Source organism: Anaerotignum sp. (genome assembly GCF_030625865.1).
GTDB lineage: Bacteria > Bacillota > Clostridia > Lachnospirales > Anaerotignaceae > Chakrabartyella.
Genome location: NZ_DAOUQB010000016.1, coordinates 1 through 57,671, shown reverse-complemented (window position 1 = coordinate 57,671; position 57,671 = coordinate 1). Strand labels below are relative to the sequence as shown.

Sequence of the window (57,671 nt, the reverse complement as noted above, 5' to 3'; positions counted from 1 at the left end):
TTAATGCAAAACTAGCTGTAATATTTGTTATTGCGATTTTAATTTTGGGTCTAGTTACCTTTTTGGTTATGCGTAAGGGAATACCGAAATTTCAAATGGTTCAAAAAAAGTTAGATACCGTTAATACTGTTATGCGTGAATGTTTGGCGGGCATGCGGGTTGTCAAAGCTTTTGTTCGTCATGACTACGAAATGGAAAAGTTTGATATTGCAAATGAAGATTATAAAAACACAAATTTAAAAGCCTTTCGCATTGTGATATTAATGTTACCGGCAATGATGTTTATTTTAAATGTTTCTGTCATTGCAATCCTTTGGTTTGGTGGGGTTCAAGTGTATAATGGCTCCATGAGAATAGAAGAAATTATGGCCTTTATCACTTATTTAATGCAGATGATTATGTCGTTGATGATGATTGCTATGGTATTTATGTATGTTTCCAGAGCGCAGATTTCTCTCAATCGTGTAAATGAGGTTTTAAATGAAGAAATTGATATCGTAAATCCCACTGTTCCTGTTTTACCCGAGAAAGATCAAGGGAATGTTACGTTTCAGAACGTATTTTTCCGCTATAAAGGTGGCACAGGTGAACCGGTTTTAGAAAATGTCAACTTTACGGCAAAGGCAGGAGAAACCATCGGAATTTTGGGAGAAACGGGATCGGGCAAATCAACTTTGGTGAACTTAATGCCACGTTTATATGATGTTTCAGAAGGAGAAATTTGTATTGATGGGGTTGATGTACGAAAGTATCCCATACATGAATTGAGAAAAAAAGTTTCCGTGGTTCTTCAAGAAACCATATTATTTACAGGCACAATAAAAGAGAATATCAAATGGGGAAATAAAAATGCTACGGAAGAAGAAGTGATTGCAGCGGCAAAAGCTGCTCAGGCCCACGATTTTATTATGGAGATGCCAAAAGGTTATGATACAGAATTGGGACAAAAAGGTGTTAATGTTTCCGGCGGTCAAAAACAACGTATTTCTATAGCAAGAGCACTGATCCAAAATCCAAGTATTATTATTTTTGATGATAGTACCAGTGCCGTGGATTCTTTAACCGAAAAAAGAATTCGTCAATCTATGAAGGAATCTCATAGCCATTGCACAAAATTTATTATTGCCCAAAGAATCAGCTCTATTAAGAACGCAGACAAGATTATTGTTTTAAAAGATGGAAAAATTGCAGCAGAAGGTAACCATAATAAACTTATGGAAACTAGTTTGGATTACCAAGAAATTTATCAATCTCAAATGAAGAAAGGGGTAGTTTTAGATGCCTAGTCCCCGAATGGGCGGACATTCGCCTGTATCTAATAAAAAACCAAAGAATACCAAAAAGACTCTCAGCAGGCTTTTGCGTTATTTAAACAAATACTGGGTTTATTTGCTTATTTCAATAATTTCTATCGCTTTTGTTACACTGGGAACGGTTTTTGCAACTCGTTTGATTGGGGTTGCTATAGACAAATACATTGCAAAGTTTGACTTTAAGGGTTTAATTAAGATATGCGCTACACTTTTAGCAATTTATGCAGGAACCTCTTTTTGTATGTGGCTTCAAAGTAACTTGTTTCTAATTGTTGGGCAAAATGTCGTTGCTTCAATCCGTAAAGAAATATTTGAAAAGATACAAAAGTTGCCTTTAAAATACTTTGATAATACAACCCATGGTGAACTCATGAGTCGTGTAACAAACGATGTGGATAATATTTCTATGGCACTTAATTCCAGTATTTCTCAAGTATTTCAAAGTGGTTTGACTATATTTGGAACATTGGCAATGATGATTTATTTAAGCATTCCTTTGACCATTGCAACAATTATTTCCATACCCATTATGCTTATTGCCACAAAGGCCATTACTTCTCGTTCTAGAAAATATTATAAAGAAAAACAAGAACGCCTTGGGAAACTGAATGGCTTTATTGAGGAAATTATTTCAGGACAGAAAGTAGTAAAGGTTTTTTGTCAGGAGGAAGAAATGACGGAATCCTTTTCAAAAAGAAATGATGATCTGTTGCAGGTAGGTGTTCGGGCAGAAGTCTTTTCCGGGATGATCGGTCCCATTATGATGGCTCTTAATAATATGACTTATGCAATTGTGGTTGCCACAGGTGGATTTATGATGGTAGCGGGTTTCCCCATGACATTAGGCACAATTTCTAATTTCATCATTTTTTCCAGACAGTTCACAAGACCATTGAACGAACTGGCAAATCAAGTGAATGCCATGATGTCTGCTTTTGCCGGTGCCGAACGTGTATTTGAGGTGTTGGATGAAGCGGAAGAACTCGTTGATACTCCAGAAGCCCTAGAATTAAGGGAGGTGGAGGGAGAAGTGGTTCTTTCCGATGTTAATTTTTCTTATGAAGAAGGAAACCCTATATTAAAGGATGTAAACTTATATGCGAAACCAGGTCAAACCATTGCTTTAGTAGGCCCTACAGGGGCAGGCAAAACCACAATTATTAATTTATTAACACGCTTTTATGACATAGATAAAGGGACGATTACCATTGACGGCCGTAACATTAAAGCAATAAAACGCAATAGCTTGCGCTCAAGTTTGGGAATTGTATTACAAGACACCTATTTATTTACCGATACCATTCGTGAAAATATTCGTTACGGAAGATTGAATGCAACGGATGATGAAATTAAAAAAGCTGCAAAACTTGCCAACGCCCATGAATTTATCCGAAGGTTGCCAGACGGTTATGATACTGTATTATCAGATGGGGGTGGCAATTTAAGTCAGGGACAGCGGCAAATGCTTGCCATCGCAAGAGCTATATTGGCGAATCCTTCTGTTCTGATTCTTGATGAAGCAACCAGCAGTGTAGACACAAGGACAGAAGTAAAAATACAAGAAGCAATGCAGAACTTGATGAAAGGGCGCACGAACTTTGTGATTGCCCATCGTCTAAGCACAATAAAGGATGCAGATTTAATTGCAGTGGTAAATCATGGCCAAATTATTGAGCGGGGAAACCATGAGGAACTTATGAGAGAAAAAGGGTTTTACTATGCCTTATATAGTAACCAGTTTGATACAGAAAAGGCAGTTTGACCAAGCTTTGTAGACTGTATTCTTTTGAAAAACAGCTAAAAACACTTGATTTTTATTAGTAAATATGTTATAAATAAGTTCGTAAATAAACGTTGAAAAGGAAGAGTACAAAGCGATATTTTTTTTCAGAGAGTCGGCGGTTGGTGTGAGTCGATAAAGATGCGTTTTGGAACTGGCCTTGGAGTTTTGCCCAGAACATCAGCCTTGATTAGTAAGCGGCAACGGTAAGCCACCGTTATTGGTTTTGAGTGTGCCTATTGGCAAACTAGAGTGGTAACACGGAGTATCCCTTCGTCTCTAACTGAGACGAAGGTTTTTTTATTTACCATGCATTTATCAGCTTTCGGTTTGAAAAAGATAAATTCCTTCGCTTGTAGGTAAGGTATAACCACAAAAAGGGAGTTTTGCCCCACTAAAACGAAATAAATGGCTAATTCTATTTTGTTTTTACCCAAAATGGGCAACAATTACGTTGGTAAATAATCTGGTTTTTGATGATAGATTATGTTGAGGAGGAATTTTAATGAACAGTCGCTATGAATTTGCAGAAATCGAAAAAAAATGGCGTGAGGAGTGGGAAAAGCACCCCGTAAACGTAGAAGATGATAAAAAGCCGAAATTTTATTGCTTAGATATGTTTCCCTATCCATCCGGTACAGGGCTTCACGTTGGACATTGGAGAGGTTATGTACTGAGTGATGTAGTCAGCAGATATAAAGTGCTTCAAGGCTATCAAGTATTGCATCCCATGGGATGGGACGCTTTTGGTTTGCCTGCTGAAAACTTTGCAATTAAAAATAATGTTCATCCACGCATTTCCACCGCAGATAATATTGCAAATGTAAAACGTCAGCTCCACGAAATCAGTGCTATTTACGATTGGGATAAAGAAGTTGATACCACAGATCCTGCTTATTATAAATGGACACAGTGGATTTTTGTTCAAATGTTTAAACAAGGGTTGGCATACGAGAAAGAAATGCCTTTGAACTGGTGCCCAAGCTGTAAATGTGTTTTGGCAAATGAAGAAGCTGCCGGCGGCACATGTGAGCGCTGTGGTGCAACAGTTACTAAGAAAAACCTTCGCCAGTGGATGTTGAAAATCACAGCATATGCAGATAGACTGCTGGAAGATTTACAAAAACTGGATTGGTCTGATAAAGTAAAAAAGATGCAGTCAGATTGGATTGGCAAAAGCTATGGTGCCGAGGTTGATTTTAACGTAAGTGGCGGCGACAATAAAATCTCTGTTTATACAACAAGGCCAGACACCCTTCATGGATGTACCTTTATGGTTTTGGCTCCTGAATATAAAGGTCTTGCTGAAATTCTAGCACCCGAATGTAAAGAAGCAGTGGAAAAATACTGTTTCGATGCATCTACCAAATCTTCGGTTGACCGTTTGACAGATAAAGAAAAAACAGGTGTATTTACTGGTACTTATTGCGTAAACCCGGTAAATGGCAAAGAAATTCCTGTTTGGGTTGCGGATTATGTATTGGCTGATTACGGTACAGGTGCAGTAATGTGCGTACCTGCCCACGATGAACGTGACTTTGAGTTTGCTACAAAGTTTAAATTACCCATCATTCAAGTGATTTTGCCTGAAGGCGAAGAAGAAAAGCCTTTGACAGAAGCTTATGTAGGTGACGGCGTCATCATTAACTCCGGGGAATGGAATGGTATGAAGGCGTTTGAGGCAAAGAAGAAAGTTCCTCACATCATGGAAGAACAGGGCATTGGTAAGAAAACCGTTAATTATAAGCTGCGTGACTGGGTATTCTCCAGACAAAGATATTGGGGAGAACCTATTCCCATTATCCATTGTGAACATTGTGGTGCTGTTCCTGTTCCCGAAGATCAATTGCCTGTATTGCTTCCTAACGTAGAATCTTATAAGCCTACGGATACCGGTGAATCTCCTTTGGCTCATATAGATGAGTGGGTAAATACAACTTGCCCCGTATGTGGCATGCCGGCAAAGAGAGAAACAAATACAATGCCTCAGTGGGCTGGCTCCAGTTGGTATTTCCTGCGTTACGTGGATAATCACAACAATGACCAGTTGGCTAGCATGAAAGCTCTGAAAAAATGGGCTCCTGTTGATTTATATGTTGGCGGTATTGAACACGCTGTATTGCACTTGTTGTATGCTCGTTTCTATACAAAGTTCTTATATGATATTGGTGCAGTGCCTTTTGAAGAACCTTTCCAGAAATTATTTAATCAGGGCATGATTACAAAGAATGGCGGAAAAATGAGTAAATCTTTGGGTAACGTAGTTTCTCCTGATGAATTGGTAGAAAATTATGGTTGTGACTCACTGAGAATGTACGAGCTGTTTGTTGGTCCCCCTGAAATGGATTGTGACTGGGATGATAGCGGTATTGACGGCGTATTCCGTTTCCTGAATAGAATTTGGAAGATGGTCTACACCAATAAAGATTCAGGGGTACAAGCAGGCAAAGAAGAAGAATTTATTTGCAACAAACTGATTGCTGATATTACCAGCCGTTTGGAAGCTTTAACAATGAATACCGTTGTTAGTGGTTTTATGGAATACTCCAATAAACTGAATGATATTGCTAAAAAACAAGGCGGTTTATCGAAAGAAACTTTGGACACTATGGTAATTTTACTGGCTCCTTTTGCTCCCCATATTTCAGAAGAGCTTTGGAAAGAATTGGGGCACGAGGGCTCTGTATTCGCAGCAGGCTGGCCAAAAGTTGATGAAAGTAAGCTTGTGCAGGATACAATTGAAATTGCAATTCAAGTTGCTGGTAAATTAAGAGGAACAATGGAAATTTCCACCAATGCAACAAAGGACGAAGTTTTGGTTAAAGCAAAAGAAGTTTTGGGCAACCGCTTAGACGGAAAAGAAGTTGTAAAAGAAATTTATGTACCAGGTAAAATTGTAAACTTAATTGTGAAATAAGTCTTTAATAATATGGAGGCAGAGCTGTAAGAGCACGTTCTCAAACAGCTCTGCTTTTTATGCTAAGAGGTGTTTCAAAATGGTGGAACTACTGATAATGGACGCAGATGAACTGAAAGATTCAGAAAAATTTGAAACTGCTATGGAACTTGTGGGGGAGCAAAGGCGCAATAAAGTTGAAAGACTATTTAAGGAAGAAAGTAAAAGACTTTCTTTGGCAGCCGGTCTTTTATTAAGGTATGCCTTTTTTTCTGTCAATCAAGCAAAGCTTTATACTGAAATAGAAGTTACTGCTAACGGTAAACCTTATCTACCGAATAAGGAATACTATTTCAGCTTGTCCCATTCCGGTCGGTATGCGATTTGCACTTTTTCCAAGGTTCCGGTAGGTTGTGATATTGAAAAAACACGGGACAAATTGCCACGAACCACCAAAATTTTCTCTATTCAAGAGGAAAAAGAATTCATCACTTTGGAAGAAAAGGAAAAAAGACAAATTTTTTTTCAGCTGTGGACGTGTAAGGAAAGCATAACTAAGTTGATAGGCAAGGGAATTGCTTATCCTTTTGAATCCTTTTCCGTATTGCATGAGAACCAGGTGAAGGAATCAGTTTTTATTGATGAAAGATATTTCTATTTGAAATCCTTTCATCAAATAGAAAATTACGCAATTTCAGTGTGCACTGAGACTTCAAAAATTACCTGGGAAATAAAAAAAATGAATTGGTATAATTTGATTAAAATTAAAAACACATAATTAGCTATTTAAAGTTGAAAATTGTCACAAAATCTGTATAATATAAAGAGACAAATTGTGATAATAATGAGGTTTTTACGATGAAAATTTTAAAAAAAGCTACTTGCCTTGTTTTAGCGGGATTTTTGACCATTGGGGTTTTTCCCTCATATAAAACAGGTGCAGCAACCGTTGCGGAATTGGAGGCAAAAAGAAAGACACTTGCTCAACAAACTGCAAATGCAAGAAAAGAAATAGAAAATTTAAATTCAAAGCAATCTTCTGTTGAAGATGAAATTAATGCTATGGATAAGGTCATGAATAGTTTGCAGGCAGAACTAGATAATGCTCAATCAGATTTGGATGAGTTAACAGAAGCTTTAACCGCTGCTGAAAAGGCGTTGGAGGAAGCATCTGCCAAACGAGAAAAGCAATTTCAGCTTTTAGGCAGTCGTATGCGCTTTCTTCAACAAAAGGGTTCATCAGGTTATTTGGAAATTCTTTTGGAATCAGAAAGCTTTTCCGATTTGTTTTTAAGAATGCAATATGTTAATGATATCATGATGTTTGACAAGGATATTTTGGACGAACTGCAAAAAATTCAAGATACCATTCAAACAAAAAAGGATGAAATCGCTGAAAACCAAGCTGCTCAAGCTGAAGTTGTTGCGATACAAAAAGAAAAAGTAGAGAGTATGCAAAGCTTAATTTCCGAAAAACAAGCTGTGATGGCGTCTTATGCCAAAGATGTAAAGAAGCAGGAACAATTAATCGCCGCAAACGCAAAGGCAGATCAACAGGTATTGAACTTAATTGCACAGCAGTCCGGAAGCGCAACACCGTATTATACAGGGAACGGATCATTAGGCTGGCCGGTTCCCTCAAGAGCGGCTTCTTCCTCTAGCTTAAGCAGTGGATTTGTCCATAGAATAAATCCTGTTACAGGAAAAAGCGAAAATCATAGCGGCTACGATATTCCTGCGTCATATGGTTCAGCGATTGTTGCAGCAGAAGCCGGTAAAGTTACATATTCCGGATGGATGAATGGATACGGTTATACAATCATTATTGATCATGGTGGCGGACTTTCTACCCTTTATGGTCATAATTCTTCGCTCGTTGTTTCAAAAGGTCAAATGGTTACGAGAGGGCAGACAATTGCGAAATGCGGCAGTACTGGTTTATCTACAGGAAATCATTGCCATTTCTCAGTTTTAGTAAATGGAAAATATGTCAATCCCCAATCTTATTTGGGCGTTCAAAATGTAGGATATTAATTTAGTAGGATATGAATTTAATAGTTAGTAGAGTGTAATTTAAAAATCCTCGTCAAAACTTTTGTAAGTATAGTTTTCGATGAGGATTTTTTTGTTTTAAAAGAACTATGTTTACCATAATAATATTATGTAGATCTGCGTTACTCTAAAATTTTGAAGGAGTCATACAAATAAGTGTCGAGGGGAAAAATCATTTTACTTAGATAGTTTGAAGTGGTGATAGATAATACAAATTTAAAAACTATTCGTGAATGTATTATAACTTCGTAAATTTATACATTTTTCTGATAATTTTGATTTGGCGTATGATAGGCTTTGTGATTTGATTGAGAAAAATAGGGGTTCTGACAGGATTGGGATTTTTGAATGTGTACTTAGTGAGATTCGGTTGACTGGATGGGAAAAAGCTAAATTGTTTGATGTGTTGTGGAATATGGATTGATGCTGTTGCTATAGCAAAATAGCAATAATTATTCGCAAAACGATAGTTTTGCGAATAATTATAAACAACCCCCATTCAGCTACCACCAATCTGTGCTATAGCAAAACCCGTAGATATTTTCTACGGGTTTTGCTACATTTAATTATGGGATTAGTTTTTGAATAGAATCAAAGAATTCTTTATTATTTTCAATTTTACTTTCATTTCCAATAGTACAATAATTTTTCATTTTTGCAATGTCTTGAAGCAATTCCGCAAAATGTAAAATATCATTTTGATTCGTTTGAATAATTTGATTTCGTTCAATTATTTCAAAATTTTGTTCAAACCCACGATATTCTTTATTAATTGCATCATTAAGTTTATCCATATTTGTTTTTGGCTGATCTATTCGATTTATGGTACCCAAAATATATTTTGTCATCTCTCTATCAGAAACATTAAAATTTCTTAGTTTTCCCCATAATTCTGTATAAATTTTATAGGTATTAATCATGTTTGGATCTCGGTATGAGTAAAAATAGCAAAGTCCGTTTTTTTGAAAATTGCATCCACTGCCATAAGCACCGCCTTTCACACGGACCTCATTCCACAGATACTCCAAATTCAATATAGTTTTTAATACCTGCATCTTTCCGCTATAAGCATATCCATATTTTTTAAAATCAGCGGCAAATACATTATAAAGTACTTCCCCATTGGCTGTGAACGCGATAGAGGATGTTTTTCTGACAAAATTATAGTTTCTGGGTCTAGTTTCTGAGCCTAAATCTAGACTTTCAACAATATTGTCTCTGACAAAAACTGCACTTTTCATTACACTTTCTTCACAGCCTATAGAAATATTAAAGTTCTTTTTGGTGAACAAAATCTCTGCTGTTTCCTTTAATTTTTCTATTACTTTTTCCGGAATTTCAGAAAGAAGTTTATCAATATTGGTAAGAAAATGGAAATATTCAATTCCACTAGTGATTTCGTTGATTTTCCCCCCCATGGATAACTGACCAACAGAATAATGGATTCCTTCTATATGGGAGTAATTTAAAAGATAATTTTCACCTCTTATTTTTGCAGCACGAACAATCTTTTTGAGATTTTCCAATGCATCAAAATTTGTATTCAACAAAATTTCTTTGATCAATTCTGCAACCTCTATGAAATCTTCTTTTAAAAATTTACTTTTTAGTGTGAGAAATGCACGGTACTCTTCTGTATTTTTACTATAAATATCATTGTGGAATGATAATCCTCCAAAAACCTTATTTGTTATCAAAGGTAATTCTTGATATGAATACTTTTGGGTATCTAATTTTCCTAAAATATCCGTTAGGAGACCTGCGTAGGGCAGTAATTCTTCACTCAAACAATCTGTATCAAAATGCAGTTTTAAGTATACAATCCCGTTGCTTTCCATAGGAACAAATATTTGGCTACCCTCTCCTACCCTACTTTTGGTGTAATCAGATACAGGTGGGTTAGTATTTATTTGTGATAATTGAAGGATAGGAATCTGTGCCAAAACTTCCGGTGAGTCTTCTGTATGCTGAAAAATCTCTAGTTTTTTTTTATCATCGTAAATTTGTTGCAAATCCTTTTCGGCAAATATCGCCTTCTTTTCTTTCATTTTAATTTGAAAGGCTTCTTGTATCACTTTTGTCTTATTCTTATCTGGAGAAAAAACAAGGATATTCTTTTGGGGATTCAGTAGAATATGGTTCCTAATAATTTTCTTCCAATCAAAATTAGGGCTTTTAATCTTTTCTAATATTTCAAAATGTCGTAAACATTGAACAGGACTTTTTCCATGAAGCCAGCTTTTCATTGATTTCATTCCATAAATGAGCCCCTTTGGTGTTGAACCATAATCCTCTTCTTTTAATAGGAAAGCAAGCCTTCTTATGCTGCTTGCAAGAAGTTCCTCGTCCAGGCCTTCCCGTAGTATGTTTTCTAATGTTTGATTGATGATCTCTTCAAATTCCTCTGCTTTGGAAATATCCGCATTTTTTGCAACAATACTAAAAACCATTTCAAAAGTTGAGGAATCAAACCACCCCTCTGCTTCATCACAAATATTTCTATCCGTAAGAGCGATTTTTAACGCAGATGCATTTGTTTCCAACAAAACATAGGAAAGAATCTGTACGGCCATGGTAAGTTCTTCATCGGTACACAGCCCCACATTTACAGAATACGCCAAATAGCCCGTTTCCTCTTGGCTATCCGATGGAAATGTCTCATGGCTTTTTTTGTCGAAAATCATACCTTTCGTCTCGATGATTTCCGGTAAATCAAAAGAACGTTCAAAACCATTTAAGTATTCATCCCCAATATGCACCAAACACCGTTCTAAATCCATATCACCATACAAATAAATATATGAATTGGAAGGATGATAGTATTTTTTATGAAAAGAAAGGAATTTTTCGTATGTTAGATCCGGGATTGCAACAGGGTCTCCCCCCGACTCAAATCCATAGGTTGTTTTTCCGAACAAACTTTTGGAAATAGCTCCTTGCAGCAAACTTTCTGGGTCAGAAAGCGCCCCTTTCATTTCATTATAAACAACCCCTGTAATATCAAGAGCTTCCGTTTCTTGGTTTACAAGATAACGCCAGCCTTCTTGCATAAAAATTTCTTTTTTTGCGTATATGTTTGGATAAAATACAGCATCCAAATAAACATCCATTAAATTGTGAAAATCCTCTTCGTTACAGCTTGCAATAGGATACATCGTTTTATCTGCATAGGTTAACGCATTCAAAAAAGTATTTAAAGAGCCCTTTGCCAATTCATTGAAGGGATCTTTGGATGCATATTTTCTTGAACCGCATAATACAGAATGCTCTAAAATATGTGGTGTTCCACAATCATCCTCTGGTGGTGTTTTAAATGATATGGAAAAAACTTTGTTATTATCGTTAGATTTTATATAAAAAAGTCTGGCCCCGCTTTTTATATGTTCAAATAAATAAGCGTCTCCGTGAATATCCGATATAGTTTCTTTTTCCTTTAACTGAAAGCCATGTAAAACAGCGTTGAGTTTTAACTCCATAGAATGTCCTCCTTTGATTTTAACAAGATATATATATTAAATTTTGTTTTACATAAGTAAATGTAGCTTGCATTTTAGTTTACCATATATTGCATAAAAACACTATTGTTTTGTTTTTGAGTAAATCTGAAGGGAAAGTTATGAACCCAAATGGAGTTTGTTCACCTTACATACAGGTATGTTAACAAGTTTTTCATAATATAATGTATGAATACAACAAAAGGAGTGACGATAATGCATTATAATTCTTGTCGACTTAGTGAAGCACAAAAGGCGGTATTAAAATATATACCCAAACACAACCATATCTTAACCGAAAAGGAAATTCCTTTATTAAAAAATCAGATAAATACAATCATATATTTGGTATTAAAAAATAACGAAGCATACTGGTTTTTCGTTAAGGAGTGCACTGAAAATCAATTAATTGGCTTTTCAAAACAACACCATACCTGGGTTCACACAGTCATTCAGCTTTCAAATATTAACACTTTTGGTTAAACGGGGGGTGCAAGATGCCTAAAAAAATAAACTTTTCTGCATATTCAAAACAAAACGAATTATTTGCTGCGGAAATTACAAATCAATACGAGTTTGCAGAGGTTTTAACCACACCCTCAAATGAAATAGAGGTAATTGTTAAATTTAACGGAGACATTGTAAAAGTTGCGGAGGAATTGGGTGCAGAAGCCGAAATTATATATTTGAATTACGCAATTATTACCATCGATAAAACAAAAATTGGTACTTTAAATTCCTACCCGGAGGTTGAACATATAGAACTGCCTAAAAAAGTATATTTTAATGGTCCCAATAACCTTATAAGTACTTGTGTAAGCTCTGTGCAGCGAGACAATGAATTTAATCTTACAGGAAAAGGGGTTATTGTTGCAATCATCGATTCTGGAATAGATTATTTGCATCCGGATTTTCAAAATGAGGATGGCACCAGTCGAATTCTTTTTATTTGGGATCAAACACAAACAGGGACACCTCCTGTGGGATTTTATAGTGGAGCAGAATATAATAATCAAGAAATTAATAACGCCATTTTAAATTCCGATCCCTATCTCATTGTTCAAAGCATTGATACCAGCGGTCATGGGACGGCAGTAGCCGGTATTGCAGCAGGAAACGGAAGAGCAAGTGGTGGCATAAATCGGGGAATCGCACCGGATGCAGACATTATCGCTGTTAAGGTAGGCTACAAGGGATATGAATCTTTTGCCAGGTCAACAGAATTAATGCGCGCCTTAAAATATGTGATAGATAAAGCAAGACGTTTTAATAAGCCCGTATCTATTAACATGAGCTTCGGTATGAATAACGGTTCCCATAAAGGAGATTCCTTATTTGAAACTTTTATTTCAGAAATTTCCACTAACTGGAAAACCTCAATTGTTATTCCAACAGGAAATGAAGGTTCTGCCGGACATCATTATCATGGTAAAGTTGAATCAAACGAAGTAGTGGAAATCGATTTTTTTGTTGGATCAGGGTTGGAAACTTCTTATCTATCTCTTTGGAAAAATTTTGTGGACAATTTTACAGTAGAATTGATATTCCCTGACGGAAATTCCACAGGTGTGATTGGTATCGAAAGCCAAACAAAGATAATTAGAAGACCCGGATTTACTGTAAACATTTTTTATGGTCAGCCCTCCCACTACTCGGTTTCACAAGAGATTTTTTTGGTTGCAAATGCCAATAAAGGGACTTTTTCCGAGGGAATATTCAAATTAAAAATTCGCTCACAAATAATCGTCGACGGAAACTTTGATATATGGCTTCCAACGCTGGAGGAAGTTGGTGACACTACATTTTTTTCGGATCCAACAATTTATAATACCATTACCATTCCTTGTACCGCTGCAAAGGTAATACGCGTTGCAGGTTATAATGATAGAGTAGGCAACATTGCCATTTTTTCTGGCAGAGGAAATTTGGACGTACAAACAATTATTCCTGATATTGCTGCCCCGGCAGTAGATATTCTAACAACAAAAAGCGGCGGAGGTTATGACACATTTACGGGAACCAGCGTTGCTGCACCTTTTGTTACAGGTGCCGCTGCTTTAATCATGCAATGGGGTATCATCCAAAAAAATGATCCATTTCTTTATGGAGAACGACTAAAAGCATTTTTAAGATTAGGAGCGGAAAGAAGAAAAGATATTATTTATCCAAATGCATCCTTTGGCTATGGCACCCTTTGTTTACAGGAAACAATGGATTATTTAGTCGAATACAGGCTGGGAGGAGATTATTTTTGGCTACAGTTATAAATGATATAAATGAATCCGATTTACCGCTGGATGAATTTGTAAAGCTACCAACAACCGTAGATTTTAACGTAATAAATACGGACCGATTTAAAATATTTGCGCGCGATAAACCATACCTAAAATTAGGAACAGAGCTTGCTAATGAATTGGTTGTGGTATATACAAACAAAGCAAATATCCCTCTATTATTTGATACCTTAGGAAATGATTTTAATGAGTTTTTTCCTAAAATAATGTCCCCACTCGACAGCAAAAGCAATGAAGACAGCGGTATTGCTCAAATCACAAATCAACCTTTTTTGCAACTTTCAGGAAGAAATGTAGTCATCGGCTTTGTTGACACTGGCATTGATTACACAAAAAGTGCATTTCGCTTTGAAGACGGTTCCTCAAAAATACTCTATATTTGGGATCAAACTATTGACGGAAATAGACCGGATTATCTTTATTTTGGCTCTGTTTATACACAAGAAGATATCAATCGTGCCTTAAATTCAGATGACCCCTATTCCATCGTTCCTACAATAGATGAGGATGGTCACGGAACCTTCATGGCCTCTGTTGCTGCCAGTAACGAGAAAGGCGAATATATAGGGGCAGCACCAAAAGCTTATATTATCGCTGTAAAACTGCGCCGTGCCCGTGAATATTATATTGATAAATTTCTTTTACCAAAGGATAATCCAAACCTTTATGAATCTACAGATTATCTCTTGGGAATGAAGTATATTATGGATCGTACGGAAGAAATGAATTTACCTATTGTAACATGTATTACCATGGGCTCTAACGGAAGTGGACACGATGGAAACACATTATTCGAGGACTATGTATCTTTTGCCGCTCAAAGAGCGGGCTATGTTTTTGTTAATGCGGGGGGAAACGAAAGCAATGCCAAACACCATTCCCAAGGAAAAATACTAAGAACAGGTACCACGGAAACTTTCAGTATTAAAGTTGGAAGACAAGGCGAATCCTTCACAGTATCTATTTACGGCCCTGCATATGATAAAATCTCCGCCAGTATTACATCTCCAACAGGAGAAGTGATTGCAAGGCTTCCTTTTAAAGTTGGCTTAAAATACAGTGAACAGCTGATTTTTGAAGAAACAACTGTATCTATTGAATATTATAAGGGTGTTAACAATGTTATTTTCCTTAGTTTTAAAAATGCAACGCAAGGGATCTGGGACGTAAGGCTTTTTGGAGACTCCGTTGTAAGCGGAGAATATTTTGTTTGGCTTCCTATCACCGGGCAAGTAAGCGAATTAGTTGAATTATTAAAACCCGTTCCGGAACATACAATTGTTTTTCCTGCTACTGCGCTAAGATGCATTTGTTGTGGTGCATATAACAGCAATGATAACAGCCTTTTCGTCTCTTCTTCATGGGGTCCAACCAGGTTGCCTCGTATGGCGCCGGATTTGGTTGCACCAGGCGTAAATGTAAAAGGCATTTATCCCTCAGGCTACGGAACCAAAACGGGAACGTCTGTTGCAGCTGCAATTACTGCTGGGGCAGCAGCGCTTTTGCTTGAATGGGGTATCGTAAAAAAGAACATCCCTTCTATGGACGGGGATTTGGTTCGAACCTTTTTAATCAGTGGATGTACCCGTGAAGAAAATATGGTATATCCCAATACAAAATGGGGATATGGAAAACTGGATTTATACGCTAGTTTCGCTGTAATAAAAGAATCTATTATCAATTATTATATTACATAAATTTCCTTAGGAGGTTGAATATGTCAAACGACAAAATTTTCTTGCGTTCGAATTACATGGGAGGAACAGGATTACTTAGAATAAGTACCTTCTTTACTAACATAGGTAAACCCGCGGAGGGCGCAACAGTAAGTGTTTTTGATCCCTATGATAATACGATTATTGAAGAAGCAAAAACAAATGCATGGGGCGAAGTTTCCCCGATCCCTTTAAATGCGCCCCCGCTTGAATACTCAATGGAATACGATATGCCTCGTCCTTTTAATGAATATAATGTAAAAGTAACTATGCCTGACTATAATGAGGTAAATATCAATAATGTTCAAATTTACCCATCTACTACTGCCGTACAAGAGGTTGCCCTTACCCCCAATTATCGGGATGTAAACATACCCTATCCGGTTTTATATGGTGACTATCCACCTAAGATACCAGAATCAGAAGTAAAAAAACTCCCCTTTCCAAGTAATCAAGTTGTACTGCCACAACCGGTAATACCAAGTATTATTGTAGTCCATGCCGGCGGACCAGATAATGCCTCAGCGCCTAACTATACAGTAGGTTTTAAGGATTATATTAAAAATGTGGCAAGCAGCGAAATATATGCTACATGGCCAAGGGAAACACTAAAAGCAAATATTCATGTTATTCTCTCTTTTACTTTAAACAGAGTATATACAGAATGGTATCGAGGAAAGGGGTATAACTTTACCATAACGAATTCTACAGCATTTGATCAGTCATTTTCCTTTGGAAGAAATATTTTCCAGGAAATTTCTGATGTTGTAGACGAAATTTTCACTTCCTTCATCGCAAAACCTGATATCAGACAGCCGTTATTTACCCAATATTGTGATGGTAAAAAAGTAATAAGGGAAGGTTGGCTTAGCCAATGGGGTTCAAAATACCTTGGGGATCAAGGCCAAGATGCTTTGCAAATTCTAAAAAATTACTATGGTAGCGATGTTTTCATAAAACAAGCAGAAAAAGTTGATGGAATTCCTATGTCTTTTCCTGGTACCACACTTAAAGTTGGTGATAGTGGAGATAGTGTAAGAACAATACAGGAACAGCTTAATGCAATTGCTAATAACTATCCTCTTATCCCTAAATTAATCGAGGACGGACTATACGGTCAACAAACAGCAGACTCTGTAAAAGTGTTCCAACAAATATTTAATTTAGATCAAACGGGCACAGTAAATTATCCCACGTGGTATAAAATTTCGGATGTTTATGTTGCCATACAAAAACTTGCTTAGTGTATTCTTATTTAATTCAATATTAATAAATAAAAAAAGTCCGGTTGCATTTGAAATTTCTTACCGAAATCTTAGCAATACGGACTTTTGTCTTTCCATAAAAACTATCTGTAAGTCATAGAATTATTTAGGACTTTTCATTCATATGGGGTATCACGAATTAAATTATCACAATGGAATTTCCAGATTCCATTTTAGCTATTTTTTTTGTATGTGCAATTACTTTAGATAATTCATCTAACGCTTCAAAGTTTTTATACTCATTCGTTACTACGGCAATTGAAATTGTGGCAAGGGGAAACGTGTCCGTGAAGCCATTACGATTTCTTGAAATAATAAAACCGTTTTCGGCATCTTCATTTGTATAGAGCAGTTTTGTCTTTAAAGTAAATAAGTCAATTATTTTTTTACAATAAGACTCTGTACAGTGTCTGTCAGAAATAATCACAAAATCATCACCACCTATATGCCCAACAAACTCAGTCCTTTCTGTACATTGCTTTAAAATATTACCAAGGATGGTTATCATTTGATCCCCCATGGTAAACCCGTAGGCGTCATTATATGGCTTAAAGTTGTCAATATCAATATAAATTAAAGAATACTGATTCTTTTCAACAATTTTAGTGGATATAAGCTTTTGAATTTCTGTGTTGCCAGGTAACCCTGTAAGAGGATTGGAGCATTTTGCTCGGTTCACTTGTATGTTTATTGTTGAAGTGAGCAAGTCTTTAATTGTAACGATACCATAATAGGAATTGTTATCCGTCACAGCGATTGCATCATAAACGCTTGAAAGCTCTCTGGACATTGCCAGTTCTGCTGCTTTTTCGATAGGCATTTTTTTATTAACAACTAAAAAATCATGACTGATTAATTTATTCGCTTTAATTCTTTTACTTAAGTCATATCCAAATTGACCACTAAATCTTTCAAAAATATAATTCCGTGTTAACATACCACATATGAAATGATTTGCATCTAAAACACAAACTTCAGTGATGTTTGCATCTTTTTTCATGGCACTGTAAATTCCAAAAACATTATCATTTTCCAAAATACAATGCTTTTTTTGAGCAAGAATTCCAATTTCCCCTAGTATCCCGTTTGAGTGTTTTGCAAGATTGGCTGTTTCAAGGAAAATTTGATTTTCCTTAGAAATATCAATGAAATTTTTTTCCGGTTTTGCTAAGAAATAACCTTGTCCATAATCAATGCTTAAGTCTATTAAGGTATTTAACTCCGCTTCCGTTTCGATTCCCTCTGCTATTGTCTTTATTCCAGAATCTTTGCAAAATTTAACAATGGCGGCAACTGCAGATTTTTTCACTGTATCTGTATTAATATTGCGAATCAGCTGCATATCTATTTTAATAAAATTCGGCGAAAAAGCACAGACTCGATTCATTCCTGAGTATCCCGATCCAAAATCATCAATTGCAATTTTAAAATGCTGAGACTGATAGTGTGTTAAGGCAGCGGTGAAGGTATCCATGTGATTAATAGCACTTCGCTCGGTTATTTCAAAAACAATATCATCAGGACATAATCCATATTGCTTAAGCTTTCCCCTGGTAAACCCTTGAAAAATATTGGGATCATGAATAATATTAGGGTCCACATTGATAAATAATTTTGTATTACATGGTTTGCACGCTGCATTCTCAACGGCTTTGGCTCTGCATAATTGCTCCAGCTCCCATAATTTATATTGTTGAGCTGCTATTTTAAAGAGGTCTTCAATAGATAATTCACATTGGGGGATTGTGATTCTGCTTAGCGCTTCATATCCAAGAATACTACCGCTTTCCAGCGAAATAATGGGCTGATAAACTGTACTAATGGCTCCTGTTTTTAAAATCGTAACAAAATCCCTCACTCTGTCAGCTTCCATGTGCCCTTCCCCCTTCTTCATGTTTCCCATACAAGCGTTATTAAAAAAGGAATTGCTTATCAAATTAAACCAGTTTTTTATTACCATCAATATCTACCTCATGACGAATGAACTGCATCATTTGTTGTTTTAATATATTCACTTGCTGATAGCTATCTTCACTGCCATAAGCAAATTGCTTTGCCGTTTCTGTATTCATTCCTGCGATCTGCCTGATTTTTTCAGCTTCAATGAAAATATTTCCAATGTCTTCTTGTTCCTTTTTTACTATTTTCGAAATTTGCGTAATCATTTCTGTAATATCCCCGGTTTTCTTCACAACCACATCCAAAGAATCAGCTGTATGAGAAACGGTATTTGCACATGTATTCGTTAATTGCAAGGAGCGGTCTATTAATTCCGCAGTTTCTTTCGCCGCCTCAGCTACTTTTTGTGCTAAGGCTCTCACTTCCCCTGCTACAACAGAAAAGCCTCTTCCTGCCGCACCGGCACGCGCTGCCTCAATGGCAGCATTTAATGCCAATATATCCGTTTGAAATGCAATTTCATCTACTGTGTGAATAATTTTTTTAATTTTTGATGTATGATCTGCCACATCCAAAATTGCACCGGTTGTTTCTGTCATATGCTGTCTTGTAACACCTACTTGTTCGCTCATCTGAAGGGTGGAGTGATTTATCTTCTCTATTTGTTCTGCATTATGTTTAGAATTATTTGAAATAAAGCCAAGCGTATGGGAAAGCTGTGTAATAGACTCATCCTGTTTTACAGCATGGTCAGAAAGATTTTCTGCACCTACTAAAACATCCTTAACATGACCCTCCACTTTCTGTGTTGCAACATCCACATTGTTTAAAGCATAATTAATATAGGACTGCATATTTTCGGCAGCAACCAAAAGACTTTGGTAATCCCCTGCGTAATATTCTCGATATAAAGTTTGATGAGTCAAATTTCCTTTTGCCATTTCCCCCAGCATCGTTCCTACGTCCATAATAAGCGTCTGCAAAGTAATTGCCATTTGCTCACAGGCAAAAATTACATCATCCAATTCGTCTCCTGCCGGATGACGTTCTCCTAAAATACTTAAATTTCCTTTTTCAATACGATCAGCGATATGAATTATTTTGTGCGTTGCCTTACGGATTGTTTTTTCCAACATTCCAGCTGTGAAAAGTAAACCTGCACCTAATGCCCCCATGGCAAAAAGGAGCACTACCGTCATGTGATGCCGTTGTTGTACCGTTTCCTGCAAGGCAGTTGTTGCAGCATTTTCCGCTTTTATTGACACCGTATCCAAAATAGAATATAAGCTGCTCACACGCTCTTTGTACTCACCGTGAATTGCATCTAATGCTTTTGTGGTTTGTCCTGCAAAAATATAGGACATAACTTTCATTTCCTGCGCCAAATATTTATTTAACGTTACATTTAAATCTCCCATTAACTGTTCATCAGAAAAGCTTTTTTTCAATACGTTTATATCTGAAACCGTTTTTTGAACTGACACTTCAACTATTTGATTGCTTTCTTTATAATCGCTGCTAAAAACAGCAGATAGAATTGCATGGTCTATAGAAGCAACATCATTGCGAATCTGCATTTCTTGAATACTGTTTTTATATTCAATATCATAAAAGGATTGCATTCTTCCTTCCGCGGACTGTAATCCTCCAAGGGCGATTACAATCATTAAAATATTCATTATGATTGCGATGCTGCAAACAAGGTGTAATTTTTGACTGATTTTTAATTTTCCCTTCAAGTTAAAAGTTTTTATAGAACGAAAATTAGGCAGAATGATGGGTATTTTTTTGAATTGGGATAGGGGTTTCCATTTTAACCAGGTGCTAAAACTAAATTTTTTCTTTAATCTGAAAATTTTTGTGAGTGCAAGGTTTGGTTTTTTTCCTATTAATTTTTTCATTTTTTTCTCCATAATATAATGTTATATTTTTCCTTAACTTCATAATAAATTATATCAGGCAAATTTTTGTAGAACTATCAAACCCTAGTAAAGTGTATGTTATATGTTTGTTAAAATACAAAGCTACAATATGCACAAAAAAAGCCTCGTTACCAAAATAACGAGGCCATAGTCATGCTTTTAGAATTATTTATCTCTTAATTGTGCATTTATTTCTGTTGCCAGACCATTCAAAATTGCTTGCATCGCTTCTGCAATATCCGTATCTGCAAGAGTTTTATCCGGACTGCGGAAGAAAATAGAATATGCAACAGACTTATATCCAGCTTCAATCTGTGCACCTTTGTAAACGTCAAACAATTCAGCGCTCTCCAGATATTTTCCGCCGTTTTTCTTGATGATATCACTGATTTCCTTTACTGTAATATCTTCTTTTACAAGCATTGCAATATCTCTTGTCATACCTGGGAATTTGGGCAAAGGTTTATAAGTTACATCTCTGTTTGTATAGGAAATTATTTTTTCAACATCCAAAACTGCCATATAAGCCTTTGTGCCAATTTCATAATTCTTGGCAACTACGGGATGCAATTCCCCTAAGTAGCCAATATTATCCCCATTGACCTTAACGCTTGCTGTTCTGCCGGGGTGCATCCATGCAATTTCTGTTTCGGGCAAAAATTCCACTATACTGCTCATTCCCAAAACATCGAACAAATGCTCTACAATTCCCTTTAAATCAAAGAAATCCATATTGCCATACATCCCCACGGTCAATGTAGGAATTTCATGGGGCAACTCTGTCAAAGGCAATGCCTTTGGCAAATACACTCTAGCAACTTCAAATAAACCTGCCTGCTCATTACGTCTATTGTAATTTGTAGCCAATGAGGTCAGAATGCCGTTGAAAGAAACAGTACGCATGATGCTGTAGTCTTCTCCCAATGGATTGGAAATTGTTACGTTTTCTCTCAGTTTGCTATCACTAGGGATAAGCAGTTTGTCAAAAACCTTAGGACTTTCAAAGCTGTATGTCATTGCTTCGCAAAGGCCATCGGAAATCATTGTCTCTTTTACTAAAGAAGTAATAGTTTGTTCATAGGTTTTCTTTCCAACCGTTGGTGTACCTGATGCCAGCGTATCGGGGATTTTGTCATATCCATAAAAACGGGCTACTTCTTCGGCCAAATCTGCCTGTGCTTCCAAATCAGGACGATACGTTGGGACAATAACCGTATGCTTTGCAGGATCAACAATTAAGCCTAAGCGTTCAAACGTTATCTGCATTTCCTTTTCGGAAATTTCTGTTCCTAGGAACTTATTAATCCATTCAGGAGAATAGGAGAGCTCCCAAGGCTCACGTTTGTTAGGGTAACAGTCAACCATACCGGGAACAACCTCGCCAATACCGAGCATTTCAACAAGCTGAACCGCACGGTTTACGGCATCCAATGCCATGTTTGGATCTAAGCCTTTTTCATATTTGCTGGATGCATCCGTACGTAAGCCCACATTTTTTGCGGTAATACGCACATTAGGGCCGTTGAAGTTTGCGGACTCAAATAGAATCGCTTCTGCATCTTCACTAATCATAGAGTTTTCGCCACCCATAACCCCTGCAATGGCAACTGCCTTTTCAGGGTCCGCGATAACCAGCATGGATTCATTCAGTGTTCTCTCCACACCATCTAAAGTAACAATTTTTTCCCCTGCATTTGCATTTCTAACAATGATTTTTCTATCCGCAATACAGTCGATATTAAATGCGTGCATAGGCTGACCCATTTCCAGCATCACGTAGTTTGTAATATCCACGATATTGTTGATGGGGCGAACGCCTGCCGCTCTTAATCTTTTGCGCATCCAACGAGGAGATGGCTCGATTTTTACGTTTTTCACTGCTCTGGCAATATATCTGGGGCAAAGCTCAGGGTTTTTGATTTCAACAGAAATCATATCCTCGGTTTTACCTGCACCTTCTTCCTTAACTGTGATTTCGGGATATCTAAATTCACCCTTATAGGTCGCGGCAGTTTCTCTTGCCAGGCCTAAGATGCTAAAGCAATCAGGACGATTAGAAGTGATTTCAAACTCTACAACAACATCCTTAATATCCAAAAGTTCAACAACATCTTTGCCTAATTCCACTGCTTCCGGAAAAATATAAATTCCATATTCCGGTGCTTCGGGAAAATCATGGCGGTCACAACCCAACTCCTCTATGGAGCAAAGCATACCTTCGGATTCTACACCGCGCAGCATACCAGTTTTAATTTCTTTGCCACCAGTAATGACAGAACCATCTAAAGCAACAGGCACATAGTCCCCTACTTTTATATTTGGTGCACCGGTTACGATGGTCAAATCTTTTCCTTGACCGGCATCTATGGTACAGATTTGCAATTTATCTGCATCGGGATGCTTTGCAATGGCCTTGATATAGCCGGTTACAACATTTTTAATTTCCCCTGCTAATGTTGTATAACCTTCTACTTTAGAGCCGCTCATCGTAATATCTTCCACATATTCTTTAATGCCTACGTTTACATCTGCATATTCTTTTAACCAGGACATCGGTAAATCCATGATCTTAACTCTCCTTTCTAAATAAAAGCTTCTTTTGGCATCCCTTAGAACTGTTTTAAAAATTTCATATCATTTTCAAACAGTAAACGCATATCCGTGATTCCATAACGCTGCATGGCAACACGCTCCAAACCCATACCAAAAGCGAAACCACTATATTCATCGGGGTCAATCCCGCTCATCTTTAACACTTTGGGATGAACCATACCACAGCCCAAAAGTTCAATATATCCCTCGCCTTTGCATACACGGCAACCTTCACCACCGCAAGCAAAACAAGTTACGTCCATTTCTGCACTGGGTTCTGTGAATGGGAAATGATGGGGACGGAAACGAACCTTTGTGTCTTCCCCAAACAATTCCTTTGCAAATACCGCCAAAGCACCTTTCAAGTCCCCCATGGTAATATTCTTATCAATTACAAGGCCCTCCAACTGATGGAATACAGGAGAATGGGTTGCATCTACCTCATCAGAACGGTAAACAGTCCCCGGGGAAATCATACGAATGGGCATTTTACCCTTTTCCATGGTACGAACCTGAATGGGGGACGTTTGTGTTCTCAAAAGAATACCATTACCAATATAGAAGGTATCCTGTTCGTCTCTGGCCGGATGGTTGGGAGGGATATTTAATGCCTCAAAATTATAATATTCCTGCTCAACCTCAGGGCCTTCCACAACCTCATAACCCATCCCCATGAAGATATCACAGATTTCATCAATTACAATACTCATAGGATGCTTATGTCCTTCAGCCTGAGATTTCCCTGGCATGGTTACATCTATTTTTTCTTTTTCCAAGCGATGGGCTATTTCTGCCGCTTCCAAGCGTTTTTTCGCCTCATCCAGTTTATTTTCAATATCCTGTCTTACCTCATTTGCCAGCTGACCAATGATGGGACGTTCTTCTGCGGAAAGTTTACCCATTTCTTTCAAAATGGCGGTTAATTCCCCTTTCTTTCCCAGATATTTCACTTTCATTTCATCAATATCCTTCATTTCTGTTGCTTCAAAGAAAGCAGCGATTGCCTTATCATGGATTAATTTCAGCTTCTCCTTCATAGCGTTTCTCCTCTCAATTACTTTTGCCATAAAAAAAATAGCCCTCATCCGACAAAGGGACGAAGACTTCCGTGGTACCACCCAAATTCCTGCAAACACAGGCACTCTAATGCGTAACGAGCATGAATCGGATTTTCCTACTATTGTTCAGAAAACCAGCTCCGGTGGGAACTTCTACAAACTCCTGTGCCAAAAGCGCTTTCAGCCGATGACGCTTTTTCTCTGCTGCCAGTTATTTGTATACTTTTCACCTTCATAGCTATTTATTCTTTCTATATCAAAATTATTTTATCACAACAAAAAAGAAAGTCAAGGTAAAAAACAAATTTCATAAAAATCACATGGTGAAGTGAAAAAAAAGGAAACAAAAGTTCATTTGCTTCCCAATTTTGTATATGTTATGCTTTTTCAAAATCAATTATTGCTTTATAAATCTGATCTATTGCCGTTTCAAGATCTTTTTGACCATGATATTGGATAAAAACGACTTTTTCACCTATTCTTGCAAAGAGCATTTGGGAACCGTCTGCTAAAACCAGCGTTGCCTCATCAAATTCCACTTGGGTTAGTTCATGATATTGAATTTTCTCATAGTGGTTTCTGTGTAATTTATTATCTAGCAACTCTTTATAAAGAACTTTAGCAAGAAACTGAAACCGCATACGATAATATTCCGTTTCTAAGAAAGGCTCATAGGTTTCTGTTTGATCTGTGCTTTCTTTCCCCTCAATCTTTCCTTGATCCCCTATATAATAAACATCTGGCGCCAATTCGGACCAATGATAGGAAATATAGCTTATATCTTCTCTTGCAAATTTCGTAGCAAGATTACTGTCATATTCAACAGAAAAATCACTACTATCTTTGACAGAAAAATCAGGGCTGGTTTCTAAAGCCTTAATGGAAATCGTAGGGAGCTTCCCAGCATAGGCCGATAAGTTTTTTTCCCAATAGGTATTTGAACTATATCGGGGTATGGCTACCATGAAAAGAATAAATATCCAAGGTATGGCTAATACAAAATATTCACAAAATGAAGGACTATAGCTTCCATTATGAATAACTTTTATCCCCGATTCTAGCTGTTCCTTCAACTTTTTCATTTTTCTATAATCCCATAAAGTCTTAATAATACCAAAAAAGTATAAGGGGAAGAGTATCAAATTTGAAACGCTAGAAATATATTTAACATTAAAATAAACAAGATAATAATGAAAAGATGAATATAAAAGGAACCCTCCGAAAATTAAATAGCCCACTATAGATATCCCGAAATTAAACTGCAATTTCTTATTCAAATGTGCAAAGGTCTCCCCTTGGATAAACGGGTCTGTATGAATTTCTGTTGCATTGTCCCTCGTTGATTGATATAGGTAAAAGAAACCCGTCTTACAAATATATTTCCATCCCTGTTCTTCATAATATAGAAGCATTTCTTGCTCTGGTTCCTCATACTCGTTCTTAACAGGCTCTAATCGATATTGCGTTTTTTCCGAAGAACCTTTTTCAAAAGTAACAAGATTGCCTCTTATTTTTTTTACAAAGAACCCTTTCGAAGCCATATGGCTAAAATATGCTTCTACTTTGGTAATTTCATATATACTTATAGGCATCAGCCTAATTGTGAACCTCATAAGTCCCCCTCCTCACTATCTAAAATGCAGGTTTTTAGCCTCAAAAGTTCATCTTCATACATTTGGACTCCCCTTTCCGTAATGCGATAAATTCGCTTTCTTCCCTCAACCGCTGTTTCTTCGATAATCTTCTCTTCTTCAAACCGTGCCAAAATGGTATAGAGTGTTCCAGGTCCAATTTTCACCCTACCCTTTGTTTTATCTTCAATATATTGCGTGACATCCATCCCGCACATTTCTTCTTTGGAAAAAGCCATTAAAATGTAGTACATGCTTTCTGTTAAACCCTCAAACGCTTTCTTTGCCAAATAATCACCTCGCTAATATCGATAAATGATATTGTCTATGGATATTGTATTATCGTTTGTCGATATTGTCAAGTATTCTGCTCTAGAAAATCACCTTACTGCTTTTCTTTTAAACTTATCCCATTCACAGCTTTTGAATTCTTTTATATAAATCTTATACAAAAAGGAAAGTTCATTAGGTTGTTTCTATACAAGTGAAATATAAAACTCTTATTTAATACTAACAATTAGGAAATTAATTTATCCATAAACATTTTTGTAAAATAATACGGAAGGTCATATTCTTCCATGATTTGTAACCGGAAGTAATTAAACTGGAAACAATATTTTTGCACAAAAAAGTTTGTAATACAATTGTAATAAAAAATACTTTTTTTTGCTTAAATACTCTATCGAAAACAGTAGATTTTTGGTATACTTAATAGGCAGTTGAATCTGAGAAACTGATGGCAATCAGGAGGATTATTATGAATAGAAAAATGAAAAAGATAATTATAACAGCGTTGACTTTGGGCTTAACGTTTTCCGCTATGACACAGTCAACCTTCGCATATGAAGTACCGGAAGTAGTGCGAATCGGATTGGAAAGTATATGTAAAAATAAAACTTCGGTAACATTGGGCGGAGATGAACTACTCATTGGAACAGAAAAAAATGGTGATTTTCATAAAGATGGGGATATCTCTTCCAGCTCAGGTTTCACTGTTGTGCTATGCGCAGGAGAATACATTGCAATTGATGAAGAAATGAATCAAGAGGATGCCTCGGATTTGGCAAGCGACTTGAGTCACTTGGGCTTTGATTCGTTTTCTACTTATTTAGGTGATGACGAATGGACAGTATATATCGCCGACAGCTCTGTTTCAGAAGTTGAATCAGAAAGCCGATATAGTGCATCCAGAGTGAGAGATTTTATAGGAATAGAATTGAAGGGCAGCAAGGAATCCCTATTATTTCCCAAGGAAGCGGAAGCCGTATTTATGGGAACAGAAACGAATGATACCTTTGTTATAAGCGGAAAAAATTATAGAGGAATGCTTACCTTTGCCATTAACGGTGTTGTCATGACAGCAGTAAACATTGTAGACTTGGAGGACTATTTATATGGTGTTGTCCCTTCTGAAATGCCCCAGTCCTATGAAATGGAAGCTTTAAAGGCACAAGCCATTGCTGCAAGAACTTATGCTATGACTATGCTTAACACCCATATTAGTTTGGGCTATCAACTTTGTGATACCACAAATTGCCAGGTTTATAAAGGCTATAGTGGAGAAGCTTCAAGAACCTCCCAAGCTGTTGAAGCAACTTCAGGAGAAGTAGCTTGCTATAACGGAAAACCCATAGAGGCATATTTTTCCGCATCTACAGGCGGCTATACGGAAAACAGTGAAAATGTTTGGCTTTATGAATTGCCTTATTTAAGAGCCGTTCCTGAAATCGCAGAAGATGGAGATAACACTTGGACTGCTACCCTAACCCTTGATGAACTGGATGATTTATTATCTGCTAAAGGAGAGCACATTGGCAGTGCAGAAGATATTGTAATTACCAAGCTTTCTACAGGTGGTCGCATACAGGAAATGCAGATTATAGGCTCAAAAAGCACAAAAACATTAACCAAGGAAAACATACGAACCTATTTTTCTGCGGCTCCTTGCGGGAGCTTACCGGGAAAAATGTTTACCATTAATGGTAAGGGTGGCGAAATCGGTGTCTATAACGGCAATGTTGACAATAGTGGAAATAGTAAGCAAACTTCCGCAGTAATGGAAGGAACCCTTTCGGCAGCCGCCGCAAAATATGGAATTGTTGCAAGAACAGAAGGAACTTTAGCATCCCTCAATGGCAAAAATATTTCTATTTCCGGAGAAACGAGTGCAACTACTTCAACTGTTAATTCAGGTACATCCTCAAATTATGAGGTGTATTCAGTAAATATCAGCACAGTGGACAGAAGCGGGAATTTTGAATTCGAAGGAGTTGGCAGAGGTCATGGCGTCGGCTTAAGCCAAAAAGGTGCACAATCCATGGCAAAATTAGGTTATACATACGAAGAAATCTTGAAATACTACTATACTGGTATTACAATTGAGGGATGAGTATGAATTTACGAAATTTTTTATTGTTGCAGCGTGGTTTCGCCGATCACTACGAAAATAAAGTTTATTTTGCCGATAGAGGTCTTTATGAACCTCCACAAGGTGATGAATTTTGGTTGTTTTTGGATGAAGGCTTGCGATGCGGTGGTACTGCAAGAAAAATCCCTTGTGATAAAACACATATTAAAGAAGTTCTTCTGGGGTGTGGTAAACTTGAATTATGGCAAGAGGTTTTAAGGAATATTCAAAAATGGGAAAAAGAAAGTTTTACTGAACAAAAGCAATAAGATGTTTTATAAGAGGTTGCAGAAACCCAGCGTTGATGGAATAAATAAATTCACCTTACAAAAACAGATAAGTTTTATTGCTTTGTCAATAAACTTATCTGTTCATTTCTTTGTAAAAGTTTTAAAAATTCATAAAGAATAAAAACATCAGCAAAAATTAAATTGAATTAAGGAGTTTAACATGAAAACAAGTGATTTTTATTTTGATTTACCGGAAGAATTGATTGCACAAGAACCCTTGGCAGATCGAGCATCCTCCAGATTATTGGTTGTGGAGAAGGAAACGGGAAAGTGGCACCATAAACACTTTCGTGATATTAAAGAATATTTGCGAGCTGGAGACTGTCTGGTAATCAACGATACCCGTGTTTTACCCGCCCGCTTATATGGTGAACGTGTTGGTACCGGTGCCGGAATGGAAATTCTTCTTTTAATCCGAAAGGATATGGATACATGGGAGGTTTTAGTACGCCCCGGAAAAAAAGCAAAGCCCGGTGATAAAATTTCTTTTGGCAATGGCAAATTGGTTGCCGAAATTTTGGAAGTGATTGAAGGTGGTAATCGTATCATACGTTTTTCCTATGAAGGCGTTTTCGAATCAATTCTGGATGAACTGGGAGAAATGCCCCTTCCCCCATATATTACCCATCATTTGGAAGATAAGGAACGTTATCAAACAGTTTACGCAAAGCATGAGGGCTCTGCTGCGGCACCCACTGCAGGGCTTCATTTTACTCCAGAGCTTTTAAAAGAAATCGAAGAAATGGGTGTTAAAATTGCTCATGTTACGCTTCATGTTGGCTTAGGTACCTTTCGCCCGGTAAAAGCGGAGAATATTTTAGAACATGAAATGCACTCCGAATATTATGTGGTAGAACAAGATCAAGCTAATTTAATTAATGAAGCAAAAAAAAATGGGGGGCGTATTTTTTCTGTAGGAACAACAAGCACAAGAACCCTGGAATCTGTTGCAGATGAAAATGGAATGATTCAGGCAAAAAGCGGATGGACACAAATTTTTATTTACCCTGGCTATCAGTTTAAAGCGGTGGATTGTTTGATTACAAATTTCCATTTACCCGAATCCACTTTAATTATGTTGGTTTCCGCTTTAGTCGGAAAAGATTTGACCATGGCAGCCTATGCCGAGGCAGTAAAAGAACAATATCGTTTCTTTTCCTTTGGAGACGCATGTTTATTTTTAACGAAACCATAAGGTGGTGAAAAGATGGATCTTTTTGAATATAATAGAAGCCTTAGGGGTAATGTAGACTCTCCCCTAGCCGCTCGTATGAGGCCAAAAACCTTAGAGGAATTTGTTGGTCAAGAGCACATTGTAGGAAAAGACAAATTGTTATATCGTGCCATAAAGGGTGATCGAATCAGTTCCGTTATCTTTTACGGCCCTCCCGGCACAGGGAAAACAACCCTTGCAAAAATAGTTGCCAATACAACGAAAAGCGAGTTTCGCCAAATCAATGCAACCACCGCAGGCATCAAAGATATTAAGGATGTTGTTTCCGATGCAAAAGATCGACAGGGAATGTATGGTACCAAAACAATATTATTTATTGATGAAATCCACCGTTTTAATAAAACGCAGCAAGATGCTCTTCTACCCCACGTTGAAGATGGTACCATTATTTTAATTGGAGCAACCACGGAAAATCCTTATTTTGAAGTAAATAAGGCTTTGGTTTCACGTTCCGTTATTTTTCAGTTAAATCCTCTGGAACAAAAAGATATTGAAAAACTCTTAATTTGGGCAATGGAGGACATTGAGCGAGGAATGGGAGCTTATCAAGGGGAAATTGATGATGATGCTTTGGCATTTCTTGCTGATACTGCAAATGGTGATGCAAGAACGGCTTTGAACGCCTTAGAACTTGCCATACTAACCACTGACAAAGGGAAAAATGGGAAAATTCATATTACTCTGTCTGTTGCTGAGGAATGTATTCAAAAACGGGCATTGAATTATGATAAAAACGGAGATAACCATTATGACACCATTTCCGCATTCATCAAAAGCATGCGTGGCTCCGATCCAGATGCAGCATTATATTATTTGGCGAAGATGATTTACGCCGGAGAAGATCCCAAATTTATCGCCCGCCGTGTAGTTATTTGCGCATCAGAAGATGTGGGAAACGCCGATCCCCATGCCCTTCAACTGGCTGTTGCTGCCATGCAGGCTGTTAACTTCGTCGGCTTACCGGAAGGACGCATTCCCCTAGCCCAAGCAGTGACTTATGTTGCTTGCGCACCCAAAAGCAATGCCGCTTATGTCGGAATAGATAAAGCTTTATCGGATGTAAAAAATACGCGAATTCGTACCGTTCCTCCTCATTTAAAAGATGCCCATAACGGTTCAAAGGAACTTGGAAACGGAATTGGCTATAAATATGCTCATGCCTACCCAAATCATTATGTGAAACAGCAATATCTCCCTGATGAATTGGAAGGGACTACTTATTATGAGCTTTCAGACAGCGGTGTGGAACGAAGGATGAAGGAACACATGAAACGATTAAAAGAAAACATAGAGCGCAAATAGTTTTGCTGGGGGTTTTATTGGCTTACGGCAAATACCGATAAATATTTATGACCTTGCACAAGTTGAAGTATATTTTCCCCGTATAACAAAACAAGAGCTTTCGCCGTTTTCGAAAAGGGAAAAATGAGATAACGAAATAATGTTTAGGCTAGAAAACACCTATTCAAGCACTTCTACACGAGATAGCGCAATCAACTTGGCAATTCATCATATAACAGAATGTACAGATACTTGTCAATAGCACACTGATAAAATCATACTTCGTTTGGTTTTACACAAAGATTAATAAAAGCTTGCATCAATGGACTAATCCATTTGTTTTTATGGTGACCACATACGGCAGAAATGTCTGTATTTTCCATGTCAATTGGTATTTCCACCAATTCACCTCGGTCGAGTTCTTCCTGCACCGCAAATTTAGGAAGGAAAGAAATCCCCACATTGTTCTTAACCAGATTCTTAATTGTGGGAATGCTCCATAACTCAATTGTATGGTCAATGATTATGGATTTTTCACGTAGATATTGTTCAAACATTTGTCTAAAAATACAATTTGTTTCATTGATAATAAAGGAAACGGATATACTTCTGTCTGGGGTAATAAAATCAGGCCAAGCATTCTTCATTTCCGGAGAAACTACTAACACCACAGGATATTCCCCCAACCTATAAGTGGTCAAATTGGAACCAAATCCTCCAACATCTTCGTAAAAGACACCCAAATCCAGTGTCCCGTTTAAAAGCTCATCTCGAATATCATAGCAGTTCATGGAACGGAGCAACAGCCGGGAGTTGGGAGCCTGCTGATGAAACGCTTTCAAAATATCCGGCATTTTATAGCATAGCTGCGTTTCGGCAATGCCGATACTTAACTCACCTTGGAATTGTGCCAAGTCATCTTCAAAGTATCGCATACGATCAATGGATGTTAATACATCATTCACATAAGGGATGAGCTGTACCCCCGCCTTGGTCAACACCATGCGACGACCAATCTTCTCAAATAGCTGGGAGGATAACTCCTGCTCCAACTGACCAATCTGAAAAGTAATTGTAGATTGTGTATAATTAAGCTTTTCTGCGGCTTTTGAAAAGCTGCCTTCCTCAACAATTGTTTTAAATGTGTTGAGATATTTCATATCCATGGCAATCGCCTCCAAACCATTCAAAAATTTTGAAATATAAATTCAAATTATTCGATTTTACTCAACTTGATTCTAGTGGTATGATAGCATAGAGATGATCGCAATGCAATACTGGAACCATGTTTATGAGCCATCTTGCAATGGCTCTTGCAGCGGCAATCATATCATTGGAGGTTACATAAATATGAATTTATCGATATTTTTTACTTACACATTGCTAACAGCCTATAAGCCCGGTTCAAACAACATTATGTCTATGACCAATGGCAGCAAGGAAGGTGAAGCGATTTTTTTTGCCGGTATCTGTATATGTGATTCGTTGCTGTGATGAGCCTCTGTACGGCTTTTTCTTCACTGCCTTATGGGCTTATGCCGATTTCACGCAATATAAACTAAAAATACTGTATGAACAATTCCCAAAGATATATTTGCATTGCTTGGTCAAAAAACCAAAATGATACATTGCTGATATTTAAATGAATTAAAGGTCAAAAAAATATTGTGGTTCGATAGCCTTTCAAGAAAGATATTTACACGCGTTGACGGAAAAAATGAAGAGGTTTTTCCTTTAGGTAATATACTGGCTCAATTGTTAAAAATTTTGAAAGCGTGGTGCTGTAAAGCAACGAACACTTTTGATCAAAAATTTAATATAATAATAAAACAATATGGAGGACAATATGTTTAGTTGGATTCATTTTTTATCGTACGCCATTGCAACCGCTGTAACACCAGGACCGAATAACATTATATCGATGTCCAATGCCAGTAGGCTTGGTTTTCGTAAATCATTTCCATTCAACCTTGGTATCTGGGTAGGTTTTTCCATTGTAATGCTTGTTTGCACTGTTTTCTGCAATACTCTATCCACAATCATTCCTAAAATTAAAATGCCAATGTTGATTGTCGGTGCGCTTTATATGCTCTGGCTTGCGTGGAAAACCATAAGAAGTTCGTCGGTCATTGAAGAGGATCATTCACGCAGTGGATTCATTTCGGGCCTAACTCTCCAATTTGTTAATCCGAAAATCTATATTTATTGCATTGTTTCAATGGAGGCATATATACTACCGTTTTATCATGGAAAGACATTGGAATTAGTATTCTTCGCATTTTTACTTGCATTCATTGGATTTATATTTACCTTGTGTTGGGCTTTATTTGGCTCTGCATTTAAAGCACTGTTTTCCAAATATGCAAAGGGTACCAATACCATTATGGCACTCTTACTAATATACTGTGCGGCTTCTCTGTTTCTCTAGATCATAAAACTTTAAAGGAAGTGGTTGTGATTTACTTTTTTGAAGGAATATTTTTATAGAAATCCTTTTGGACCAACACTTGCTTTGCTCTAGTTTACCATTAGATTAGTCGTTGATAGTATTTCATTAGTTTGTTTACAAAAGGAGGTTGGTAAAATGATTTATCAGAGTAAGCAATTAGAGGAACAGGCAGTACTTCAAACGGCCGCCAAAATGTGTGCGGCTGCCAGAACAGCCCCTAAAGCTCATGGGAGAGATACAATCCATGCTTTTGTGCTAACAGGTGGCGAAAAAGAAGTTTTGGCAGAAGTTATGGAAAAACTTGGGGATGAACTAATGGGTGAAAAAATGCCGACATGGTATGGACGAGATGCGAACAATGTCCGTTCAGCCAATGCGGTAGTGCTGATTGGCGTGAAAAAGGAGCATCGCAATGTTCCGTACTGTGGTTATTGTGGTTTTCAGAATTGTATTTCTTGCGAAAATGCAGGTGCGAAATGCGCATTTGCTTATATTGATTTAGGTGTTGCTGTTTCTTCGGCTGTATCCACCGCTGCAATGGATCAAATAGATTGTCGTATTATGTTTTCCATAGGAAACGCTACAGTCCATCTTCCATTTGTGGAGAAAAATGTGATTTGGCTGGGAATTCCTCTTTCTATTAGTGGTAAAAATATTTTTTTCGATCGAAATATTTTTCATGATTGATAAGCTATTTTGCGTATTTGATCAAAATTTTAAGTGGTTGAGAAAAGAAACATACCTTTATAGCTTTGCTATTTACAAGTCAAACAAAAATGTATGAAGAAACAAAACCACATATGTCTAAGAGGTTACAAATGAGTAGAACAACATATTTAGCGAGCCCGGGGGTGAAAAAACTCTGTAAATAATGATTTTATTAATAGCTTTCTATGATAAAATATAAAATCATAGGAGGCTATTTTTATAGCACGCAGAAAATCAGATTTTTTAGAAGGAAAACAAATTCTTTTTTTAATTCAGATGTGTACATTTCTTTCAACTCAAGCGATTCACTTTCATATAACTTCATAATGCCACTCCTTCTACCAGTTTCTATTTTTTATTGTTCATAGTGGTAACCCCCTTATAACATAATATCAGTTTTGCGATATATAAAACGGCTAAGTTGCAGATCATTAATCGATCTACATCTTAGCCTTAATACTATGAATCTTTTTAGCTAGAACTTGCTACTTACTAATTAATTTTGATTCAATTAATAAATTCCTTACAGCCTGTGCTGCTTCTGCATAGGTTAAACTTGCCTTTGGTGAAATTTTAGTTTCTGTTGTACCATTAAAAACGTGTGCTGATAATACTTCCTTAACATAAGAGGTTGCCCAATCACTTACTTGACTATAATCCGTATAGTTCTGGTAACGATTTTCATCACTTCCTACAAGCTTCGTAATTTTCATAGCTCTTTGGTACATAGCCATGGCTTCTTCTCTTGTAATTTGGTTATCTCCTCTAAATGTTCCATCAGAATATCCTGAAACAATGCCATATTCATTTGCTATCAGTATCCCTAATGTTCTTTCACCTGTGTCCGTTACATCTACAAAATTATTCTCATGGGTTGAGTCTTCTCTGTAAAGTCCCAAAGCTCTAACAATATACTCTGCAAAATCAGCTCTTGTTATTGCTCTATTGGGCTCAAATTCCTGTGGATTAAAGATTACCAATCTGGAAGCCATGTCGTTTACAGCATCTTTTGACCAATGATTTTCAACAGTTTTTACAGTTACTGAATTCCAAATAACCGAGTAATCCGAGTTCGTAAGAGAATTCAGTTTTGCATACCATTTACCATCTTTTTGATATACTTCTGTAGGCACATGGCTATAGGTCGCATCTGAATTAAATACAATACCTGTTGTTATTTTACTAGGGTCAACGCCAGCTGGAATTTCCATAATCCTTTCTACATAGTTACTAAACTTGTTGATGGAGTGCTCCTTCGTTGTTCCGTCAACGTCTGTAGTCTTTGCTGTAATTTCAAATTGCACAGGTGAAAATACAAATTCTGCACCATTTGTCTTGGCAACTTCGTTGTACTTTTCAACCACCTTTTCATCAAGCTTAGCAATTTTCACTTCTACTTTAATATCAGCAAGCGCTTTTTCCTTTATACCAAGATCCTCTGCAACTTTACTTATTGTGAATTCTGCCGCTGGAATTACGTATTCTATGTTATCGCGTTTTAAAGATACATCAAATGTATTTTCTTCCAGTTTCTTAACAGTATCCCCAGTTAATTCAACTTTTGCTACTTCTGCTTTCGTGTCAGCCACGGGCACTTGAATAAAATTGCCCGTTCCGGTTGCATTATTTTTAATAGCATCATCAATATTACTTCCGATAGTCTTATTATCCACTTCTACAGTTACTGTTGATCTTCCATCTTCCGTTTTCTGTGTTTCTTTCCCTGCATTCTGCTCTTTACCATTTACAACCACAACTGTATTCTGGCTTGTGTTTTGGCTTTGTTGGGTTGTGGTAGAACTCCTTCCACCACTGCTTCCACCACTACTGCCACCACTAGATACTGCTCTCGTTACTGTTACCGTATAGGTGTTTGTCGTTGTACCATCTTGTGCTGTTACCACTACCGTTATAGTATTGGCACCCACATTTAAGTTGATTGCTCCCGAAGCATTACCGCTTGTAACTGTTATCCCATTGACAGTGACCGTTGCATTACTATCGGCTATGGCGGGAGTCAGTGTTATACTACTCACTCCATAAGCTACACTTGCTGTATAGCATGTTGTGCTATTTGCAAAAGCGGGTGAAAGGGTTCCACTGCTTAAACTAAGGCCCGACAACTCTGCGTTATTTGCTACCGTTACCGTTACTGTATACACTTGGGTGCTGCTGTCTGCCGCCGTTACCGTATAGGTTACCTGGTTTGTAAAATTTTGCGCTGCACCTGTATTCGGAGATACGCTTGTTCCTGTATGCATTATGGTTGGTACCAATGTCGTTACGTCTGTTCCATAAGGAACTGTCAATGCAATGGTTTTCGCACCCTCATTCACTGTTCCTGTTACATTTGGTGTTACTCCCTTAAAGTCAAAAACTGTAATTGCCTTTGCTGTGGAAGAAGTTGGAGTTACAGTTACATTTACTTTATAAAAGTTTACGGTTGTTCCATCTTCTGCAGTTACCTTGATAATAAAAAAATCACCATTAGTAATCACCTCATTACCATAAACTGTATCTGTTTCAAAGTTTGCCGTAGATTTACCTGAAGCATACTTCACAACTCTCACTGTTGCTTTAGCGTCATTTTTATCAAACAACGTTATAAAGGTAGTGGCATTGCCAGTGTCTGCCGCCTTAGCAGCTGTAATAGTTACTGCTCCTGCTGTTTCAGAGCCAAGTGTAGCATTTGGTGTGCCAAGGCTTGTCACTGTTTGTCCCTTCACCGTTGAGGATGCTTTTAACGTTGCATCACTGCTTGGTGCTATCGAAGTCGTAAATGAGACCTGTGCTCCGTAACTAGTGCCCACCGGATTGGTAGCGTACGCCCTCACATAGTAAGTGGTGTTAGGTGACAATCCCGTTATAGACGAAGTGAAAGCACCTGTCGAAGAAGCATCCCCTTCATCGGTTCTGCCGTCTGCTGTGGTGGGATTTCCATTTTTATTCCAACAAACGCCATGAGCGGTTGGGGCAGGCGTGCCAAAGGCGGTGATGTTACCGTTACCTATCGCCGTTGTGGATGTGATGCTGCTAACGGCCTGTGTCGTTACCGTTGGCACTACACCAGACATAGTAAACGTCTTATCACTTCCATAAGTAGTTCCTTCGGAATTTTCCGCCTTTACTCTATAATGATATGTAGTATTTGTAGAAATTCCCGTTAGGGTTGCAGATACCGAGGTGTTTCCACTTCCGGAACTGAGGGTACCGCTAGAAGGTGTTGTGGCCGAAACACTTGAGCCGTAGCTTGTATCTGCGCCATATTCAAAAGTAACCGTAGTGTCCCCACCATTGTCGTTTACCGTACCGTTCAGCGTTGCACCGCTTGAAGTGATGTTGTCTGCGGCACCTGTTAACACAGTCGGTGCGGACGCTGATGAGCCTAGAGTCAAGTTAGTTATATAAAAGCTAGCACTGCATTCAAATTTTAGGGTTTTAATGTTTGTCAATGGCGTTGAATTAACGTTAGTTAAGTCAACCTCAGTTCCAGTAGTATCTATAGAAAATGCTTGCGATGCAATTAATGTCCCACTGCTATTGTATCCACTTATTGTAACAAAATCACTACCACTTGCACTTTTAACCGAGACAGCAATAGGATCAGGGGAAAATAGTGTCCCGTTTGTTTTTTTTATTTCCAAGGAAAGATTCCCTCCACCCTCAGTAAGAAGCCAACCGTTACCCGAACTATAAATTTTAACCCAGCTACCGCTGCAATCAACAGCTGTTATGGTCAGACCATTGATTGTATCTTCATATGTTTCTGCTGGATTCAAGTTATCTACATCAAACATGCTTCCCCAAGTGTACACTTTGTCTGCCGCCATAGCCGTCAGTGTCATCGCAGGCAATAGACTTATCACCATTGCCAACGCCATTGATGCTGCTATGAGCTTTTTTCTAATTCTTTTTTCCATACACTTTCCTCCTAAAAAAATTAAATAACTGACTTTCCAACATTAGCTGTTACTTCTGTAAACACCTTTCCTTATAACGAATAATATCTTAATTTTATCTATTCTGTCAATAAACCCCAATAGCGATTCAATTTTAATTTGTATGATTAAAATACATGTTTTATAAGTTTAAAAGCATCAGGTAATTTTACTCCATTAAAACTACCATTCATCATGATTTATCCTTTTAACTTAAGTTTTTCCCAGCTATTGAAATTTCTAAATCTCTCATTTTTCTACAAACTTAAAATATCATCTATATTTTCACCATTTTTTAAGGCTTAAAAACGGTACTTTTTTGCCCGTTTTCAAGCCTCAAAATCACTTCAAATCCACAACATCTTGTGGTTAAACCTTACTTTTCGCCCTCTACACCACATTTTGTCACCATGATTAACTCTACAAAGCGCGTTGAGTGGTCAATAATGACGTTATACATAGCAGGTAATTCCTTGGCGAAAAATCCTTTAAGCTCTGATATATTATTATTTAAAATAGTATCAGTAGAAACTCTAATTTTAGTTTTTGAATCAATATTGTTGATTAATAAATTTAATCTTCTTTAATTTCATAATATCTTCGTTAAGATATTTAACCCAGCTGCATGCAGAATAATTTTTTCTCACTTCATATTTATATTTTTGTATAACCTGCCAACTTTCAAATCACTATGCTTTTTCCTTATCTTTGCCAAACTCAAATAGGCCATTCTGCTCTTTCATATTTAATAGGCCCATCATAATACTAATTATTTTATCTGAATCAACATAGATATATTCCCCAAATAAAAGCTGTTTCAAAGCTGGATTACGTTCCTGCTCACGAGAAAAATAATGACTCAGTCCGAACAACGCAATTTCAGAAGTTGCCTGCGGATATTTGCAAGCGAAGGTACCCTCATCATTGCCCTGAATAATAAACTCGGTAAGTTTATCCGAAATAACACCGAAAACATAGTCCCTAATCTGATGAATTAACATGGCGTCGTTAATATCTTGGGCTTCCTTAATTAACTGTGTTCTTTCTGTAATATTTCGCATAGCCACGCTCACTAAACGGTTAATTTTTTCCACTGCATTCATTTCAGTTGGAAAATATCCTTCTGCATTTATTTCATCCAAAAATTTTTGTCTATCCAACCGTACGCATTCCATAAGAACATCTTCCTTAGAGTGAAAATAGTAATGGAATAAACCCACTGCAACGTTTACTTTCGTTGTAATGTCTTTTACAGAAACATTTTTATACCCTTTTTCCATAAACAATTCCAAAGCAGCTTGGGTTATTTCAAGTTTGCGTTCCTCTGGCTTTTTACTTACTCTCATGTAATCGCCATCCTATTCGTTTAAGTTAATATATATTATTGTAACATCAACAGGATTTCTGTCAACTTTTATTGCGAAGGCTCACTTTCAATTCTGCTAAATTGTACATCAGCAGTAAAACCGGGCTTAAGAATATTATCTTTATCATCTGGCTTTACTTGCACTTTTACAATACGGTCGCCATCTTTTTCAATTGCTTGGTTTGCAATTCGAATAATTTGTCCTTCTATTTTTAGATTTTTATTTGCAGTGGGAACAATAAATGCCTTACTATTTTGAGAAATTTGCTCAATAAATTCCTCTGGTACTTCTGCGCTGACAAAAATGCTGTCAGCATCTATCAAATCAATTACTTCCTGAGCCACATTTTGCGTTCCCAAAACGGAACCTTTCACAACAGAAATCTTTTTAACAATGCCATTATCTAAGTTAGAGATTATGCTATTTCCAGATAGATAAGGTTTTTGGCATTTACTACGCATCAAATCAAAATCAAGTTTTGCCTTCGCCGCTATGTTTTTTTGTTGTTTAAGCTGTACTTCCTTATATTTTAAAGCAGTATTTAAAGCATCCAGTTCCTCCTGCAGAGAAGTCCTGATTTTTGCAATATTTTCTTCAATATCGGATTTTGCTTTTTCCTTCTGATTCAATACATCTGAATATTCATCCAGATCAGCTTGGGATATTGCTCCAATCTCGAATAATTTTTGGTATTTAATCAGATCGTTTTGTGAATCACTAAGTTCTTTCTCAGCTCGGATAAGAGAATTTTCAAGTAACTGTAAATCGGCATTACTCCCATTATTCAGTTCTTCTGTTTTTGTAGATATTTGTTTTTTCAATGTTGCTATCTCCATTTTCAGTGCAGCCTGATCAACATTTCCAAGTGCCTCTTTGCTGGAATCAGCCTGTATCTGAAGCTTCTTTGTATTATTTTCATAATCCAACATTGACAACGTTATTAATGTACTTCCACTAGATATGTAGTCACCTTCTTCAACCAGAATATCTTCCACTGTGGAAGGAAAATCAATGTTAATTTGATACTCATTATTATATTTCACCTCACCCCAAACAACAATATCATTATTAACATCTGTATCATCTGCTTCTGCGTTGATTTGCTCACTTTCCTGATCTTGGCCGGAACACCCCGTGAAAAAAATAAACAGGAAAGCTAAAAACAATGCTACATATTTTTTATAATTCATTATAATTCCCCCTTGACGTTATTCAACACTTTTTAATGCCTGAAGCATGTCAATTGTTTTAATTTTTTTAATAACAGTAAAATTAACAATAGTGGAAAACACTATGGTAATTACAGCAGCCAGCAGTACCTTGTCAATTGTGATATGACCAATCAAATCCATATCGTCACCAAACCCCTTTGCCAAAATATTTGTAATTACCCCTCCTACTGGAATTCCAAACAGAATTCCAATGCCCGTAGAAAAAAAGTTTTCCATAAGAACCAACGGGCGAATTTCTTCTTGCCGAAACCCTAAAACCTCAAGAGTTGCAAGGTCTCGCACACGTTCAAAAAAGTTAAGAATCCCCATATTGTACAAAACCACAAAAGCCAATATCCCACCAAAAGTAATCAACATAAAAGCTGCACTTTTTACTGTATTGAGGTTTCCTTCGAAATCAGATTTTTGACTTGTTTTGTTCACATAACTTTTTACATAATCACTATTTAAAAAGTTTTTATCTATGTGATTCCATTTTACAAGCAACGCTGTGGGTTTAAAATCCTCACCAATTTTTTCCCAATAGCTGTTCGTCATATAAATACCTTGACCTGTAGCCATATAAACCAATTTTTCAACTTTAACTCCGATATAGCTGTCATCGCTGCGTTTTAAATTAATTGTATCGCCTACTTTTATATTCATAAGTTGCGCTAATTTTCTCGTCATTGCAATCCCGTTTTCTGGGAGCGCTACGCGGTTTCCGTCTTCATCCTGTAAACAAATCAATGGGCTATTCTTTGAAAAGACAGAAACACCAACCATTCTTCTTGTGCCGTCGTCAGCTGTAATTTGTATCATTCCTTCTTCCACGTCTTCAATAATTCCGTCTAAATTCAAATTTTTAATATCCTGATCTGAAGTCCGGTCTTCTAGCATAACCTTTTGTTCGTAAGTGTAAATTTTCTCATATGTAGTCTTTGAAATTCCAGATACCATGTCAAAAAGTGTGAAGGCACCAATAATCAACCCAGTACATCCCATCACTCCCAAAATACTCATAATCAGCCTGAATTTATTTTTAATTGTGTTACGTACAATCAGTTTGCTTCTAAACTTCATGCTGCTCCATATTTTCGGAAAGCGTTCCAAAAAAATATGATTTCCTCTTTTCGGCGGTTTATCACGGAGCAAAACAGCTGGCATTTCCCCTTGTAACTTTAAACACGAATAGCAAGAGACCCCTCCTGTGCAAAGGATAATCAAAATGGAATTAAAAAGAAAATTAGGAATATTAAGTTTTAAGTCATAACTTGGTAAGGTAAGCAAAAATCTCAACTTACTAATCAAAACTTTGCCAATCATATTTGGTCCAATAAAAAATCCTGCCAGCGCGCCCAAAAGCCCTACATAGATGCCATAAGAAGTATAATGCCACACAATGCTTCCTTTGCTGTACCCCAAAGCCTTCAAAACACCGATTTGGTTTCTTTGCTCCTCAACAAGACGGATCATTGTACTAAATGTAATAAGAGTCGTAACTAAAAAAAACATCATGGGAAAAACCTTCGCCAAAATTTTGAACTGCTGTATTTTGCCGGTTACCATTTTCATACTACGATTATCAGTTTTTGTGGAAATACCAACTAGTTTTTTTCCAAAAATATCATCCACCTGATTTTGTATGGTGTTGATATCTACCCCACTGTTAAGCCGCAGTGCAATTTGGTTATACATCTTCACCCCACCATAAGCACTGGTGATTCTATCTTCATCAACAACAATAAAACCATATTCACTTGGGTTTGGAAGGAGTGAACTGTTATCCTTAATAGCAAAAATATGCCCACTATTAAATGCCAGCGCTTCAATGGTAAATTCTATTTTTTTGTTGTTTACTTCAATCTTTAATTTGTCTCCTACAGTTAGGTGATTTGCATCGGCAAAGTCCTGATCTAAAATTGCTCCACCTTTACTTAACTTTTTCCCATAATTAACATAAGGTACATCCATAGTATTTTTGTTTGGCATAGCGTAAACCTTCAGCGTTGGGTACCCGTCAATTTGAGCAACGGAATTCACTATAAATTGCTTTTCCGCTTTTTCTACTCCGCTGATATTTTGAACCTGCCACATTTTTGTTTCAGAAGGATTTGTTACTGTAATCCAAAGATCGGAAAGATTAGTATCTTGATACAGTTGATTAGATTGGATATCAATGGTTTCCCAGATACTGTCCAGCCCTGTAGCAATACTGATTGCAACTGTAGCCATAATAAAAATAGACAAAAACTGAGGAAAGGATTTTTTCATATCTTTAATTGACTTTTTGAAAAGGGCTCCTTTTACCATACAATCTCCTCCACATCTTGGGGATGCTCATTCTGACTAATCTCGTGAATTTGCCCATCACGCATATGGATCACCATATCTGCCATTTGGGCAATTGGCGCATTATGTGTTACAACAATCACGGTTTTCCCCATATTCCGTGCAACATCCCGAATCAGCTTCAGCACTTTTCGCCCTGTTTCAGAGTCCAACGCTCCAGTGGGTTCATCACAAAGGAGAATTTGAGGATTCTTCGCTAATGCTCGGGCAATAGAAACCCGTTGCTGTTCTCCACCCGACATCTGGCTTGGGAAATTACTCATTCTTTCCGCCAGCCCAACCCGTTCCAGCATTTCCTTTGGATCTAACGGGTTTTTGCAGATTTCCTTTGCTAGCTGCACATTTTCTAATGCTGTTAGGTTTGGAACCAAATTGTAAAACTGAAACACAAATCCAATTTTGTCCCTGCGATATGTAGTCAGGCCTTTCTCATCTAATTTGGAAACAACTTCATCACCCACAAAAATTGTACCCTTTGTAGGCAAATCCATCCCTCCTAGCATATTAAGCACAGTCGTTTTTCCAGCTCCACTTTGACCAAGTACAACATTGAATGTCCCTTCTTCAATGGAAAAACTAATATCATTCACCGCCTTGATTACATTGTCACCAATAATATATCTCCGCTCTACATTTTCAAATTGAATAAAACTCATTTTAACACCCCTGTCTACAAGTTATTTGATTGAATTCATTCAATTATTATATAACTGTTTTTTTTCTATGTCAATCAACAGTAGCTACAAATAACTCCAACCTATTTGTCACACCATAGGTCGTTTATGTTGACCTAAAATAGCCTTATTGATTGCTAAGGAATATTATTTTTATTAGCAATCTCTATTTCAGAATAGTTGTAATGATATTGATTAATTTCCTATCTAAAATCAAATTTCTTGTTGTAAAAAATTATATTGAGTATCTAATGCTGAAACCATCTAATCCCAATACTTTTATTTATGCCACCCCAAATTGGCGTAATCATCCAGATGAGTTGGATGCATTGATAAAATTGTGAGTTTGATCCATTGCACCTTACAAGGCAGTAGGCGGCAACACATAGTTTTTTGCTTGTGTAGGTCCCTTATTCTCATGAAGTTTTGTTATCCTTTTCATCCTCTCTCCCTCTTTTTGTCGGTCATATATTACCTATGAAGTGCCATTTGATGAAGGTTTTATGCCATTAGTTCAGCTAAACCAAGAAAGTATGTTTTTCTATTTAGCGCCGTGATTTTGTGAAATTCATACTTTGTAATCAATCTATTTTCAAGCTTGTTTTGAATAACTTTTGACATGGGGTCATTTGCTTTTTGGGAAACAAAAAAGGAGTCCAATTTTTTGAACTCCTCTTCTTTTGTGTAGAAATTATATCTCTACAGAATCGCCTGCGTAAAGAATACCGCATTTTTCACCTAATATTTTTTTCATTTCAGAGATAGCGCATATACCTGTGCAATGCAGGGGATATACTTTCCGTATTCCTAAATTAGTTAACTGCTGTATGGTTAATTGCAACCTTAAAGGATTAACATTATCTAAATGCATCCCGGCGACTACAGTATCTATCTTTTTGCCAGGAAATTGCTTTAGCGTATAATGCAGACAATTTATAATACCCGGATGGCTACATCCAAGAAAAACAATAAGGCCTTTCTCTGTATCAAAAACAAGCACCTGTTCATCTGTCATCATATCTGCAGATATTTCATTGCCGTTCTTGATAAACAAGCCTTTCGAAATTTCTTCAAATTCTACTGTGCTTGGTATGTTTCCTAAAAGGGCGATATCATCACTTATTTTCTTGTTGCCATTTATAAACGTAATATCATAATCATCAGCACACCATGGTATTCCAATTTCTCGATAAGTTTTTCCGTCCGAATTTATCGCATATTTTTGCTTCACAGCAGATTTTTGCAGATATATTTTCGGAATATTTTTTAAACCGGGAAAACAATATATGCCTCCGCAGTGGTCATAATGACCGTGACTCAGTACAATAAAATCGGTTTTATTTAAATCAAACTGTAACGCATTTGCGTTTTGGATATAAACATCGCTTTGCCCAGTGTCAAACAAAATATTGCAATCTTTGTATTCTATAAACAAAGATAACCCATGCTCAGCAAGCAATCTTCTATTTTTTACTTTATCATCGGTTAAAACTGTAATTTTCATTTTATAATCAAAGCTCCTTGAATTCATTCATTATAATGGTCTAATACTCATAACAAATATTATATAACCGTTATGAGCATATGTCAACAAAAATGCTTACACTTAAGGTGAACTTTGCATAAAAAAGAGAGGCAATAGTTCTCGTTTGCAATTGCTTACAATCGGCATTTATCATACGCTTATTCCGTTGGTATTAATTCTTGAATTACATAGCAAGATAAATTTTTAAATATTACTCATATTTATTTTTTTCATGGTCTATATTTCACGTGTAATTATCTCCGTCGATATAAATTACTTTACCGTATACAAGGCAGCTCAATTTTTTTCCCATATATAACTCTCCCCCTCTATTTTAAAAGAGAAATTTAACTATTATAAATAAATAAAAAAAATTCCGAATAAATTATTGACATATGTCAACAATAGGATTATGATAGTAATGTGCATATGCCAATAACAAAACTTCAATGACATCATGGAATAAAACGCAAGCTTAAAGCCTATACGTTAGAATATTTAAAACTTATAGGCAATAGCCAGATATTCGAAAATTGCTTAAATTAAAGATTTTGTAAAAAGGAGGAATCCATATTGAAAATAGCCATAGCAGTTGAAGGTAAAACAGTTGCACCACATTTCGGAAAATGCCCAGAATTTTTAATCGCAGATATTAAGGGTGGAAAACTAATTCAATCAGAAACACTCCTCATATCCAAGCATTCACCGGGTTATGTTCCTGAGCTACTACACTCTAAAAATATTCAAAGAATACTCTGCGGTGGCATTGGAACAACGGCAGCCGCTTTCTTTCACACTTATGGAATACAAGTAATTACCAGTGTTAGCGGAGATGTAATTCAGGTTCTTGATGCCTTCAAGAGCGGAACACTTCTGGCAAATCAACCTAACTTTTGTATTCCAGGAAGCAAAGGCTGTTAAAATCAGATAGAATGATACACGGTATTAAAAATTCTAAGGAGGGTTTTCTATGCCAAATAAAGATCAAACAGGTCCTTTGGGAAAAGGACCACTGACGGGTCGAGGGATGGGCGTTTGCCAAGGCGTTCAATCTCCCTTCTTCACAAGAACAAGAATGGGTTACGGCATGGGATTTAGGCAAAGACGAGGCTATCGGCATAAGTTTTGTCTTGCAACGTTATTGCCAGGATGTGCTTACTTGACTTATTGTTTGTTCAACCGTAGAAAAAAATAAAATAATCAAGAAAGGTGGAATTATTATGCCAAGAAGAGATGGAACAGGCCCTATGGGAATGGGCGCAAAAACAGGAAGAGGTGCAGGCTTTTGCACAGGCTCTGCAACGAATGAAAATTTAGGAAACTTTGGCTGTAGCTATGGCTTTGGAAAAGGCAGAGGCTACAGACGGATGCTTTATGCAACAGGTTTGCCGAGATGGGCACGCTTTGGAAATCAAAATGAATTTGAAGCATTAGCATGGGGTGTTGGAGAAAAAGAACTTTTAAAAAAACAGGCAAATTTATTGGAAAGCCAGCTTAACGAAGTAAATAAGCGGCTTGCAAGCTTTGAAAAAAATATTGATCGGTAACATTTTATACGATGAAAGGCAGGCTTGTTTGCCTGCCTTCTTCGCAATTCATCATTTATTCAATAATTAAAGGTAATACTATTGTAAAAAATAATGTTCGAAATACTAGGACTCCTTAACCCCCGTATTATCATTTTAAAAGGAGATGAGAATATGATAATATATGGACCTGTTCCCTCAAGAAGGTTGGGACAAAGCCTTGGGGTCAATAATATTCCACCCAAGTTCTGTTCTTATTCCTGCGCTTATTGTCAAATTGGTATCACAAAAAATATGACAATCCAAAGGAAAGCTTTTTATGAGCCTGAAAAAATATTTTCAGAGGTAAAACTTAAAATAACTCAGCTTAAAGAAAATGGAAAGCATCTAGACTATATCTCTTTTGTGCCAGATGGAGAACCTACCCTTGATAAAAATTTAGGTATTACCCTTGATATGCTAAAAAAGCTAAATATCAAAACAGCAGTTATTACCAACGCCTCTCTTTTATGGATGGATGAGGTTAAAGCAGACTTATCTAAGGCGGATTGGGTTTCCGTAAAATTGGATGCAGTGAATGAGGAAATCTGGCGCCAAATTGACAGGCCCCATGGAAGGTTGAGACTTGAAAGCATTTTAGATAGTATTGTTGCCTTCTCAAAATCTTATCAAGGAACTCTTGTTACTGAAACTATGCTTGTTTCAGGATTGAATGATAGAACGGAGCACTTTGAAAGCATCGCAAAGCAAATCGCAAAAATTAAGCCGGAGAAATCTTATATACTGGTACCCACAAGACCACCTGCAGAAAATAACATTTATAGAGCAACCAGCGAAAGATTGATTGAAGCAGCAGGTATAATTAACAGTATTTCCGGCGTTAATGTTGAATGTATTACCGAGGATGATACCGAACAGGGTTTTTTCTTTACGGACAATATTGCACAAGACTTATTAAATATCACTTCAGTACACCCCATAAGAGAAGAAATTATACAGCATTATTTTCAAGTGAAAAAAGCAGATATTTCAATTTTAAATGAGCTGTTAGAACAAAACAAAATTGCGGAATATATCTATGAGGGGAAGAAATTTTATAAAAGAAATCTTAATAATGCCTATAAAGAATAATTGGATGCCCTTCATAATTGACATATGCTAATAATCAAACTATAATAGTAGTAAATTTTTAGCTATGGAAGGGTGAAACGATGTGAAAGTTGGAATTATTCGGTGTATGCAAACGGAAGATATGTGTCCCGGCACATCAGACTTTAAAGTGATGAAAGAAAAGAAAGGTGCTTTTGCAGGAATTGAAGAAGAAATTGAATTAATAGGCTTTAATTCCTGCGGAGGCTGTCCGGGGAAAAAAGCGGCAACAAGAGCAGCGGAAATGATAAAAAGAGGTGCGGATACCATAGCGTTGGCTTCCTGCATAACTAAAGGTGCGCCCATTGGCTTTGTATGTCCCCATGCAGAAGCGATGAAAAAAGCAATTTCCACAAAATTAGGGGAAAATATTAAAATCTTAGAGTATACCCATTTGTAATAGAAATAAATTTTTTCTTCTGAAAGCAAAATACCCAGTCATTGCAAAAAACTTGGTGTTGCGCTAAATGAATATGTTTTCAAGGAAATTTAATTGAAACGGAGTTGAATATTTTGGCAAGACCAACGAAATGGCGAATTATCGAAAATACACCAGCTGTACCCTTCTTTGTACCTTCTGAACAGGGTATCCCTGAAGTGCCTGGAAATATTCTGTTAGTCGAAGAATTGGAGGCACTACGCTTGAAAGATTTGAAAGGCCTTGAGCAGGAAGAATGTGCGGAAAAAATGCAGGTTTCACGAGCAACGTTTCAACGCATTCTGCTATCTGCAAGAGAAAAAGTTGCAGATAGCCTTGTGAATGGTAAAGTGATTCATATCGATGGAGGTAACTATACTTATCATATCTGCGCTGTGAAGTGCTTGGACTGTGGAAGGGAATGGATGGAAAGCTATGAAAACCTTATGGCAATCAAAAACGGAGAATATACCTGCCCTGACTGTGGATCCTCTAATGTGATATGCCAACAAAACTGTAACGGGAAGTTCCACCATAGAAATTGCCGTCACCATGGCAGGAATCATATATAATTTTAAACATAGACTTATGTTCAATCAAAACCAAGGAGTTGATAAACATCCAGTTTACAGTTTAGCTGATGATAAGGTTCAAAAAAGAGGGATTCTGACTGAAAATGATTCATCCCTTTTTATTGAACATCAAGACCCGAATATCTTATTTGATACAGGGTAAAGATACCTTACATGGTACAATGAAACCAGAATTAAAATATCACTTGGAAATATGAGTCCATTGGAGTACCAACGAAGCCTTGTTAGCTGCCTAATCTGTCCAAGAAATTGTCCCCATCCCCAGCTCAAACAAATTGTTTATCTCCAAAAAAATAGCCCAAGCTATTTCTCATATCGAAAAATACACCTTGAGCTATACAATACTTTTTTTTATAATGTAAACAAAAATTACTCTTTTACCTTAAAATCCTCTTTTCCAACGCCACATAATGGACACTTCCAATCATCAGGCAGTTTTTCAAAAGGTGTGCCTGGAGCTACGCCGTTATCCGGATCGCCAACTTCAGGATCATAAATGTAACCACAAACTGTGCATTCATACTTTTTCATCTGAAATCATCTCCTTATTAATAATAAAATTTCACCAAGCCCTTTTGGGGATTGATTTATTATAAAATTTAAACCTTCTTTAAGATACCTGTAAATGATTGGTATCATTAAAGAAAATTATAAATTACAATAACCAATTACTTCAAAAGTATTAGGAATTACAACAGAGTCTGTAGGCAATTCCTAATGCCAATTTTAGCTAAACAGCGTGTTGTCAATAATTGCTTGTAAAAACAGCATAATAATACCTGCTGCAATTTTTTCTTCATAAGAATAAATTCCTTCGCCTTTTTTCACTGCTAAAATCATATTACCTCCATGAATTAAAAATCGTCAAGGCTGTTTATTCCATGCAGATGGTGCCAATCTTGTATATGCAAATGCATCCAGAATACCTCTTTCTTCCAAAGTGGTATTCTCTGCATCTTTACCCCATTCATTCAAGTAAACAATCTCATCCAAACCAAATCTGTAAACAGGATTTAAAGAAGCCTTCGTAGTTTTTCCTTTATCCTCTTCAAAGCCCAACGTGATGATTCCAACAACTTCTTTGTCTGAAAGCACATTCAGCTTTTCTTTTACCCCCCTGCTATCAGTAAATGTAACTCAGCAAGAATCCACGCCGATTTCTGTAGCCTTAAAAATCAACGCTTGTCCAACAAAGCCAGCATTCTCAATGTAGCGATCTGCCACTGCGGATAATTCCCCTTTAATATACCCTACCCCACAAAATTATATAATCTAAATTAGCTTTCTTCTCTTCAAATTTTGCATTTTTGGCTTTTATTTTTGCATTTAAAAATGACCTGACATAAAATAAAAATTCAATTTATTTTTTTTCAATTGTTTTCTCTATTGCATCCACCATAGCCTCAATCTCTATTAATTGGCCTTCTCTAATCGAGGATTTAATGATTATCTTATTTTCTAAAATATTCATATTCTTGCATTTTTCCAACTCAGCTCGAATCAGCTTACCGCTGTTAGGTGCCCATGAACCATTCTCTATCACCGCTACCGTACGGTTTTGCAGATTATGGGCTACAATATCAAATACCAATGCTTCCATACTAACGAAAATCCCATTATTATACGTCGTCGACGCAAATACTAAATGACTGTAACGAAATGCTGCTGTTATAATGTCCGAAGCAGGGGTAACGGATACATCAAACATCACCGCTTTGATTCCTCTGTCCCACAAGCGAGAAGCAAGAATTTCTGCTGCATTTTCTGTATTGCCGTAAATAGATGCATATGCAATGACTACACCATCTTCTTCCGGCGTATAGCTGCTCCATTTTTCATACCTTTGTACATATTTTTCAATATCTGTTCTCCAAACAAACCCATGTAATGGGCATAACAACCGAATCTCTAAATGATCTATTTTTTTTAGCATTGCTTGAACCTGTGGACCATATTTTCCAATAATATTGCCATAGTACCGCCTTGCTTCCTTCATATAGTTATGCTCAAAATCCACTTCATCGGCAAAAATAGCTCCGTTTAATGCGCCAAAGCAACCAAAGGCATCTGCAGAAAATAAAATACCATCGGTAGTATCATAGGTAATCATTACCTCAGGCCAATGCACCATGGGAGCCATATAAAATGTCAGCTGATGCTTCCCGGTTGAGAATACATCCCCTTCTTTCATCACAATGGCACGAGAGTCAATATCAAAGTCAAAAAATTGCTTTATCATTGTCACAATCTTTGCGTTACAAATAATCTTAATATTAGGATAACGCTCAACCACTTCTTCCAATGTAAAAGAATGATCAGGTTCCATGTGATGAACCACCAGATAATCCAACGTTCTTTCCCCTAACGCTTCTGCCAAGTTTTCAAAAAAAACTTTACTTACTGCCCGATCTACTGTATCAAAGAGAACTGTTTTTTCATCCATCATCAAATAAGAATTATAAGAAACGCCATCCGGTACAGAATACACGCCCTCAAACATTGCTAAACGACGGTCATTTCCTCCAACCCAAGTTAAATCATCCGTTATTTTCTTTAAACAATACATACACACTTCTCCTTTCCATTTTCATTAGTTACAAATAATCTTTTATGTGACAAATAAAACAATAAATTTATTAATATACTTACTTTCCTTAATCTTACATATATAGTTTGGTATAGTTTGATGAATTAATACTTTCAATTCGTCTGACAAGCTAAACCAAAGTATTTTTGATTTCGTATATATGAAGTACAATTTCTTAAATCTTCTTATCTGCTGGAATACACCTTGTTAACCATCTTGGATGTATTATAAGTATCACCTAGATTTTTCGTATTTACGCAAAATTTATTTTTCTTTATTGCATTCTAAGAAAATTTTCTTAGGGTAGTGTAGTTTTTCTTATTTCAATTTCTTTCCTACAGTAATTGCTCTAAATCTGTAAGGTCATGCCCTGATATTAGTATACCAGCGTTATTTCTTACACCAACATTAGTGATTTCAGGATTTCCATATTTGAAGGTATTGGCTTCATCTAACAGCGCCATGGCTTTCACGCTAAATTTAATATAGGAATCATCCGCAAACAACTTGCAATGATAAGAAAATGCACCAAACAAATCACTGCTAATTAATATTTTATTTTGCAAATCATATGTTACAAAAACTCCGTGGGAATTTAAATAAGGCATCGGTATAAAGATTAATTCTCTTCTTCCTTTAATCTTAATTTGAACTTATTTTCGTTGATAATCAAATAAGGATTACAATTAAGCCCTACATTTTCATTGGTACCCCCTACCCAATAAACACCATTTTCTATTTATATTGTACTCATATGTATTTCCTACAAGTCCTAAAACACACTTCCTTAAGCTATAGTTTTTTTAATTTAATTACCCTATAGAAAAATGCATTAAAGGTACAACTCTTTTCGCCCTATTAACTTATCTTCTGTTCATGCCAGCTATCCATGCTCAAAAAATGAAATGGCTGCAAGAAACTATCTAGACAATCGGAACTTTTTCAGATAGACAACCTCCTTGATTCTTATTTGTACCAAGCTTCATCATCTGACGGAAACAAATAGTAAACACATGTTATATGGAAATAAAGCAAAATAGTCTTTTGTTATTATCTAACGACCTTTAAGTCTTTTTTGATAATTCTTTTTTCTTGATACATTTTTTCATCTGCATGATTGATAATCGTATCAATATACTCATCTGAACGAAACTTAAACTCTTCTATACCGTGGCTTGCACTAATAATATATTTTCTTCCTCCAGTTTCATTGATTTCCATATACCCTTCATTAATTCTTAACCATATCTCCTCTGCTCCGGATTCATCCAAATGATTAAATACAATCAAAAATTCATCTCCACCAAGGCGGCAAACAAAATCTTTATCACGTATTTCGCCCTTAATGCCATTTACTATGCTTAAAATCAATTCATCCCCAGCTTCATGCCCTAAATAATCATTTACATCTTTTAGTCCGTTAATGTCAATAAAGCAAATACTTATTTTTCCGCTATCCTTTGTTGCATCTTTATATATTCTGCTTAATTTTTCAAACCCAGCACGCCTATTGTAAACTCCTGTCATAGTATCATACTCAGAAAAATACTTAATTCTGTCTTTTTTATTTTTATTAAGCGTTACAAGTACTGCTAATATAAATGAGATACCAAGTAAAATAAGGAATACCCAAATATCTGTTTTTAAAATAGCAACTATTTTTTGGGGTATATTTTCGAATATCAGAATGCCGTTGGGGTTAGATGATCCTATCAGGGAAACAATATACCAATCTCCTTCATCAAGAACAACAGAATTATTCATATTGTCCATCCAAAATTCATTGCTCGTCAGTATATTTGAAAATGAAAAAAGACCATTTGATGTAATTAGCGAACCCTCATTCACTTTAGTTATAGCATTCCATTCTTTAGGATATTCATTGCTAAAATTCTCCTTCAATTTGTCATCATACATAAAAGCCCATTCTTTACTACTGTTTTCTCCATTATAAAGCCAATAAGAGTTAGAATTAAGCAAAAAGACATATCCTCTACTGGTGGATGCTATTTTCTTCACTTGTTGCAGCATATCATTTGCATAGTAATTTAAAACAACAATCCCATGTAGTTCCCCATCACTTCCATAAAATGGTGTTGATAATCGGATCATAGGTTTTATTGGCTGTTCTATTTCATCATGCTCAATATTTAAATCCAATTTTGATATGAATATTTGGTTTTTCTTTAAATTTATCGTATCAGTAAAATAATATCGTTCTTTCTTGTTTTGCAAATCCTGATCGCTTGTGGCATATGAACCTTTTTCCGAATAGTTTATTCGAATCACCTCATTACCATCTAAATCAATATACCGAATCTGATCATAAATCTTTTTTCTGTCAGAAAAAGCCAGCAGTAATTTTTCTATACCTGAATAATTTCCCGAACTTATATCTCCTAGCCTTAAAGTATCCGCTACATATAGTACATCTGTAGTTAAACGATTTACTTTATTCGATACAATTGTCTTTTCTACATCCATTAATAACTCTTCACTACTAACAATTTCTGCTTGTTTTATCTCATCTGCTTTCACACGAAAGAATAATGAAATAGATAAAAATATTGTTCCTATTAAGAAATATATAAGTATCACATACGTGATTGTTTTTTTTAAGCTTCGATACATAATACTATTTTACCTCCAATAGTGACTAAATACTTAAATACCTTCATGCTATTATATTTTATTCCTTTGTGCGTGTTTTTACAAGATATAGTCTCATAACCTTCTGAGTTTTTTCAAAATCTATTTATTTCATCAATATCTTCGTCCCCTATCGCTTTGCTCTCCTGATCCCAAAAGTACTTACATCTAATCTACAGCATCATATCAAGGCCCCAGATTATAATGACATTGTATATGCCTCATTTGTACCTTCTTTTATAGAAACACTGCCACTTGGTGGAATACTTCCTCCATCTACACCCCTTGCCGTTTGTCCTGCTGGAGGCTGTTCTTTTAGCACTGATAAAATAATAGATTTTACATTGGATTATTTTTTATATTTCCTAGCTGCTCTAAATTGTAAAGTTCTGATTTATTATTTTCTAGTGTTCTTTCACTCATAAATATCCTATCATTCTATAATTTAACCCTATTTTTAAAGACTCAAAAAATAGACGCCTTCACTCATTTGAAGCCTCAAAACCGCTCCAAAACCGCAACATATTGTGGTTGAAGTCTACTTTTTGCCCTCCGAACCACATTTCGTCTTCAGTATTATCGTTTTCAACGTGCGTTGAGGAAAAAAGATACCAAGTAAAACTTATCCCCCTCGGCGTTTAACCTATGGCTTTATGTCAAATCAACACCTAGTTTTTTTCATTCCAACTACCTTTTAAAGTTAATTCTCTGTGTTTGATCTTTAAATTTCAAATGATGGATGGCTGGCTGTGTTTGACTGACAATTTTTCCTCTTCTAATTACATACAGGCATTCACTCAATAATCGAATGGCATCCATTTCATTATCAGCATCAAGTATGATTAAATCAGCAGGCTTCCCAACTTCAATGCCATACTGATCACTTAAATTCATGGTTCTTGCTGAATTAACTGTAATCATATCCAATAAACTTCCAATCTGATCATAACCACTCAAATGTGCTGTATGCATTAATAAATTCGCAGCTTGCAGCATACTCCCTTTTCCCATTGGATACCACGGATCCATAATTGAATCATGACCAATACTGACATTGACACCTCTTGCTAAGAGCTCATCTACACGCGTGTGACCACGTCTTCTCGGATAACCATCGGTTCGGTTTTGAAGCACTGAATTGTCAAATGGATTTGTTATTATATTCAATTCAGCTCTTTTTATTAACCCAATCAATTTAAATGCATAATCATTATTGTAATTATGCATTGCAGTTGTATGACTTGCTGTTACTAATCCCTGCCATCCTCTTAGAATGGTTTCCTTTACCATCACTTCAACAAAGCGTGATTGATCATCACCTGTTTCATCTACATGTATGTCAATCAGCGCGTTAAATTTCTCAGCTAATTCAAATGCTGTTTCAACATCCTTCACACCGTCTTCTCGGGTAAATTCATTATGGGGAATGCCTCCAACAACATCTGCTCCCATTTCCATTGCACGTACCATTAAATTTTTACCCTCAGGTGTTGTAAAAATACCATCTTGAGGAAATGCAACGATTTGTAGATCAACTAAATCCTTCATTTCTTCTTTCACTTCTAGCAATGCCTCTACGGTCATTAAAGTAGGATCAGTTGTATCCGCGTGTGTTCTTATTTTTAAAGTTCCGTTAGCGACCTCCCATTTGATCGCCTCTATTGCATTGGCTTTTAAACATTCTTTGGTTAAATGTGGTTTCCTTTCCCCCCATATTTGAATTCCTTCCAATAAAGTGCCTGATTGGTTATAGCGAGGATCACCCACACTTAGGACTGCATCAAGGTGCAGATGTGGATCTACAAAAGGAGGCAATACCAAATTGCCTTTTGCATCAATGGTTTCTAATGCATTTCCATAAATTTCAGTTCCAACTATTTGAATTTTCCCTTTCTCAATTGCTATATCTACCAGTTCGTTTCTATCTCGAAGCTTAGCGTTTTGTATCAATAGTTCCATATAGTTCACCCCTATTCTTGATTACTGGATTCTACAGAAATATTTTGCTTATGCTTATGACTCAAAAGCATATCAAATATATAATAAAAAAGAATTGCTGATAGAATTGCATTTAAAGGTGATATAGATAACATGCCTGTTTTAGGGGACATCAAAGATACACCAATAGAAATCCCCCACGCAATGATTGCAGCCCAATTAACGCTGACAAAGGAATGATTTTCCGGAGACAAATATTGTCTTCTACTTCTTAAAAAGAAATCCGATATGATTATGCCGCCAATCGGAGGTAACGAAATACTTAAAAAAGTTAACCATCCCACAAAATTATTGTACAAAAACACTGCAAAAATCGTTCCTACTAAGCCTGCAGCCATGGTGAGATGCTTCCTTTGAAGACCTGTGATATTTGCCAAGCCTAAGCCTGCAGCATATAGTGCATTATCATTTGTGGTCCAAATATTTAAAGCCAATAATGCAATTCCTGCACCAAGTAACCCCTGAGCCGCTAATACCTCTGTTATATCTGACATTCCAGTGGCAATTGCTCCAATTGCGCCAAAGAAAAACATTAAGCTATTTCCAAAGGTAAAACCAATGACTGTTGCTTGAACTCCAATTGCTTTCGTTTTAGAAAATCGTACAAAATCCGGGGTTAATGTTGCCCCACTAATGAAGGACCCCACGGCCAGTGCGGCACCTACGGCCATAGTCATTGGTTCCTTGGTTGTCGATACCATTAGCCTAGACACCCCGCCCATGGTTCCCATTGCTTTGTAAACAGACATTACACCTAATATGATAATTGCCGGAACCGCAATTTTACTAATCCATTCAATGGCTCTAAATCCAATGACAACCGTGGCAGTCATTAGAACACCACCAATAATAATTAATGGCCATAGGCCAATGCCTGTCAGCTTGTTTATTGGATATGCAAACATTGCAACACCTACTCCAAACCAACCAATTTGTGTGAATGCCAGCATAAAGGATGGCAGCTTAGATCCATTCACACCAAATGCATAACGGGCTAAAATATGAGTTGAGAGATTTGTTTTAGCTGCAGCATACCCCAAAAATGCACCGTAAACGCCTAAAATTAAATTTCCAAACAATACAACAATCAACAGATCCGGGAAAAAATCAAACCCTATGCCCAGTGCACCCCCTGTCCACATGCTTGCAGCAAAAAAAGTAAACCCCAGCATAACCACAGACATTGATACTAGGCCTCTACGTGCGCGCTCAGGTACTGGTTCAAGGGCATAATCATCGTGAACCTCAATGATGCTTTTATCCTTTGGCATACATAATCCTCCTTTTGATCATAATATTTGCACCAACTTAATCCCTGTGCCGTCCCCCGGATTTTCCACACGGACACGTCGAAGCCCACAATCTTTCTTTATTTTTATAATAATCTGATTTCCAGTTTCTTCA

43 protein-coding genes, 3 pseudogenes and 2 other annotated features (1 of these 48 running past the window's edge) are annotated in these 57,671 nt (G+C 36.7%); of the genes and pseudogenes, 23 read left to right on the top strand and 23 right to left on the bottom strand.

Annotated elements, in window-relative coordinates; genetic code table 11:
- The 5 genes from P9Q65_RS06440 to P9Q65_RS06420 all read left to right on the top strand — a co-directional run.
- A protein-coding gene (locus tag P9Q65_RS06440) for an ABC transporter ATP-binding protein (protein WP_304508547.1) crosses the window boundary here: on the top strand, positions 1 to 1,286 show its 3' portion. It extends 451 nt beyond the left edge of the window; the window shows 1,286 of its 1,737 coding nt (coding positions 452-1,737); its start codon lies off the left edge, out of view; its stop codon occupies positions 1,284 to 1,286.
- Complete coding sequence (locus P9Q65_RS06435; protein ID WP_304508546.1) at positions 1,279 to 3,075, top strand: ABC transporter ATP-binding protein; 1,797 nt, start codon at positions 1,279 to 1,281, stop codon at positions 3,073 to 3,075. The genes P9Q65_RS06440 and P9Q65_RS06435 overlap by 8 nt, the downstream gene beginning before the upstream one ends.
- Before the next feature lie 83 nt (positions 3,076 to 3,158).
- Positions 3,159 to 3,377, top strand: a binding site (T-box leader).
- Between the two features lie 221 nt (positions 3,378 to 3,598).
- Positions 3,599 to 6,010 carry a leucine--tRNA ligase gene (gene leuS / locus P9Q65_RS06430; RefSeq protein WP_304508545.1) on the top strand — a complete coding sequence of 804 codons (2,412 nt, stop codon included), beginning with the start codon at positions 3,599 to 3,601 and terminating at the stop codon, positions 6,008 to 6,010.
- A gap of 79 nt (positions 6,011 to 6,089) precedes the next feature.
- The gene (locus P9Q65_RS06425; RefSeq protein ID WP_304508544.1) at positions 6,090 to 6,767 is read left to right on the top strand and encodes a 4'-phosphopantetheinyl transferase family protein; all 678 of its coding nucleotides are present in this window, start codon (positions 6,090 to 6,092) and stop codon (positions 6,765 to 6,767) included.
- Positions 6,768 to 6,847: 80 nt separating this feature from the next.
- Entirely contained in the window at positions 6,848 to 8,023 is a 1,176-nt protein-coding gene (locus P9Q65_RS06420; RefSeq protein WP_304508543.1) for a murein hydrolase activator EnvC family protein, read from the top strand.
- Positions 8,024 to 8,607: 584 nt separating this feature from the next.
- Here the strand turns inward: P9Q65_RS06420 and P9Q65_RS06415 are convergent.
- A complete protein-coding gene (locus P9Q65_RS06415) occupies positions 8,608 to 11,517 on the bottom strand; it encodes an insulinase family protein (protein WP_304508542.1) in 2,910 nt (969 codons plus the stop codon).
- A gap of 234 nt (positions 11,518 to 11,751) precedes the next feature.
- Here P9Q65_RS06415 and P9Q65_RS06410 point away from each other — a divergent pair, with 234 nt between their 5' ends.
- Genes P9Q65_RS06410 through P9Q65_RS06395 form a run of 4 tightly spaced genes read left to right on the top strand, consistent with a single transcriptional unit; the run spans position 11,752 to position 16,788 of the window.
- Positions 11,752 to 12,018 (top strand): hypothetical protein, encoded by a 267-nt coding sequence (locus tag P9Q65_RS06410; RefSeq protein ID WP_304508541.1) that lies wholly within the window; start codon positions 11,752 to 11,754, stop codon positions 12,016 to 12,018.
- Positions 12,019 to 12,032: 14 nt separating this feature from the next.
- Positions 12,033 to 13,802: a S8 family peptidase gene (locus P9Q65_RS06405; protein WP_304508540.1), complete on the top strand. Its 1,770-nt coding sequence runs from the start codon at positions 12,033 to 12,035 to the stop codon at positions 13,800 to 13,802.
- The gene (locus tag P9Q65_RS06400) at positions 13,787 to 15,526 is read left to right on the top strand and encodes a S8 family peptidase (RefSeq protein ID WP_304508539.1); all 1,740 of its coding nucleotides are present in this window, start codon (positions 13,787 to 13,789) and stop codon (positions 15,524 to 15,526) included. The genes P9Q65_RS06405 and P9Q65_RS06400 overlap by 16 nt, the downstream gene beginning before the upstream one ends.
- Positions 15,527 to 15,546: 20 nt before the next feature.
- Positions 15,547 to 16,788, top strand: coding sequence for a peptidoglycan-binding protein (locus P9Q65_RS06395; protein ID WP_304508538.1), 1,242 nt, complete (start codon positions 15,547 to 15,549; stop codon positions 16,786 to 16,788).
- A 160-nt stretch (positions 16,789 to 16,948) separates the two neighbouring features.
- Here the strand turns inward: P9Q65_RS06395 and P9Q65_RS06390 are convergent, their stop codons facing one another.
- The 6 genes from P9Q65_RS06390 to P9Q65_RS06365 all read right to left on the bottom strand — a co-directional run bounded on the left by P9Q65_RS06390 (position 16,949) and on the right by P9Q65_RS06365 (position 26,201).
- On the bottom strand, positions 16,949 to 18,682 hold the full coding sequence (locus P9Q65_RS06390; RefSeq protein WP_304508537.1) for a GGDEF domain-containing protein: 1,734 nt from the start codon (positions 18,680 to 18,682) through the stop codon (positions 16,949 to 16,951).
- Between the two features lie 64 nt (positions 18,683 to 18,746).
- Positions 18,747 to 20,387: a methyl-accepting chemotaxis protein gene (locus P9Q65_RS06385; RefSeq protein WP_304508536.1), complete on the bottom strand. Its 1,641-nt coding sequence runs from the start codon at positions 20,385 to 20,387 to the stop codon at positions 18,747 to 18,749.
- 408 nt (positions 20,388 to 20,795) lie between these two features.
- Positions 20,796 to 23,195 carry a phenylalanine--tRNA ligase subunit beta gene (gene pheT, locus P9Q65_RS06380; RefSeq protein WP_304508535.1) on the bottom strand — a complete coding sequence of 800 codons (2,400 nt, stop codon included), beginning with the start codon at positions 23,193 to 23,195 and terminating at the stop codon, positions 20,796 to 20,798.
- A 44-nt stretch (positions 23,196 to 23,239) separates the two neighbouring features.
- The gene (gene pheS / locus P9Q65_RS06375) at positions 23,240 to 24,259 is read right to left on the bottom strand and encodes a phenylalanine--tRNA ligase subunit alpha (RefSeq protein ID WP_304508534.1); all 1,020 of its coding nucleotides are present in this window, start codon (positions 24,257 to 24,259) and stop codon (positions 23,240 to 23,242) included.
- Between the two features lie 52 nt (positions 24,260 to 24,311).
- Positions 24,312 to 24,525, bottom strand: a binding site (T-box leader).
- Positions 24,526 to 24,657: 132 nt separating this feature from the next.
- Positions 24,658 to 25,893: a DUF2812 domain-containing protein gene (locus P9Q65_RS06370; RefSeq protein WP_304508533.1), complete on the bottom strand. Its 1,236-nt coding sequence runs from the start codon at positions 25,891 to 25,893 to the stop codon at positions 24,658 to 24,660.
- Positions 25,890 to 26,201, bottom strand: a complete 312-nt coding sequence (locus P9Q65_RS06365) for a PadR family transcriptional regulator (protein WP_304508532.1) — start codon at positions 26,199 to 26,201, stop codon at positions 25,890 to 25,892. Before P9Q65_RS06365 ends, P9Q65_RS06370 begins: the two co-directional genes overlap by 4 nt.
- Positions 26,202 to 26,668: 467 nt before the next feature.
- On the opposite strand from P9Q65_RS06365, the gene P9Q65_RS06360 reads away from it, so the two are divergent.
- The 4 genes from P9Q65_RS06360 to P9Q65_RS06345 all read left to right on the top strand — a co-directional run bounded on the left by P9Q65_RS06360 (position 26,669) and on the right by P9Q65_RS06345 (position 31,144).
- A complete protein-coding gene (locus tag P9Q65_RS06360) occupies positions 26,669 to 28,300 on the top strand; it encodes a SpoIID/LytB domain-containing protein (protein ID WP_304508531.1) in 1,632 nt (543 codons plus the stop codon).
- 2 nt (positions 28,301 to 28,302) lie between these two features.
- On the top strand, positions 28,303 to 28,587 hold the full coding sequence (locus tag P9Q65_RS06355) for a hypothetical protein (protein WP_304508530.1): 285 nt from the start codon (positions 28,303 to 28,305) through the stop codon (positions 28,585 to 28,587).
- A gap of 181 nt (positions 28,588 to 28,768) precedes the next feature.
- Entirely contained in the window at positions 28,769 to 29,803 is a 1,035-nt protein-coding gene (gene queA / locus P9Q65_RS06350; RefSeq protein ID WP_304508529.1) for a tRNA preQ1(34) S-adenosylmethionine ribosyltransferase-isomerase QueA, read from the top strand.
- Between the two features lie 12 nt (positions 29,804 to 29,815).
- Positions 29,816 to 31,144 (top strand): AAA family ATPase, encoded by a 1,329-nt coding sequence (locus P9Q65_RS06345; RefSeq protein WP_304508528.1) that lies wholly within the window; start codon positions 29,816 to 29,818, stop codon positions 31,142 to 31,144.
- Positions 31,145 to 31,398: 254 nt separating this feature from the next.
- Here the strand turns inward: P9Q65_RS06345 and P9Q65_RS06340 are convergent, their stop codons facing one another.
- A complete protein-coding gene (locus tag P9Q65_RS06340) occupies positions 31,399 to 32,289 on the bottom strand; it encodes a LysR family transcriptional regulator (RefSeq protein WP_304508527.1) in 891 nt (296 codons plus the stop codon).
- Positions 32,290 to 32,473: 184 nt separating this feature from the next.
- Here P9Q65_RS06340 and P9Q65_RS06335 point away from each other — a divergent pair, with 184 nt between their 5' ends.
- The 3 genes from P9Q65_RS06335 (at position 32,474) to P9Q65_RS06325 (ending at position 34,259) form a co-directional block, all read left to right on the top strand.
- Positions 32,474 to 32,617: a hypothetical protein gene (locus P9Q65_RS06335; RefSeq protein WP_304508526.1), complete on the top strand. Its 144-nt coding sequence runs from the start codon at positions 32,474 to 32,476 to the stop codon at positions 32,615 to 32,617.
- A 352-nt stretch (positions 32,618 to 32,969) separates the two neighbouring features.
- On the top strand, positions 32,970 to 33,551 hold the full coding sequence (locus tag P9Q65_RS06330; RefSeq protein ID WP_304508525.1) for a LysE family transporter: 582 nt from the start codon (positions 32,970 to 32,972) through the stop codon (positions 33,549 to 33,551).
- Positions 33,552 to 33,707: 156 nt separating this feature from the next.
- On the top strand, positions 33,708 to 34,259 hold the full coding sequence (locus tag P9Q65_RS06325) for a ferredoxin domain-containing protein (RefSeq protein WP_304508524.1): 552 nt from the start codon (positions 33,708 to 33,710) through the stop codon (positions 34,257 to 34,259).
- A gap of 506 nt (positions 34,260 to 34,765) precedes the next feature.
- Here P9Q65_RS06325 and P9Q65_RS06320 read toward each other — a convergent pair.
- From P9Q65_RS06320 to P9Q65_RS06295, 7 genes are all read right to left on the bottom strand, one after another.
- Entirely contained in the window at positions 34,766 to 38,200 is a 3,435-nt protein-coding gene (locus P9Q65_RS06320) for an S-layer homology domain-containing protein (RefSeq protein ID WP_304508523.1), read from the bottom strand.
- Between the two features lie 707 nt (positions 38,201 to 38,907).
- Positions 38,908 to 39,564 (bottom strand): TetR/AcrR family transcriptional regulator, encoded by a 657-nt coding sequence (locus tag P9Q65_RS06315; protein WP_304508522.1) that lies wholly within the window; start codon positions 39,562 to 39,564, stop codon positions 38,908 to 38,910.
- A gap of 68 nt (positions 39,565 to 39,632) precedes the next feature.
- Positions 39,633 to 40,775, bottom strand: coding sequence for an HlyD family secretion protein (locus tag P9Q65_RS06310; RefSeq protein ID WP_304508521.1), 1,143 nt, complete (start codon positions 40,773 to 40,775; stop codon positions 39,633 to 39,635).
- Positions 40,776 to 40,793: 18 nt separating this feature from the next.
- Positions 40,794 to 43,109 carry an ABC transporter permease gene (locus P9Q65_RS06305; RefSeq protein ID WP_304508520.1) on the bottom strand — a complete coding sequence of 772 codons (2,316 nt, stop codon included), beginning with the start codon at positions 43,107 to 43,109 and terminating at the stop codon, positions 40,794 to 40,796.
- Entirely contained in the window at positions 43,103 to 43,804 is a 702-nt protein-coding gene (locus P9Q65_RS06300) for an ABC transporter ATP-binding protein (protein ID WP_304508519.1), read from the bottom strand. Before P9Q65_RS06300 ends, P9Q65_RS06305 begins: the two co-directional genes overlap by 7 nt.
- A gap of 519 nt (positions 43,805 to 44,323) precedes the next feature.
- Positions 44,324 to 44,443, bottom strand: a complete 120-nt coding sequence (locus P9Q65_RS13400) for an SHOCT domain-containing protein (RefSeq protein WP_442870838.1) — start codon at positions 44,441 to 44,443, stop codon at positions 44,324 to 44,326.
- Between the two features lie 70 nt (positions 44,444 to 44,513).
- Positions 44,514 to 45,326: an MBL fold metallo-hydrolase gene (locus tag P9Q65_RS06295; protein WP_304508518.1), complete on the bottom strand. Its 813-nt coding sequence runs from the start codon at positions 45,324 to 45,326 to the stop codon at positions 44,514 to 44,516.
- Between the two features lie 594 nt (positions 45,327 to 45,920).
- On the opposite strand from P9Q65_RS06295, the gene P9Q65_RS06290 reads away from it, so the two are divergent.
- The 7 genes and pseudogenes from P9Q65_RS06290 to P9Q65_RS13395 all read left to right on the top strand — a co-directional run.
- Positions 45,921 to 46,268, top strand: a complete 348-nt coding sequence (locus tag P9Q65_RS06290) for a NifB/NifX family molybdenum-iron cluster-binding protein (RefSeq protein WP_304508517.1) — start codon at positions 45,921 to 45,923, stop codon at positions 46,266 to 46,268.
- A 49-nt stretch (positions 46,269 to 46,317) separates the two neighbouring features.
- Positions 46,318 to 46,542: a DUF5320 domain-containing protein gene (locus P9Q65_RS06285; protein ID WP_304508516.1), complete on the top strand. Its 225-nt coding sequence runs from the start codon at positions 46,318 to 46,320 to the stop codon at positions 46,540 to 46,542.
- Between the two features lie 25 nt (positions 46,543 to 46,567).
- Positions 46,568 to 46,894, top strand: coding sequence for a DUF5320 domain-containing protein (locus tag P9Q65_RS06280; protein WP_304508515.1), 327 nt, complete (start codon positions 46,568 to 46,570; stop codon positions 46,892 to 46,894).
- A gap of 153 nt (positions 46,895 to 47,047) precedes the next feature.
- Positions 47,048 to 48,004, top strand: a complete 957-nt coding sequence (locus P9Q65_RS06275) for a radical SAM protein (protein ID WP_304508514.1) — start codon at positions 47,048 to 47,050, stop codon at positions 48,002 to 48,004.
- An 82-nt stretch (positions 48,005 to 48,086) separates the two neighbouring features.
- Positions 48,087 to 48,422 carry a CGGC domain-containing protein gene (locus P9Q65_RS06270; RefSeq protein WP_304508513.1) on the top strand — a complete coding sequence of 112 codons (336 nt, stop codon included), beginning with the start codon at positions 48,087 to 48,089 and terminating at the stop codon, positions 48,420 to 48,422.
- Between the two features lie 113 nt (positions 48,423 to 48,535).
- Complete coding sequence (locus P9Q65_RS06265; RefSeq protein ID WP_304508512.1) at positions 48,536 to 49,012, top strand: DUF134 domain-containing protein; 477 nt, start codon at positions 48,536 to 48,538, stop codon at positions 49,010 to 49,012.
- Positions 49,013 to 49,184: 172 nt separating this feature from the next.
- A pseudogene (locus tag P9Q65_RS13395) lies at positions 49,185 to 49,241 on the top strand (hypothetical protein); the annotation flags it as partial.
- Between the two features lie 161 nt (positions 49,242 to 49,402).
- On the opposite strand, the gene rd reads toward P9Q65_RS13395, so the two are convergent.
- The 8 genes and pseudogenes from rd to codB all read right to left on the bottom strand — a co-directional run bounded on the left by rd (position 49,403) and on the right by codB (position 57,538).
- Positions 49,403 to 49,564 carry a rubredoxin gene (gene rd / locus P9Q65_RS06255; protein ID WP_304508511.1) on the bottom strand — a complete coding sequence of 54 codons (162 nt, stop codon included), beginning with the start codon at positions 49,562 to 49,564 and terminating at the stop codon, positions 49,403 to 49,405.
- 333 nt (positions 49,565 to 49,897) lie between these two features.
- A complete protein-coding gene (locus P9Q65_RS06250; RefSeq protein WP_304508510.1) occupies positions 49,898 to 50,128 on the bottom strand; it encodes a hypothetical protein in 231 nt (76 codons plus the stop codon).
- A 265-nt stretch (positions 50,129 to 50,393) separates the two neighbouring features.
- Positions 50,394 to 51,599: an FprA family A-type flavoprotein gene (locus tag P9Q65_RS06245; RefSeq protein WP_304508509.1), complete on the bottom strand. Its 1,206-nt coding sequence runs from the start codon at positions 51,597 to 51,599 to the stop codon at positions 50,394 to 50,396.
- 359 nt (positions 51,600 to 51,958) lie between these two features.
- Positions 51,959 to 52,102 (bottom strand): annotated as a pseudogene (locus P9Q65_RS13295) (hypothetical protein); the annotation flags it as partial.
- Positions 52,103 to 52,117: 15 nt separating this feature from the next.
- Positions 52,118 to 52,261 (bottom strand): annotated as a pseudogene (locus P9Q65_RS13290) (hypothetical protein); the annotation flags it as partial.
- 409 nt (positions 52,262 to 52,670) lie between these two features.
- Complete coding sequence (locus tag P9Q65_RS06235; RefSeq protein ID WP_304508508.1) at positions 52,671 to 54,251, bottom strand: sensor domain-containing diguanylate cyclase; 1,581 nt, start codon at positions 54,249 to 54,251, stop codon at positions 52,671 to 52,673.
- Positions 54,252 to 54,956: 705 nt separating this feature from the next.
- A complete protein-coding gene (gene codA / locus P9Q65_RS06230) occupies positions 54,957 to 56,228 on the bottom strand; it encodes a cytosine deaminase (RefSeq protein ID WP_304508507.1) in 1,272 nt (423 codons plus the stop codon).
- 11 nt (positions 56,229 to 56,239) lie between these two features.
- Positions 56,240 to 57,538, bottom strand: a complete 1,299-nt coding sequence (codB, locus tag P9Q65_RS06225) for a cytosine permease (RefSeq protein ID WP_304508506.1) — start codon at positions 57,536 to 57,538, stop codon at positions 56,240 to 56,242.
- Positions 57,539 to 57,671 lie beyond the last annotated feature (133 nt).

Excerpts from the sequence above, each read along its gene's own strand:
- P9Q65_RS06280 (WP_304508515.1), top strand. The coding sequence starts at position 46,568 with ATGCCAAGAAGAGATGGAACAGGCCCTATGGGAATGGGCGCAAAAACA.
- P9Q65_RS06385 (WP_304508536.1), bottom strand. The coding sequence starts at position 20,387 with ATGAATATTTTAATGATTGTAATCGCCCTTGGAGGATTACAGTCCGCG.
- pheS (WP_304508534.1), bottom strand. The coding sequence starts at position 24,259 with ATGAAGGAGAAGCTGAAATTAATCCATGATAAGGCAATCGCTGCTTTC.
- P9Q65_RS06390 (WP_304508537.1), bottom strand. The coding sequence starts at position 18,682 with ATGGAAGCTGACAGAGTGAGGGATTTTGTTACGATTTTAAAAACAGGA.
- P9Q65_RS06285 (WP_304508516.1), top strand. The coding sequence starts at position 46,318 with ATGCCAAATAAAGATCAAACAGGTCCTTTGGGAAAAGGACCACTGACG.
- P9Q65_RS13400 (WP_442870838.1), bottom strand. The coding sequence starts at position 44,443 with ATGTCAAAAGTTATTCAAAACAAGCTTGAAAATAGATTGATTACAAAG.
- P9Q65_RS06340 (WP_304508527.1), bottom strand. The coding sequence starts at position 32,289 with ATGGATATGAAATATCTCAACACATTTAAAACAATTGTTGAGGAAGGC.
- P9Q65_RS06235 (WP_304508508.1), bottom strand. The coding sequence starts at position 54,251 with ATGTATCGAAGCTTAAAAAAAACAATCACGTATGTGATACTTATATAT.
- P9Q65_RS06410 (WP_304508541.1), top strand. The coding sequence starts at position 11,752 with ATGCATTATAATTCTTGTCGACTTAGTGAAGCACAAAAGGCGGTATTA.
- P9Q65_RS06305 (WP_304508520.1), bottom strand. The coding sequence starts at position 43,109 with ATGGTAAAAGGAGCCCTTTTCAAAAAGTCAATTAAAGATATGAAAAAA.
- codB (WP_304508506.1), bottom strand. The coding sequence starts at position 57,538 with ATGCCAAAGGATAAAAGCATCATTGAGGTTCACGATGATTATGCCCTT.
- queA (WP_304508529.1), top strand. The coding sequence starts at position 28,769 with ATGAAAACAAGTGATTTTTATTTTGATTTACCGGAAGAATTGATTGCA.
- P9Q65_RS06415 (WP_304508542.1), bottom strand. The coding sequence starts at position 11,517 with ATGGAGTTAAAACTCAACGCTGTTTTACATGGCTTTCAGTTAAAGGAA.
- P9Q65_RS06395 (WP_304508538.1), top strand. The coding sequence starts at position 15,547 with ATGTCAAACGACAAAATTTTCTTGCGTTCGAATTACATGGGAGGAACA.
- P9Q65_RS06435 (WP_304508546.1), top strand. The coding sequence starts at position 1,279 with ATGCCTAGTCCCCGAATGGGCGGACATTCGCCTGTATCTAATAAAAAA.
- P9Q65_RS06325 (WP_304508524.1), top strand. The coding sequence starts at position 33,708 with ATGATTTATCAGAGTAAGCAATTAGAGGAACAGGCAGTACTTCAAACG.
- P9Q65_RS06360 (WP_304508531.1), top strand. The coding sequence starts at position 26,669 with ATGAATAGAAAAATGAAAAAGATAATTATAACAGCGTTGACTTTGGGC.
- pheT (WP_304508535.1), bottom strand. The coding sequence starts at position 23,195 with ATGGATTTACCGATGTCCTGGTTAAAAGAATATGCAGATGTAAACGTA.
- P9Q65_RS06300 (WP_304508519.1), bottom strand. The coding sequence starts at position 43,804 with ATGAGTTTTATTCAATTTGAAAATGTAGAGCGGAGATATATTATTGGT.
- P9Q65_RS06345 (WP_304508528.1), top strand. The coding sequence starts at position 29,816 with ATGGATCTTTTTGAATATAATAGAAGCCTTAGGGGTAATGTAGACTCT.
- P9Q65_RS06330 (WP_304508525.1), top strand. The coding sequence starts at position 32,970 with ATGTTTAGTTGGATTCATTTTTTATCGTACGCCATTGCAACCGCTGTA.
- P9Q65_RS06295 (WP_304508518.1), bottom strand. The coding sequence starts at position 45,326 with ATGAAAATTACAGTTTTAACCGATGATAAAGTAAAAAATAGAAGATTG.
- P9Q65_RS06425 (WP_304508544.1), top strand. The coding sequence starts at position 6,090 with ATGGTGGAACTACTGATAATGGACGCAGATGAACTGAAAGATTCAGAA.
- P9Q65_RS06315 (WP_304508522.1), bottom strand. The coding sequence starts at position 39,564 with ATGAGAGTAAGTAAAAAGCCAGAGGAACGCAAACTTGAAATAACCCAA.
- P9Q65_RS06275 (WP_304508514.1), top strand. The coding sequence starts at position 47,048 with ATGATAATATATGGACCTGTTCCCTCAAGAAGGTTGGGACAAAGCCTT.
- P9Q65_RS06420 (WP_304508543.1), top strand. The coding sequence starts at position 6,848 with ATGAAAATTTTAAAAAAAGCTACTTGCCTTGTTTTAGCGGGATTTTTG.
- rd (WP_304508511.1), bottom strand. The coding sequence starts at position 49,564 with ATGAAAAAGTATGAATGCACAGTTTGTGGTTACATTTATGATCCTGAA.
- P9Q65_RS06320 (WP_304508523.1), bottom strand. The coding sequence starts at position 38,200 with ATGGAAAAAAGAATTAGAAAAAAGCTCATAGCAGCATCAATGGCGTTG.
- P9Q65_RS06245 (WP_304508509.1), bottom strand. The coding sequence starts at position 51,599 with ATGTATTGTTTAAAGAAAATAACGGATGATTTAACTTGGGTTGGAGGA.
- leuS (WP_304508545.1), top strand. The coding sequence starts at position 3,599 with ATGAACAGTCGCTATGAATTTGCAGAAATCGAAAAAAAATGGCGTGAG.
- P9Q65_RS06370 (WP_304508533.1), bottom strand. The coding sequence starts at position 25,893 with ATGAGGTTCACAATTAGGCTGATGCCTATAAGTATATATGAAATTACC.
- P9Q65_RS06310 (WP_304508521.1), bottom strand. The coding sequence starts at position 40,775 with ATGAATTATAAAAAATATGTAGCATTGTTTTTAGCTTTCCTGTTTATT.
- P9Q65_RS06335 (WP_304508526.1), top strand. The coding sequence starts at position 32,474 with ATGAATTTATCGATATTTTTTACTTACACATTGCTAACAGCCTATAAG.
- P9Q65_RS06355 (WP_304508530.1), top strand. The coding sequence starts at position 28,303 with ATGAATTTACGAAATTTTTTATTGTTGCAGCGTGGTTTCGCCGATCAC.
- P9Q65_RS06405 (WP_304508540.1), top strand. The coding sequence starts at position 12,033 with ATGCCTAAAAAAATAAACTTTTCTGCATATTCAAAACAAAACGAATTA.
- codA (WP_304508507.1), bottom strand. The coding sequence starts at position 56,228 with ATGGAACTATTGATACAAAACGCTAAGCTTCGAGATAGAAACGAACTG.